The 57,069-nt window shown below is 70.6% G+C and carries 53 protein-coding genes (2 of these 53 cut by a window edge); 31 read left to right on the forward strand and 22 right to left on the reverse strand.

Annotation, left to right across the window (positions count from 1 at the left end; all coding sequences use genetic code 11):
* A protein-coding gene (locus tag J2X46_RS14750; protein ID WP_310251790.1) for an elongation factor G-like protein EF-G2 crosses the window boundary here: on the forward strand, positions 1-1,431 show its 3' portion. It extends 657 nt beyond the left edge of the window; 1,431 of the gene's 2,088 nt are visible here — the last part of the coding sequence; the start codon falls outside the window, past its left edge; it ends in the stop codon at positions 1,429-1,431.
* Here the strand turns inward: J2X46_RS14750 and J2X46_RS14755 are convergent.
* A complete protein-coding gene (locus J2X46_RS14755) occupies positions 1,358-1,960 on the reverse strand; it encodes a hypothetical protein (RefSeq protein ID WP_310251792.1) in 603 nt (200 codons plus the stop codon). The two genes, J2X46_RS14750 and J2X46_RS14755, sit on opposite strands and share 74 nt — an antisense overlap.
* Before the next feature lie 194 nt (positions 1,961-2,154).
* On the opposite strand from J2X46_RS14755, the gene J2X46_RS14760 reads away from it, so the two are divergent.
* From J2X46_RS14760 to J2X46_RS14780, 5 genes are read left to right on the forward strand one after another with little or no spacing between them, the layout of a single operon-like run.
* Positions 2,155-3,324: a hypothetical protein gene (locus J2X46_RS14760; protein ID WP_310251794.1), complete on the forward strand. Its 1,170-nt coding sequence runs from the start codon at positions 2,155-2,157 to the stop codon at positions 3,322-3,324.
* A gap of 4 nt (positions 3,325-3,328) precedes the next feature.
* Positions 3,329-6,745: a DUF6603 domain-containing protein gene (locus J2X46_RS14765; RefSeq protein ID WP_310251795.1), complete on the forward strand. Its 3,417-nt coding sequence runs from the start codon at positions 3,329-3,331 to the stop codon at positions 6,743-6,745.
* On the forward strand, positions 6,742-10,077 hold the full coding sequence (locus J2X46_RS14770) for a hypothetical protein (protein ID WP_310251797.1): 3,336 nt from the start codon (positions 6,742-6,744) through the stop codon (positions 10,075-10,077). Before J2X46_RS14765 ends, J2X46_RS14770 begins: the two co-directional genes overlap by 4 nt.
* Positions 10,074-15,596 carry a hypothetical protein gene (locus J2X46_RS14775; RefSeq protein ID WP_310251799.1) on the forward strand — a complete coding sequence of 1,841 codons (5,523 nt, stop codon included), beginning with the start codon at positions 10,074-10,076 and terminating at the stop codon, positions 15,594-15,596. The genes J2X46_RS14770 and J2X46_RS14775 overlap by 4 nt, the downstream gene beginning before the upstream one ends.
* Before the next feature lie 4 nt (positions 15,597-15,600).
* A complete protein-coding gene (locus tag J2X46_RS14780) occupies positions 15,601-17,463 on the forward strand; it encodes a hypothetical protein (RefSeq protein WP_310251800.1) in 1,863 nt (620 codons plus the stop codon).
* A gap of 94 nt (positions 17,464-17,557) precedes the next feature.
* Here J2X46_RS14780 and J2X46_RS14785 read toward each other — a convergent pair whose 3' ends face one another.
* Positions 17,558-18,109 carry a hypothetical protein gene (locus J2X46_RS14785; protein ID WP_310251802.1) on the reverse strand — a complete coding sequence of 184 codons (552 nt, stop codon included), beginning with the start codon at positions 18,107-18,109 and terminating at the stop codon, positions 17,558-17,560.
* A gap of 358 nt (positions 18,110-18,467) precedes the next feature.
* Here J2X46_RS14785 and J2X46_RS14790 point away from each other — a divergent pair, with 358 nt between their 5' ends.
* Positions 18,468-18,932 (forward strand): hypothetical protein, encoded by a 465-nt coding sequence (locus J2X46_RS14790; RefSeq protein ID WP_310251804.1) that lies wholly within the window; start codon positions 18,468-18,470, stop codon positions 18,930-18,932.
* 237 nt (positions 18,933-19,169) lie between these two features.
* Here J2X46_RS14790 and J2X46_RS14795 read toward each other — a convergent pair whose 3' ends face one another.
* Positions 19,170-19,922, reverse strand: a complete 753-nt coding sequence (locus tag J2X46_RS14795; protein ID WP_310251806.1) for a hypothetical protein — start codon at positions 19,920-19,922, stop codon at positions 19,170-19,172.
* Positions 19,923-20,124: 202 nt separating this feature from the next.
* Between J2X46_RS14795 and J2X46_RS14800 the strand changes: the two genes are divergently transcribed.
* From J2X46_RS14800 to J2X46_RS14815, 4 genes are all read left to right on the forward strand, one after another.
* On the forward strand, positions 20,125-20,928 hold the full coding sequence (locus J2X46_RS14800; protein ID WP_310251808.1) for an FxLYD domain-containing protein: 804 nt from the start codon (positions 20,125-20,127) through the stop codon (positions 20,926-20,928).
* Positions 20,929-21,363: 435 nt separating this feature from the next.
* Entirely contained in the window at positions 21,364-21,501 is a 138-nt protein-coding gene (locus tag J2X46_RS14805; RefSeq protein WP_310251810.1) for a hypothetical protein, read from the forward strand.
* A 75-nt stretch (positions 21,502-21,576) separates the two neighbouring features.
* A complete protein-coding gene (locus J2X46_RS14810; RefSeq protein WP_310251812.1) occupies positions 21,577-21,909 on the forward strand; it encodes a DUF6966 domain-containing protein in 333 nt (110 codons plus the stop codon).
* Between the two features lie 36 nt (positions 21,910-21,945).
* Positions 21,946-22,233: a hypothetical protein gene (locus J2X46_RS14815; protein ID WP_310251814.1), complete on the forward strand. Its 288-nt coding sequence runs from the start codon at positions 21,946-21,948 to the stop codon at positions 22,231-22,233.
* 58 nt (positions 22,234-22,291) lie between these two features.
* On the opposite strand, the gene J2X46_RS14820 is transcribed toward J2X46_RS14815, so the two are convergent.
* The 3 genes from J2X46_RS14820 to J2X46_RS14830 form a co-directional block, all read right to left on the reverse strand.
* Positions 22,292-23,518, reverse strand: coding sequence for an IS110 family transposase (locus J2X46_RS14820; protein ID WP_310251815.1), 1,227 nt, complete (start codon positions 23,516-23,518; stop codon positions 22,292-22,294).
* Between the two features lie 214 nt (positions 23,519-23,732).
* Positions 23,733-25,205: a hypothetical protein gene (locus J2X46_RS14825; protein ID WP_310251816.1), complete on the reverse strand. Its 1,473-nt coding sequence runs from the start codon at positions 25,203-25,205 to the stop codon at positions 23,733-23,735.
* A gap of 506 nt (positions 25,206-25,711) precedes the next feature.
* A complete protein-coding gene (locus J2X46_RS14830) occupies positions 25,712-26,566 on the reverse strand; it encodes a tryptophan 2,3-dioxygenase family protein (protein ID WP_310251818.1) in 855 nt (284 codons plus the stop codon).
* Between the two features lie 41 nt (positions 26,567-26,607).
* Between J2X46_RS14830 and J2X46_RS14835 the strand changes: the two genes are divergently transcribed.
* The 3 genes from J2X46_RS14835 (at position 26,608) to J2X46_RS14845 (ending at position 30,159) form a co-directional block, all read left to right on the forward strand.
* Complete coding sequence (locus J2X46_RS14835) at positions 26,608-27,543, forward strand: DNA-3-methyladenine glycosylase 2 family protein (RefSeq protein WP_310251820.1); 936 nt, start codon at positions 26,608-26,610, stop codon at positions 27,541-27,543.
* Between the two features lie 82 nt (positions 27,544-27,625).
* On the forward strand, positions 27,626-29,317 hold the full coding sequence (locus J2X46_RS14840; RefSeq protein WP_310251822.1) for an FAD-dependent oxidoreductase: 1,692 nt from the start codon (positions 27,626-27,628) through the stop codon (positions 29,315-29,317).
* Positions 29,314-30,159, forward strand: coding sequence for a hypothetical protein (locus J2X46_RS14845; protein WP_310251824.1), 846 nt, complete (start codon positions 29,314-29,316; stop codon positions 30,157-30,159). The genes J2X46_RS14840 and J2X46_RS14845 overlap by 4 nt, the downstream gene beginning before the upstream one ends.
* On the opposite strand, the gene J2X46_RS14850 is transcribed toward J2X46_RS14845, so the two are convergent.
* Entirely contained in the window at positions 30,156-31,406 is a 1,251-nt protein-coding gene (locus J2X46_RS14850) for an MFS transporter (RefSeq protein ID WP_310251826.1), read from the reverse strand. The two genes, J2X46_RS14845 and J2X46_RS14850, sit on opposite strands and share 4 nt — an antisense overlap.
* 10 nt (positions 31,407-31,416) lie before the next feature.
* Positions 31,417-32,661 (reverse strand): phospholipase D-like domain-containing protein, encoded by a 1,245-nt coding sequence (locus J2X46_RS14855; RefSeq protein WP_310251828.1) that lies wholly within the window; start codon positions 32,659-32,661, stop codon positions 31,417-31,419.
* Between the two features lie 62 nt (positions 32,662-32,723).
* Between J2X46_RS14855 and J2X46_RS14860 the strand changes: the two genes are divergently transcribed.
* Positions 32,724-33,308, forward strand: a complete 585-nt coding sequence (locus J2X46_RS14860; RefSeq protein ID WP_310251829.1) for a dihydrofolate reductase family protein — start codon at positions 32,724-32,726, stop codon at positions 33,306-33,308.
* Here J2X46_RS14860 and J2X46_RS14865 read toward each other — a convergent pair.
* From J2X46_RS14865 to J2X46_RS14875, 3 genes are read right to left on the reverse strand one after another with little or no spacing between them, the layout of a single operon-like run.
* Positions 33,286-33,531, reverse strand: a complete 246-nt coding sequence (locus J2X46_RS14865; RefSeq protein WP_310251831.1) for a hypothetical protein — start codon at positions 33,529-33,531, stop codon at positions 33,286-33,288. The genes J2X46_RS14860 and J2X46_RS14865 overlap by 23 nt on opposite strands.
* Before the next feature lie 16 nt (positions 33,532-33,547).
* A complete protein-coding gene (locus J2X46_RS14870; protein WP_310251833.1) occupies positions 33,548-34,354 on the reverse strand; it encodes a hypothetical protein in 807 nt (268 codons plus the stop codon).
* Positions 34,355-34,373: 19 nt separating this feature from the next.
* Positions 34,374-35,192, reverse strand: coding sequence for an META domain-containing protein (locus J2X46_RS14875; RefSeq protein WP_310251834.1), 819 nt, complete (start codon positions 35,190-35,192; stop codon positions 34,374-34,376).
* An 84-nt stretch (positions 35,193-35,276) separates the two neighbouring features.
* On the opposite strand from J2X46_RS14875, the gene uvrB reads away from it, so the two are divergent.
* Positions 35,277-37,406: an excinuclease ABC subunit UvrB gene (gene uvrB / locus J2X46_RS14880; protein ID WP_310251836.1), complete on the forward strand. Its 2,130-nt coding sequence runs from the start codon at positions 35,277-35,279 to the stop codon at positions 37,404-37,406.
* 3 nt (positions 37,407-37,409) lie between these two features.
* On the opposite strand, the gene J2X46_RS14885 is transcribed toward uvrB, so the two are convergent.
* Complete coding sequence (locus J2X46_RS14885) at positions 37,410-37,976, reverse strand: DUF1707 domain-containing protein (RefSeq protein ID WP_310251838.1); 567 nt, start codon at positions 37,974-37,976, stop codon at positions 37,410-37,412.
* A 64-nt stretch (positions 37,977-38,040) separates the two neighbouring features.
* On the opposite strand from J2X46_RS14885, the gene J2X46_RS14890 reads away from it, so the two are divergent.
* Complete coding sequence (locus tag J2X46_RS14890; protein ID WP_310251840.1) at positions 38,041-38,604, forward strand: hemerythrin domain-containing protein; 564 nt, start codon at positions 38,041-38,043, stop codon at positions 38,602-38,604.
* Positions 38,605-38,638: 34 nt separating this feature from the next.
* Positions 38,639-39,004, forward strand: a complete 366-nt coding sequence (locus J2X46_RS14895; RefSeq protein ID WP_310251842.1) for an MmcQ/YjbR family DNA-binding protein — start codon at positions 38,639-38,641, stop codon at positions 39,002-39,004.
* Positions 39,005-39,008: 4 nt separating this feature from the next.
* Here the strand turns inward: J2X46_RS14895 and J2X46_RS14900 are convergent, their stop codons facing one another.
* Positions 39,009-39,665: a potassium channel family protein gene (locus tag J2X46_RS14900; RefSeq protein WP_310251843.1), complete on the reverse strand. Its 657-nt coding sequence runs from the start codon at positions 39,663-39,665 to the stop codon at positions 39,009-39,011.
* Between the two features lie 64 nt (positions 39,666-39,729).
* Here J2X46_RS14900 and J2X46_RS14905 point away from each other — a divergent pair, with 64 nt between their 5' ends.
* The 6 genes from J2X46_RS14905 (at position 39,730) to J2X46_RS14930 (ending at position 44,905) form a co-directional block, all read left to right on the forward strand.
* Positions 39,730-40,221 (forward strand): hypothetical protein, encoded by a 492-nt coding sequence (locus J2X46_RS14905; protein WP_310251845.1) that lies wholly within the window; start codon positions 39,730-39,732, stop codon positions 40,219-40,221.
* 4 nt (positions 40,222-40,225) lie between these two features.
* Positions 40,226-40,747 (forward strand): hypothetical protein, encoded by a 522-nt coding sequence (locus J2X46_RS14910; protein WP_310251847.1) that lies wholly within the window; start codon positions 40,226-40,228, stop codon positions 40,745-40,747.
* A gap of 67 nt (positions 40,748-40,814) precedes the next feature.
* Positions 40,815-41,783, forward strand: a complete 969-nt coding sequence (locus J2X46_RS14915; protein ID WP_310251849.1) for an NAD(P)/FAD-dependent oxidoreductase — start codon at positions 40,815-40,817, stop codon at positions 41,781-41,783.
* A 38-nt stretch (positions 41,784-41,821) separates the two neighbouring features.
* Positions 41,822-43,090, forward strand: coding sequence for a glycosyltransferase family 4 protein (locus tag J2X46_RS14920; RefSeq protein WP_310251851.1), 1,269 nt, complete (start codon positions 41,822-41,824; stop codon positions 43,088-43,090).
* On the forward strand, positions 43,077-43,802 hold the full coding sequence (locus tag J2X46_RS14925; protein ID WP_310251853.1) for a methyltransferase domain-containing protein: 726 nt from the start codon (positions 43,077-43,079) through the stop codon (positions 43,800-43,802). The genes J2X46_RS14920 and J2X46_RS14925 overlap by 14 nt, the downstream gene beginning before the upstream one ends.
* Entirely contained in the window at positions 43,799-44,905 is a 1,107-nt protein-coding gene (locus J2X46_RS14930) for a prenyltransferase (protein ID WP_310251855.1), read from the forward strand. The genes J2X46_RS14925 and J2X46_RS14930 overlap by 4 nt, the downstream gene beginning before the upstream one ends.
* Here the strand turns inward: J2X46_RS14930 and J2X46_RS14935 are convergent.
* Positions 44,867-45,511 carry a class I SAM-dependent methyltransferase gene (locus J2X46_RS14935; protein WP_310251856.1) on the reverse strand — a complete coding sequence of 215 codons (645 nt, stop codon included), beginning with the start codon at positions 45,509-45,511 and terminating at the stop codon, positions 44,867-44,869. The genes J2X46_RS14930 and J2X46_RS14935 overlap by 39 nt on opposite strands.
* 87 nt (positions 45,512-45,598) lie before the next feature.
* Between J2X46_RS14935 and J2X46_RS14940 the strand changes: the two genes are divergently transcribed.
* Positions 45,599-45,940: a VOC family protein gene (locus tag J2X46_RS14940; protein ID WP_310251859.1), complete on the forward strand. Its 342-nt coding sequence runs from the start codon at positions 45,599-45,601 to the stop codon at positions 45,938-45,940.
* Here J2X46_RS14940 and J2X46_RS14945 read toward each other — a convergent pair.
* Positions 45,937-47,223: an alpha/beta hydrolase gene (locus J2X46_RS14945; protein WP_310251861.1), complete on the reverse strand. Its 1,287-nt coding sequence runs from the start codon at positions 47,221-47,223 to the stop codon at positions 45,937-45,939. The genes J2X46_RS14940 and J2X46_RS14945 overlap by 4 nt on opposite strands.
* A gap of 38 nt (positions 47,224-47,261) precedes the next feature.
* On the opposite strand from J2X46_RS14945, the gene J2X46_RS14950 reads away from it, so the two are divergent.
* A complete protein-coding gene (locus J2X46_RS14950; protein WP_310251863.1) occupies positions 47,262-48,152 on the forward strand; it encodes an aminoglycoside phosphotransferase family protein in 891 nt (296 codons plus the stop codon).
* A 5-nt stretch (positions 48,153-48,157) separates the two neighbouring features.
* Positions 48,158-48,652, forward strand: coding sequence for an AAA family ATPase (locus J2X46_RS14955; protein ID WP_310251865.1), 495 nt, complete (start codon positions 48,158-48,160; stop codon positions 48,650-48,652).
* Here J2X46_RS14955 and J2X46_RS14960 read toward each other — a convergent pair.
* A complete protein-coding gene (locus tag J2X46_RS14960; protein ID WP_310251866.1) occupies positions 48,649-49,392 on the reverse strand; it encodes a dienelactone hydrolase family protein in 744 nt (247 codons plus the stop codon). The two genes, J2X46_RS14955 and J2X46_RS14960, sit on opposite strands and share 4 nt — an antisense overlap.
* A 117-nt stretch (positions 49,393-49,509) precedes the next feature.
* On the opposite strand from J2X46_RS14960, the gene J2X46_RS14965 reads away from it, so the two are divergent.
* On the forward strand, positions 49,510-50,454 hold the full coding sequence (locus J2X46_RS14965) for a zinc metalloprotease (protein ID WP_310251867.1): 945 nt from the start codon (positions 49,510-49,512) through the stop codon (positions 50,452-50,454).
* Between the two features lie 4 nt (positions 50,455-50,458).
* Here the strand turns inward: J2X46_RS14965 and J2X46_RS14970 are convergent, their stop codons facing one another.
* Positions 50,459-51,103, reverse strand: coding sequence for a sulfotransferase family 2 domain-containing protein (locus J2X46_RS14970; RefSeq protein WP_310251869.1), 645 nt, complete (start codon positions 51,101-51,103; stop codon positions 50,459-50,461).
* A 48-nt stretch (positions 51,104-51,151) separates the two neighbouring features.
* On the opposite strand from J2X46_RS14970, the gene J2X46_RS14975 reads away from it, so the two are divergent.
* Complete coding sequence (locus J2X46_RS14975) at positions 51,152-51,814, forward strand: hypothetical protein (protein ID WP_310251871.1); 663 nt, start codon at positions 51,152-51,154, stop codon at positions 51,812-51,814.
* Here the strand turns inward: J2X46_RS14975 and J2X46_RS14980 are convergent.
* On the reverse strand, positions 51,808-52,449 hold the full coding sequence (locus tag J2X46_RS14980) for a sulfotransferase family 2 domain-containing protein (protein WP_310251873.1): 642 nt from the start codon (positions 52,447-52,449) through the stop codon (positions 51,808-51,810). The two genes, J2X46_RS14975 and J2X46_RS14980, sit on opposite strands and share 7 nt — an antisense overlap.
* Before the next feature lie 65 nt (positions 52,450-52,514).
* On the opposite strand from J2X46_RS14980, the gene J2X46_RS14985 reads away from it, so the two are divergent.
* A complete protein-coding gene (locus tag J2X46_RS14985) occupies positions 52,515-53,102 on the forward strand; it encodes a cytochrome b/b6 domain-containing protein (RefSeq protein ID WP_310251875.1) in 588 nt (195 codons plus the stop codon).
* An 8-nt stretch (positions 53,103-53,110) separates the two neighbouring features.
* Here the strand turns inward: J2X46_RS14985 and trxA are convergent, their stop codons facing one another.
* The 4 genes from trxA to J2X46_RS15005 all read right to left on the reverse strand — a co-directional run bounded on the left by trxA (position 53,111) and on the right by J2X46_RS15005 (position 55,668).
* The gene (trxA, locus tag J2X46_RS14990) at positions 53,111-53,791 is read right to left on the reverse strand and encodes a thioredoxin (RefSeq protein WP_310251876.1); all 681 of its coding nucleotides are present in this window, start codon (positions 53,789-53,791) and stop codon (positions 53,111-53,113) included.
* A 181-nt stretch (positions 53,792-53,972) separates the two neighbouring features.
* The gene (locus tag J2X46_RS14995) at positions 53,973-54,209 is read right to left on the reverse strand and encodes a hypothetical protein (RefSeq protein WP_310251877.1); all 237 of its coding nucleotides are present in this window, start codon (positions 54,207-54,209) and stop codon (positions 53,973-53,975) included.
* Between the two features lie 71 nt (positions 54,210-54,280).
* Positions 54,281-54,967, reverse strand: a complete 687-nt coding sequence (locus J2X46_RS15000; protein ID WP_397214569.1) for an MBL fold metallo-hydrolase — start codon at positions 54,965-54,967, stop codon at positions 54,281-54,283.
* A complete protein-coding gene (locus J2X46_RS15005) occupies positions 54,964-55,668 on the reverse strand; it encodes a maleylpyruvate isomerase family mycothiol-dependent enzyme (protein ID WP_310251880.1) in 705 nt (234 codons plus the stop codon). The genes J2X46_RS15000 and J2X46_RS15005 overlap by 4 nt, the downstream gene beginning before the upstream one ends.
* A gap of 163 nt (positions 55,669-55,831) precedes the next feature.
* Between J2X46_RS15005 and uvrA the strand changes: the two genes are divergently transcribed.
* Positions 55,832-57,069, forward strand: the 5' portion of a protein-coding gene (uvrA, locus tag J2X46_RS15010; RefSeq protein ID WP_310252086.1) for an excinuclease ABC subunit UvrA. 1,786 nt of this gene lie beyond the right edge of the window; 1,238 of the gene's 3,024 nt are visible here — the first part of the coding sequence; the start codon lies at positions 55,832-55,834; its stop codon lies beyond the right edge, outside the window.

Consider the following 57,069-nt stretch of genomic DNA (forward strand, 5'->3'; position numbering starts at 1 on the left):
GAGGTGATCGACGCGCAGCTGCTGCTCCGCGACCTGGAGCTCGCCGTCGCGCGCGGGTCGCTGCACCCCGTCGTACCCGTCGACGCGACGACCGGGGTGGGCGCCACCGAGCTGCTCGACCTCATGGTCTCGTCGTTCCCCTCGCCGCTCGAGCACCCGATGCCGACGGTCTACACGCCCGCCGGCGGCGCCGGCCCGGCGATCGCGTGCGACCCGTCCGGCCCGCTCGTCGCGGAGGTCGTCAAGACCACTACCGACCCCTACCTCGGGCGGGTCAGCCTGGTCCGGGTCTTCTCCGGGACCGTGCTGCCCGACTCGACCGTCCACGTGTCCGGGCACCGCTCGGTGTGGGCCGATAGCGACCCGACGGCCAGCCATCCCGACCACGACGAGGACGAGCGGATCGGCTCGCTCTCGGTGCCGCTCGGCAAGGCCCAGCGCGTCGCGGCGTCGGTGACCGCGGGTGACATCTGCGCCGTCGGACGGCTCAGCCGCGCGGAGACCGGCGACACCCTGGCCTCGGTCGAGACGCCGCTGGTGCTGGAGCCGTGGCGGATGCCCGATCCCCAGCTCCCGGTGGCCATCAAGGTGCTGACGAAGAGCGACGAGGACAAGCTCGGCTCGGGCCTCCAACGGCTCGCCGCCGAGGACCCCACCCTGCGCGTCGAGCACAACGACGAGACCCACCAGATCGTGCTCTGGACGATGGGGGAGGCCCACGCCGACGTGCTGCTCGACCGCCTCGCCGGCAGGTACGGCGTCGACGTCGAGGAGGTCGAGCTCCGGGTGCCGCTGCGGGAGACCTTCGTGCGCTCCGCCACCGGGCTCGGCCGGCACGTGAAGCAGAGCGGCGGCCACGGGCAGTACGCCGTCTGCAGCATCGAGGTCGAGCCGCTGCCGCAGGGCAGCGGCTTCGAGTTCGTCGACAAGGTCGTCGGCGGCGCCGTGCCCCGGCAGTTCATCCCGTCGGTCGAGAAGGGGATCCGGTCGCAGATGACGCGCGGCATCGAGTCCGGCTATCCCACGGTCGACCTCCGGGTGACCCTCACCGACGGCAAGTCGCACAGCGTCGACTCCTCCGACATGGCCTTCCAGACGGCCGGCGGGCTGGCGCTGCGCGACGCCGCCACCCGCGGCGGTACGTGCTACCTCGAGCCCGTCGACGAGATCGAGGTGCTCGTCGCCGACGCCCTGGTCGGCGCGATCATGGGCGACCTGTCCGCCCGCCGCGGCAAGGTGCTCGGCAGCGAGACGACCGCCGACGCGGGGATGGTCGTCGTGCGGGCGCACGTGCCCCAGCTGGAGCTGCGCCACTACGCCGCCGAGCTCCGCTCGATCTCCCACGGCTCGGCGACCTTCACCCGTTCCTTCGCCCAGTACGAGCGGGTCCCCGACCAGGTCTCCGCGAAGCTGGACACCCAGCGCGACTAGCGCGCCGGGCTCCGTACGCCGTCCCACGCGTGAGCCCAACATGACCGTCCGCCGCCGGGCGGTTGGCGCGACGGTAGACCTGCCACGGCGCGCTCATCACGATCGCGTCGAGGAAGTAGCGGGTGTGGTCGCTGTCGTCATCGACCGGTCGGTGCCCGACGAGGACGGCCCGGTGCCGCTCGATCCCGCGCTGCACCATCCCCAGACCCACCGCCAGCACGAACGCGATGAGCGCGGTGACGGCGTACGCGCCGAGCAGGCCGGTCGCCGCGTAGGTCTCGAGGTAGATCCAGTACCCGGGGATGTCGTCAGCCACCTGGTAGACCGGGAAGACCGTCGCGCACCAGACGCGTGCGAAGGCGAAGCCGCGACGGTCGGCCGTGGACTGGTCGCCTCGCCCCAGCGCACGCGTGATCTCGGCGTTGCGCGCCGACATCTCGCGAAAGACGTCGATCGCGTCCGGGACGTAGCGCCACACGCTGAGCACGGCACCCGCGACGGCGCGTACGACGACGGTGCGTGCGGGCATGCTGGCTCGGATCTGTCGGACTTCGGTCGTCCGAGTGCAGCGGAGGTGCCGGGGAGCCGTCAAGGACGGCGGTGCGCAAGCCCGGACTAGCCCATCTGGCTCGTGCCCGGGCGTGGGTGGGAAGGTGAAATGGCCAGTTATCCCGGGGTGGGCGCGGCTTGGGCGGGTCTGCCATTGGCACGGAGGGGACCGTCGTGGACTACGCCATATCGCCGGCGCCGAAGACCGACACCGTCCTGATGACCCTCAGGGAGATGATCTCGCGGCGCGTGCCGGCGACCACGATGATCGACGTCCCGACGGTTCGTGAGTTCGTCACGGCGGTGAACCTCGACTCGCCCAACCACCCGGTCAGCGCGCTGCTGGTGGGGGCGCACGCCAACAGCGAGGGCAAGTGGTTCATCCCGCTCTTCGCCGGCCAGACGGACAACGCCAAGAAGCTCACCAACCGGACCGACTTCGAGAACCTCCAGCAGACCCTCGAGCCGGGCGCGCTGACCAAGCAGATCCGCGTCGACGCCAGCACTGTGGGCTTCACCGCACCGCCGCCCACCGCGGTGTTCCAGATCAAGGGATGCAACCTCGGCAAGTCGAAGCCGTTCCTGGTGAAGCTGAAGGAGGCGTTGGGTGGGCGCATGCTCGTCTCGGCCCCCAAGCATTTCCAGGGGGCCTACGGGTCGCCGGTGCCGGGCAACCTCGGCTCCTTCGAGTTCATGAGCTACGAGTTCCAGGTCCAGACGCCGGCCAGGAAGAACGGAAGCAAGTTCACGGGCTTCACGTCTCGCGCCGACCTCATCGCCGCGTTCGTCGCAGCGGACCACCAGTACCTCAGCGGCCGGGTCCCCGACGCCGATTGGGAGGCACTGGTCCCGAAGAAGAACTTCAACCAGACGCAGACCTTCGCCTACCGGGCGTCCCTCGGCGGGACCTTCGCGGGCCAGACAGACCTGGTGATGAGCCCGAACCCCAAGACCGGCCTCGGAGGTGGCCGCCAGTTCCGCTACTACCTCGCCACGACGACGTGGCCGATGCCGATGCCCGCCGGCAACCAGGCCGCGAAGGAAGCGACGCTGAAGTCCAAGATAGCGACCGACGACCCGCGTTTCGCCTCCACGCACGCGTGGCCGTTCTACGAGCGGATCGGGTTCGGCTCGCTGGACGAGTACATGGCCGGCCACCACTGGACCTTCGAGAAGAAGGCCGCCATCGGCCGCCGGGTGGAGTACACCGTCGTCATCCCGGTCACCGACACGAGTGGCGCGACGCCCACGCTGTTCTTCAACTTCTTCCCGGCTCCGGGCGCAGCCCAGGCGCTGGTCACGAAGCTCCCGCCGGGCGACCCGCGCTTCTACGAGGTGGTCTGAGGCGATGGCCGACGACGACGCACTCGCGGCGATCGCGAGCGAGCTCGGGCTCGCGTTGCAGCCCCTCGCGGAGGCGACCGGCTCGGCGGGCGCCATGCAGTCGTTCCTGCTCCAGCTGGGGTGGGACATCGCACCCGGCGTCGCCCTGGTCGAGGCGGTGCACGCCTCCGCGGCCACGGTCTACGAGCTCGCCGCAGGTGTCGGCGAGGGCGAGACCCCCGACCTGTCGTCGCTGCTGTCCGCGCTCCGGGCGGCGTACGTCGCTGTGGCCGACATCGCGAACGGTGGCGGCTTCCCCGCCGAAGCCGTGGCCGAGCTGCCGCGCCAGCTCGCCGACTACCTCGTCGCGCAGTACTTCCTGCTCAACCAGCCGCGCTGGGGGCACCTGCTGCGAGCCGTCGGCGTGCTGCAGCTCGAGGACATCGCCGAGACCGCCACGCGGCCGGCGTACCTGAGGCGGACGGTCGACTACGAAGGGTTCGCCGACCTGGTCGACGACCCGCTGGCCTTCTTCCGCGGCGCCTACAAGTGGGGAACACCGGACTTCCGCGGCGAGGACTTCGCCGACGCGCTCCGCGGTCTGGCCGTCGCGTGGGGGCTCGATGCCGAGCAGGCGCCGGTTGATCCGCTCACGCTGGCCCAGCTGATGCAGGGGGCGCTCTCGCCGGCCACGGCCGTCGACACCGTGCTGCGGATGCCCGTGCTGAGCAGCGCCTCCGAGGAGTCCTTCGAGCTCGGCGTCGGGCTGTTCCAGCTGCCCCAGACAGCGGCCGCGATGCCAGGCTTCGCGGTGATGCCCTACGGCAGCGCGGGACTCGACCTCGAGATCGGGCTGAGCGAGCTGCTCACCCTAGTCATCGGCGGCACCGTGAAGCTCGACGGGGGAGTCGGGGCACTGGTCCGGCCCGACAAGGACCTCGAGTTCCTCGTGGGCTTCGGGCCCGGCACACCGTCGGCCGCGTCAGGGACGCTGAGCATCTCGCTGGTCGTCGGCGACGGCGAGCCGATGGTGCTGATCGGCGACCCGGCGGCCAGCCGGTTCGAGCTCGACGGGGCCTCCGCGCTGGGCGGCGTACGTTTCCACTCCAGCGGCAAGTTCGAGGTCTACGTCGAGGCCGCGGTCGAGGGCGCTCGGCTCGTCATCAAGCCCGGCGAGGACAGCGACTCGTTCCTCTCCAGCCTCCTGCCGCCCGAGGGCCTGACGATCGGCACCGACCTCACGGTCGGCTTCTCGACCACCCAGGGGCTCTACTTCGGCGGCAGCGGCGGCCTCGAGATCGCGCTGCCCGCGCACATCCAGCTCGGCCCGGTCGAGATCATGTCCGCGATGATCGCGGTGAAGTTCCGCGACGGCGGCATCCCGATCGAGATGGGCGCCACCATCAAGGGCGACCTGTCGGTGCTCAAGGCAGTCGTGGAGAACATCGGACTCACCGCCACGATCACCTTCCCCGACGACCAGCGCGGCAACCTGGGCCCGGCCAACCTGGCGCTCGGCTTCAAGCCGCCCAACGGTGTCGGTCTCGCCATCGACGCCGGCGTCGTCAAGGGCGGCGGCTACCTCTACCTCGACTTCGACAAGGGCGAGTACGCCGGCGCGCTCGAGCTGGTGATCAGCAACTTCCTGTCGCTGCGGGCGATCGGGCTGATCAACACCAAGATGCCCGGCGGCCAGCCCGGCTTCTCGATGCTGGTGATCATCACCGCCGAGTTCAGCCCCGGCTTCCAGCTGGGCTACGGCTTCACGCTGATCGGCGTCGGCGGCCTGCTCGGCCTCAACCGCGCGATGCTCCTGGAGCCCTTGGCGAACGGCATCCGCACCGGTGCCATCAACAGCATCCTGTTCCCGACCGACATCATCGCCAACGCGCCGAAGATCATCAGCGACCTGCGCGCGATCTTCCCGCCCAAGCCCGACACCTTCCTGATCGGGCCGATGGCGAAGATCGGCTGGGGCACCCCGACGCTGATCTCGGTCTCGCTCGGCGTGATCATCGAGATCCCCGGCAACGTGGTGATCCTCGGGCGGCTCAAGCTGGCCCTGCCCACCGAGGACGAGGCCGTCGTCGTGCTGCAGCTGAGCTTCATGGGAGCGCTGGAGTTCGACAAGAAGCGGATCTGGTTCTTCGCCTCGCTCTTCGAGTCGCGCATCCTCTTCATCACCCTCGACGGTGAGATGGGGCTGCTGATGGACTTCAGCGACAACCCCAACTTCGTGCTCACCGTCGGCGGGTTCCACCCGAAGTTCACGCCGCCGCCGCTCCCGTTCCCCTCGCCCCACCGGCTCGCGCTGTCGCTGATCGACGAGAGCTACGCCAAGGTGCGCGTCGAGACCTACTTCGCCGTCACCACCAACAGCGTGCAGCTCGGCGCCCGCGCCGAGGCGTTCTTCGGCTTCAGCGCACTCAGCGTGGAGGGCTACTTCGGCTTCGACGCGCTGCTCCGCTTCTCGCCGTTCTACTTCATCGTCGAGATCTCCACCGGCTTCTCGGTCAAGGTCTTCGGGATGGGCGTCTGGGGCGTCCACCTGCGCGGTGCGCTCGAGGGTCCGACGCCGTGGCACATCACCGGCAAGGCCTCGATCGAGTTCCTGTTCTTCAGCATCTCGGTCTCGGTCGACGAGGTCTTCGGCGAGCGCAAGGCCGAGCTGCTGCCGCCCATCTCGGTGCTCCCGGCCCTGCGCGCGGAGCTCGAGAAGCTCGACAGCTGGCGGGCGACCATCCCCGGCGGCGGGCGCCAGCTCGTCAGCCTCCGCGAGCTCGGCGACCCCAATCTCCTCGTGCTCCACCCGGTCGGCGTGCTCCAGGTCAGCCAGCGCTTCGTCCCGCTCAACCTCCCGATCGACAAGGTCGGCAACCAGAAGCCGTCCGACATCACGAAGGCGACCGTCACGATCGACGCCGGCGACGTGCTCGCCGTACGAGGCCCGATGCGCGAGCGCTTCGCCGCCGCGCAGTACCGCACGATGGACGACGCCGCGAAGCTCTCCGCGCCCGCCTTCGAGATGCTGGAGAGCGGCGTCGAGCTCGGCGCCGCCGGCAACGACTGGCGCACCGGACCGGCCGCCACCCGCAACGTGCGCTACGAGACGATCATCGTCGACTCGGCCTTCGAGCGGCACACGATCCACTTCTTCACCTTCTGGCCGATCCTCTTCACCCACTTCGCCGCCGGCGCCGCGATCGCCAAGTCGCCACTTTCGCTGGCCCAGGAGAAGAAGCACCAGCCCTTCGACGCCAAGGTCGCGGTGCCCGGTGAGCAGTTCACGCTGGCCCACCAGTCCGACAACACTGCAGTCGCCGGAGTGCAGACCTTCGTCACCCACGCCGAGGCGATGGCCCACCTCGCCGCCACGGTCGCCGCCGATCCCACCTCTGCCGACTCCTTCCACGTCATCCCGCTCGCGGAGGTGAATGCGTGAGCGAGCAGCCGATCGCGTCGTACTCCTTCCTCCCGTGGGCCCGACAAGGGCTCGGCGGACAGGTGCAGGAGGCCGACCAGGCGGTGGTTCCCGGCATCCGGGCGACTATCGGCGTAACGCTGACTATCAACGCCGACAAGGTCGGTGGCGGTACGACGAGCCAGCAGGTGCCGCGCAACGTCGAGATGTACGGCCCCGGCGACGTCGTCGGCATCGACGCGGCCAGCATCGTGAGGTCCGAGCCGCGGCACTGGATCACCAACTTCGAGACCAACTACCTGCCCTACGTGGAGTTCTACGAGGAGGACTTCCCGTGGCGCTACACGCCGGCGAAGTCGGCCGACGGCGGGCGCCGGATGCGGCCGTGGCTGACCCTCGTGGTGCTCGCCGAGGACGAGTTCGTCGACCGCGCCACGCTGTCGGGAGGCAAGCTGCCGGTCATCGAGGCCACCGACTCGGCCGGCACCTTCCCCGACTGGGCGACCCAGTGGGCGTGGGCCCACGTGCACGTCAACGGCACCCTCGGCGGCGACCCCAACGACCAGCCCGGCAACGCCACCCGGCTCGGCGCGACCGTCGCGGCGGACCGCGACTCGGCGTACTCCCGGCTGCTCAGCCCGCGCGTGCTGCGCGCCAACACCGCCTACCACGCGTTCGTCGTCCCGTCGTTCGAGAGCGGGCGGCTCGCCGGGCTCGGCAAGGACCCCGGCGGCGCGGCGTTCCCGACGCAGGGCTCGTGGGTGCCGGGGCGCGCGGACACCGATCCTGACCTCTACCCCGTCTACCACCGGTGGTACTTCCGCACCGGCGAGGTCGGCGACTTCGAGTACCTCGTGCGGCTGCTCCAGCCGCGCACCGTCGACGCCCGGGTCGGGCGCCGCCCGATCGACGTGCAGGACCCGGGCTCCAACCTCCCGCCGATCACCGGCCTCGGCGGAGTGGTCCGCCTCGGCGGTGCCCTGCGCGCCCCGCTCAGCACGCTGAGCACCGAGGAGCGCGCGGAGTACGACGCCTTCGAGGGCTGGGCCGAGCCCTACCCGCACCCCTTCCAGGACGCGCTCGCGCGTCTGGTCAACCTCGGCTCGGACTACCAGGGCCAGTCGGCCGCCGACGCCAACGCCGCGACCGGGCTCGAGGTCGTGGAGGACGACGAGGACCCGATCATCGTCCCGCCGCTCTACGGCCGCTGGCACGCGCAGGTGTCCCGGCTGACGCCGACCGACGCGGACCCCGAGCACGAGCACTGGGTCGACGAGCTCAACCACGACCCCCGCCACCGCGTGGCCGCCGGCCTGGGCACCGGGGTGGTGCAGAAGAACCAGGAGGCCTACATGGAGGCCGCCTGGCAGCAGGTCGGCAAGGTCCTGGAGGGCAACAGCAAGATCCGGTTCGGCCACCTCGCGATGTTCACCTCGATGATCTGGCACCGCCGCGAGCTGGCGCGGGCGGCCGAGGGCACGGGCGAGCGGCTGCTCGCGGTGACCGCGCCCGTGCACCAGCGCGTGCTCAGCAGCGGCAAGACGATCGCCTTCGCGATGCGGCAGAGCACGCTGCCGCAGGCCCTGCTCGGCACCACGTTCCGCAAGGTGCTGCGCCCGCGGGCGCGGGTCACCCGGCTCGGCTCGCGCACCGGCCCGGTGTCGTACGACGGCCTCATCACGCGCGTCAACGACGGCGAGATCACCGTCGCGCCGCCCAAGACCGTCCCCGACAACCTGCCGACCGGCCCCGACCTCGCCGACGACCTCGGTGGCGGAGCGAGCCCCGGCCCGCGCCTCCCGCCCGTGCTCGTGGACCTGCTGCGCGGCTTCAAGGCCTGGCGGATCTGGTTCTGGGTGCTGGCCGTGCTGCTGGCGCTGCTGCTCCTGCTGGTGCCGGTGGTCGGCCCGGTCCTCGCCGTCGTGCTCCTCGTGGCGGCCTTCCTGCTCTACCTGTGGCTCAGTCGCGGGTTGAGAGCCGCGTCCGAGCCGAGCCCCGGCTCGGTGGTCGACTCCGACACCCAGACACCGGAGACGGTCGACGACCTGCCCACCAGCTCGGGCTTCGAGGTGGTGCCCACCGACAGCGGCGGCGTGGCCGGGGTGCCGGCCGCCCCGCAGCCCGGGCCGGACTCGCCGACCGCGATCCGCTTCAAGGAGGCGCTGCGCAACGCCTACGCGGTCGACGGCGCCGAGCGCGGCCTGCCCGTCGTCGTACGAGAGCCGATGCCGCTCGACGTGGTGATCGGCTCGGTGTTCACCGGGATCGACCCGACGTTCACCGTGCCGAAGCGGGTGCTGGCGGGCGTGGAGATTCCCGGGCGGATCAGCTCGGAGCTCGTCGAGGACTTCGGCGAGGTGATGGTCTACCCCGAGATCGACCTGCCGATGTACGAGCCGCTGGAGGAGATGTCCAGCGAGTACCTCGTGCCCAACATCCAGCTCGTCGAGGCGAACTCGATCACGTTGCTGGAGACCAACCAGAAGTTCATCGAGGCCTACCTGGTCGGGCTCAACCACGAGTTCGCGCGCGAGCTGCTGTGGCGCGAGTACCCCACCGACCAGCGGGGCAGCTACTTCCGCCAGTTCTGGGACGTCGGGAGCTTCCTGGCCCAGCCGGGCGCCGACCCGGCGGCGCTGCGCGAGCGGCTGCGCGACGTGCCGGAGCTGCACACGTGGTCGCCGAACTTGGGCATGGGCTCCTTCGACCACCGCGAGCAGCAGGGCGACAAGGAGGAGGAGGTCGTCCTCACCATCCGCGGCGAGCTGCTGAAGAAGTACCCCACCGCCGTCATCTACGCCCACCGGGCCGCCTGGGAGCGCACCAGCGCGGGCGCCATCGACCGCGCCAAGCCGCGCAAGCTCGCCGACCTGCCGACCGGCACCCCGCCGCGCGACCTCGTGAAGACCCCGCTCTACGAGGCCAAGGTCGCGCCCGACATCTACTTCTTCGGCTTCGACCTGACGGCAGAGACCGCCAAGGGCGGTCAGGACGTCAACGGCGAGGAGGACCCCGGCTGGTTCTTCGTCATCAAGGAGCGCCCGGGCGAGCCGCGCTTCGGCCTCGACCTGCCGCAGGCGGCGCCCCAGGGCGCGATCAACACCTGGAACGAGCTCTCGTGGACCGACGTGGTTGACGACTACACCGCGGTGCGGGTGCTCCCGGTCGGCCAGCGCGAGGTCGGCCTCGTCGACCCCGGCGCAGGTACGCCGGAGAAGCAGCAGCACGACGAGGACAAGGCCTTCCGGTGGCGGGCCGACACACACGCCGCCGAGCTCGCCTACATCCTCTACCAGGTGCCGGTGCTGATGGCCGTGCACGCCGCCGAGATGCTCCAGAAGGACGAGGCGTGAGCGAGTTCGACGACCTCCGCGCGAGCCTCTCCGAGCGACGGGCCGGCCGCGAGGCTGCCCGCGTCGAGGCGCTGCTCGCCGGGGAGGCGGTGATCGGTCTGGGCCGCCGGCTCGACGCGCTGCGTCGTACGGCTGCGGGGGATGATCCGGCCCTGGTTGAGCTGGAGGCCGAGCACGAGCAGGCCGTCGCCTCCCAGTCGGGCGCCCAGCGCCGGCTGGCGGCGAGCGTCGAGGAGGAGTCGGCGGTCCTCGGTCGGATCCGGCCGTTCACCGACCCGATCACGGAGATCGGCCGACTCGACGACCGGACGCCGGTCCTGCTGCTCCCGCTCCGGCTCGAGACGCGTTTCAAGCCGTCACCGGCCGGGACGCCGCAGCTCTGGGTCCGCGTCTATCCCGACGCCTGCCTCGTCGACGGCTTCGAGGAGTCCCTGTCGGCCTCCGAGGTGCAGAACGGCACGGCGTTCTGGGCCGCGGTCTGGCGAGCGGGCGGCGACGAAGGCCTCGAGCGCGCTGCCTGGCGGGAGCTCGTCTCGGCTGCCGGAGCAGGGCGCGCCGGCTGGATCGTGCGCACCCTCGTGCCGCTGAACCCCGGCGACAAGCCGGAACCCGCCGACGCGACGCTCGACCTGATCGTCGTCGCGACCGGCCCCCAGCCTGCGGAGGTGGGTGCCTACTGGGCGGCGGTATGGGCGGGTCAGGGCCACCCGACCACCGCCCAGCAGGCGTACGACGACCTCGAGGCGGCGCTCGGCACGGCGGCCGCCGACCAGGTCGTCGCCAACCGCCCCACCAACCTCGAGGACCCGCCGCCCGCCGGGCTCGACGCCGACGAGACCACCGTTCGCGTGACCGTCCTGCAGCTGCCCGACGCCGCCGAGCTCGGAGCCCGTACGACGTCGTGGTCGAGCGCGCCGCGCGTCGACGTGCTGCCCGACCGGTTCGTCCTCCTCGGCTGGGACGGCGCCGACGCCGAGCCCACCGTCCTCGGGGTCAGCGAGCCGGTCCCGGGCTGGCTCCAGGCAGGACCCGACCCCAACGCCGCGCCCGCCGACCAGCTCAAGCCGGTCGGCGACGACCCCGACCACCCCGACACCCTGCAGATCCCCGACGCGTTGGCCTGGATGTTCGACTTCGAGCGCGCGCTCGAGGTGGGGATGGCCTTCCGGGAGGACCTCACCGCGGCCCAGGCGGCCAACGGCTTCCGGCGCCTCGTCGTGATCGGCGTACGGCTCACGGACACGCCGCAGGCCGGGGCCGACCGCCTCGGGCGGCTGCTCGAGCACCACCTGCACTCGCGCAGCGGCCTGGAGCTGCTGAAGCAGGGCACGCCGACCAACGACACCGAGCAGAAGGACGCCGGCTACACCTGGCGCGACGACCCCGACGCCAGCTTCGGGCCGTTCTTCAAGCAGCAGCCGGGCTACGTCCGCGAGGCCGACCCGACCAAGCGGCGCGACGGGCAGCGGCTGGCCGACGCGCTGTCGATCGGCGACGCGCTCGCCACCCGGATCCCCGGCGCCGGCGGCGCGGACCGGATCGAGGCCAAGGCGATGCAGGTCGCGCTGTGGCCGGCGACCATCGGCTACCTGATGGACACCCTCCTCGAGCCGGTGTTCTCCGACGCCGACGTCGAGGCGACCCGGGAGTTCTTCACCCGCGAGGTGAGCGGCCGCGGCCCGCTGCCGGCGCTGCGGATCGCCGACCAGCCCTACGGCATCCAGCCTGCCGTCGCCTTCAGCCGGCTGTCGTGGTTCGGCAAGCGAGTGCCGGACTCGCTGCGGCTGCCGGCCACCGTCGCCCGGCTCGTGCGCCAGGTCGAGGCCGACTGGACGCCGCTGGTCTCGAAGGTCAGCCGGATCGGGGGCGGCGGCGCCGATCCGCACCAGGAGCTGCTCGACGTCATCGGCCTGCACCCCACCTCGGTGGAGTACTTCCCGCTCACCGCCGACAGCCTCGAGCACAAGACCCACGAGCTGTCGTTCTTCGGCCTCGACCTCGTGCAGGAGCTGATCGCGCGGTTCCCCGCGCAGGAGCCGATCGACCTGCTGCGCCGGCTCGGCTACGCAGGCGAGGAGGTGCCCGACCTCCTCACGAAGATCTACCACGCCCGGCAGCGGCCGCTCGACGGGCCGCTCGTGGACGACGTACCTCTGTCGGAGTCCTCGCCGATCCGGGCGTACGCCGGTGGGCGCAACTACGTGAAGTGGCTGGCCGACGCCGCGGCCGACAGCATCAGGACGGTCCAGGCCGAGCAGGGGTTCGACGGCGGGAAGCCGCCGAAGGCGCTGCTCTACCTGCTGCTCCGGCACTCGCTGCAGCTCAGCTTCCGCAAGACCGCGATCGGGCTGATGGTCTCGGCGGGTGCGCTGGAGAACGCCACGCTGCTGCGCCGCGAGCCGGCCTTCGTGCACGTCGACGCCGACCAGGCCGTGCACACGGAGAGCCGCTACGCCGAGCTCTTCGCCGCCGACGACCGGGTGACGGGGGAGGCCGAGCTCAGCATCGGCGACTACATCTCCCGGCACGTGCGCGGCCTCGAGGGCAGCGTGCTGCCCGAGCACCTCGAGGCGCTCGACCTGCTGGCCACGCTGCCCACCGCGCGGCTGGAGCGGCTGATGGCCGAGCACGTCGACACCGCAAGCCACCGGCTCGACGCATGGCGCACCGGGCTGCTGGGCTGGGCGCTCGACCAGGTCCGTTCGCGACCGACCGACGGCGGCATGATCGCCACCACCCACGTCGGCGCTGCCCAGGGCGCGGCCGGCAGCGGGGGAGCGGGTGGCCTCCACCTCGGGGCGTACGGCTGGGTCGAGGACCTGGTGCCGGAGGGCAAGGCGCTCACCGAGGTGACGCTGCCGCCCGACCTCGCGGCCGACGTCGACAAGCACGCCACGACGCCGCTGATGAAGGACCCCACCAACCTCGGCCTGGTGCACGCGCCCTCGATCAACCACGCCGCGACGGCTGCCGTGCTGCGCAACGCGCACGTCGCCCACCAGGGCGCGATGTCGGTCGACATCTCCTCGCGGCGGGTGCAGCTCGCGCTGTCGGTGCTGGAGGGGATGCGCGGCGGGCAGTCGCTGGGTGCCCTGCTCGGCTACCGGCTCGAGCGCCACCTCCACGACAACGGCCCGCTCACCGTCCGCGCGCTCGTCTACCCGCTGCGCCGCGCCTACCCGCTCGTCGCCGACCAGATCCAGTCGACTGCCACGACGACCGGTGACCCGCAGGAGTCGATCGCCGCGATGAACGTCGTCGACGGCCGCAAGCTGCTGCAGGCCGTCGAGGGAGGAGGCGGGGCGACGTACCCGTTCGGGAACACCGACCTCCCGCGCCGGCCGGCCGCGGAGGAGGACGCCGTCACCGCCGCCGTCGCCCACGTGCGCGACATCAACGATGCCGTGGCCGACCTGGTCCTGGCCGAGGGCGTGCACCAGGCGGTGCTCGGCAACTACGACCGCTCCGCCGGCACGCTCGAGGCCTTCGCGAAGGGCAACCACCCGCCCGAGCCCGAGGTGATCCGCACCCCGCGCACCGGCACCGGGCTGACCCTGCGCACGGCGATCCACCTGCCCGCGGGCGGCGCGAACCCGCTCGGCATCCCGATGACTGCGCTGGCCAAGGCGGACCCGGCGGTCAACCGCTGGCTGACCGCGCGGCTGCCCGATCCTGCCGACGTCGTCGTCACGGTGACGTACGGCGATCGCGGCACCGGGAACGACGAGACCGTCCCGATCACCCAGGAGGACCTCGGCCTGCACCCGGCCGACCTGCTCTACCGCGCCGAGACGAAGGCCGACCAGGCGCTCAGCGACCTCGACGAGCGGATCCTCGACGAGCTGCACGCCACCAAGGCGGTGCGGCTGGACCGCCCGGTCGTCATCCACCACACGGAGCGGGTCGGCGGCCAGATCACCTTCTTCGAGCTCGAGGGTTTGCTGCGCAGCCTGCGCCGCGTCGTCGTCGGCGCCCGGCCGCTCACGCCCGCCGACCTCGTCCGGCAGGGCGACGCGCGCAGCACCGACCAGGGCGCCGTCTCCCTTCCGCGCGCCCGGCTGGCCGACGCGGTCGCCGACCTGCGCGACACCCTCGCACCCACGCTCGCGGGGTTGAAGGCGACCATCGCCGACCCGACGCGCACGATCGACCAGGTGATCCGGGCGTACGCCGACACGGTGGCGCCGTTCGCGGCGTACCGGCTGCAGCAAGCCGGAACCGGCTTCGCGCGCGAGTGGCGGGTCGGGGTCTACGCCGCGATCACCGACCTTTTCGCCGCCCGGGTGACGGCGTGGGACGCGCGGCTCGCCACCCACGACCAGCTGCTCCTCGACTACGCCGCGCTGCCCGGTACCGCGACGGACGACGAGCGGCTCCAGGTGCTGCGCTCGGCCGAGGTGCTGGTGAGCTCGGAGATCGGCTCCGGCATGACGCCCGCGGCCCACCTCGCCACGCTGGGCGCGAAGAAGACGGCCTTCGTGCTCCGGCACGACGCGCTCGACGAGATCTCCACCGGCGTACGACCCGGTCTGGCCGCGCTCGTCGACGACGCGGTCGCCGCGTCCGCGATCGGCGCCTTCGACGCCGACCCGCTCGACCTGTCCGGGCAGGTCGCGGAGATCGACCGGTTCCGCACGGAGCTGGCCGGTCGCGTCGACCTCCTCGAGGCCGAGGTCGGCAAGCGCGTGACGGCGGGGGAGGACGCCCTCACCGCCCACGACGCTGCAGCCGCGACCGCTCGTGCCGACGTGCTGCGGGGCGGGCTGCGCGCGGTCTTCGGCGACGACCTCGTGGTCGTGCCGAGCATCCAGCTGCCGACCGCCGCGGCCGACGAGCTGGCCAAGGCGTGGCAGCACACCACGTCGGGCGGCCTGACCAAGCACCTGACCGACCCGGCGCCGGCGGGCTCGGGCCGCGACTTCCCGGAGGACGACTGGCTGCACGGGGTCGCGCGGGTGCGCGAGCGGATGCACCACCTGGAGAACGTCGTGCTGCTGTCCTCCGCGCTGCCCGGCGCGACGGCACCACCGCTGCGGCCGCTCCAGCTGCCCCACCAGGACGGCCAGCCCTGGCTGGCGATGGAGGTCCCGGAGTCGGCGTCGGAGACGGTGTCGGGGGAGCGGCTGCTCTACACGGCCCTCCAGGAGGGCACCCTCGACCCGCACCAGCCGCTGCGCGGGCTGCTGGTCGACGAGTGGACCGAGGTCCTGCCCGCCCGCGACCTCACCACCGGCGTCGCGTTCCACCACGACCGGCCCAACGCCGAGCCGCCGCAGGCGTGGCTGCTCGCGCTGCCCGCGTCGTTCGACGGCGTCTGGTCGTGGGACGAGCTGGTCGGCGCGGTGACCGAGACACTCGACGCCGCCAAGCTGCGCGCGCTGGAGCCGACGCACCTCGACGAGACGCCGTACGACGCCCTGCTGCCGGCCACCCACTCGGCCTGGACGTTCCCGGAGATCTCGATCTCCCACAACCTGCTGCGCAACCTTGATGTCTACCGCGTGCTCGAGGACGGATGAGCCGATGGCCGAGATGCACGTCGTGACCAACCTCGAGACCGCGCTGCTCTCGCGGCTCCACCCGGCGATCACCCGGTGGAACCGGCTCGAGGGCCGTCCGCGCCGCCACGACTTCGACCGCGCGCTGCACGCCGAGGTCCGCGACGCGCTGTGGTTCCTGTCGCGGCAGTGGCAGCTCGGCGAGTTCGTCGGCGACGACGCGGGCTCGCCGGTGCTGGCTCGGGCGTGCCTCGACCTGCGCACCCTCGACCGCTACCAGCCCGGCACCGGTGCGGTGCAGGAGCTCGACGGCGACGGCGTCCTCGAACCGACCGTCGAGCGGCGCCCGGTGCCGCTGGCGCTCGAGTCGCAGGCGCTCTCGCTCGACCTGCGGATGGCGGTCGGTCGGCGCTGGCTGCGGCTGCTGGAGCGCGACTTCCCGGCGACGACGTACGCCGACGACTACCGCGACGCGTACCTCGTCGAGGTGCCGAACCCCTTGGCGGAGGCGGACGCCCAGGTCGTCGCGCACGCGGACGCCTGGCAGCAGGTCGGGTGCGCGGCCGGCCGGGCGATGGACGGCATCGCGCTGATCGAGCACGTCGCCGGTGGGGGAGCGGTGGTCGACGACGTCACGGTCGCCCCCGGCGACGTGGGCGATGTCGAAGCCCTCTTCGAGCGGCTTCGGCTGTGGTTCGCCGCCCTGATCGACAACCCGGAGACCGACGACGCCTGGAAGCCGTCGCGTCTGGCGTACGGCTTCGCCGTCTCGGCGCCGTCGGGGGAGTCGGACGCCGACGGCGGCACGGAGGTCGTGCTGCGGGCGGAGGAGTACCACCAGGGCACCCTCGACTGGCACGCCCTGCAGCGGTCGTCCGACGCCCGGCTGGTGGAGGACGGCGCCCCGCCGGCGCCGGACCGACCCGAGGTCGAGGCCACCCGCGACGTGCAGACCTTCGTGCCGACCCAGGTGGTCTTCGACGGGATGCCCAACACGCGGTGGTGGGCCTTCGAGGACCGTCGTACGAACTTCGGGAAGGTCAGCGCCGACACGACCGACGTCGGCACGCTGATGCTGATGGAGTTCGCACTGGTCTTCGCGAACGACTGGTTCGTGGTGCCGTGGACGCTGCCGGTCGGGTCGCTGGCTCGGGTTCAGGGGATCGCGGTGACCACCGTCTTCGACGAGCGGCTGTGGGTGGAGCCAGTGGCGCCGCCCCCGGGTGCTGCGGGCTGGGATCGCTGGAGCATGTTCGCCCTCGCCGACGAGTCCGGCGGCGACCCCGAGGCCGAGCTGGTGCTGCTGCCGGTCGCGCCCAAGGTGCAGGAGGGCGAGCCGCTCGAAGACGTCTCGCTGGTGCGCGACGAGATGGCCAACATGGTCTGGGCGATCGAGCAGATGGTCCCGCTCGCCAGCGGGTGGCCGCGAGCCGGGGGAGAGGCGGCCCACGAGCTGCGCACCCACCTCCAGAACCTCATCGGCCCACCCGCCGGCCCACCGCCTGCCCCGGCCGCGCCGATCCGCTACGAGGTGATGAGCTCGGTCCCCGAGCAGTGGCTGCCCTTCGTGCCCGTCCACGTCGACGGCAGCACCCGTGAGACCCAGCTCCAGCGCGCCACCATGCTCCGCTTCCTCGACGGCGACCCCGACCCGGCCGAGAAGGTGCGACCTCGGACGCCGCTGATGTCGGCGAACCTGCCCTCGGCGTACTTCGTCTTCGAGGACGAGGTCCCGCGCGCCGGCGTGCGCGTCAGCCAGTGCTACCAGCGCACCCGTGGACCCGACGGGAAGGTGATGGTCTGGTACGGCGCCCGCAAGCAGACCGGGCGCGGTGAAGGCAGCTCCGGGCTCGGCTTCGACCGGATCGTGGACTCGCCGACGGAGTGATCGGGCTGATCTGCGACGGCGTCGAATCGCCGCGTACCGTCCGGGGCGCGACATTGCGCCGCGTCGGGGGTGACCCGATCTTCGGGCTGACAGCTCACAGAGGGGGCTTTGTGGAGCCGTGCTCTTCGGGCGCTCGCGAAGGGAGAAGTCGACTCGGACCCAACTCGTCGACGAAGCGGCGGACCCCATCCTCTCGAGCTTCGGAGTGATGTGGCGCGACGTAGAGGACCCCGTGAAGTACCTCGATGAGGTGGCTCGCCGAAAACCACACGTCCGTCCAGTTGGCATGATCCGCGCTCTCGTTCTTGCTGTTTACGAAGAACAGGCGGACGTCGCCGTCAGGTGACACGACAATGCGGTCCGGTGATCCGTGGGTCACCTTGTTGCCGATGTCATGGAGGGTCACGTTCGAGGACTCGCCGTTCCGTTTCGTGAGCGAGCCGGCGATCGTGGTGGCTTTCTGCTCCTCGCGAGGCACGGATTCGCGGACCTCGCTCGCGAAGGCTCTGATGCACATCTGCGCCAGCGCTGGCACCAAGTCCTCACTCTCGTCTGCGACCTTGTAGGTGCCGGGGTGCGACGACCACATCTCCGCGAGTGCCTTCAGGAAACTCCACGAGAGGCGAAGGTCGGGCTGGGCTCCCATGGCTCAAGTATCGCCCCAAGGGCAGGCTGTGCCGCTGGCGCCGAGAGGCCTCATGCGATCCGCCCACCCGCCGCAGGCCAGCGCGCCACCGGCAGCCCGACGAGACTGGTGAACATCCCCTTCATGGCTAGTCCGGTCAGCATCGTCCTCCTGACCTGGCGGAGGCGGACCGCTGGGATCCGCCGAGCCTGGGTGCGTCTTTGCGCCGCGTGCCGGGAAATGCGCAGCTCGCTCGGCGAGATTCAATGTTCTGCTTCAGACTGGTGCTCCGGATCGTCGCGTACTTGGCTTAGTTCGCCGCACGATCGTGGGCCTCACGCCCAGCGCGACAGGGCGCCGCACCTAACTGGAGGACTCGGTGAACCAACACTTCGCGAAGGCAATCGGCGGACTTCTCATCATGCTCGTCGCCTCCGGCTGCGGAGGAGCAGACAGCACAGCCCCTGAGCCGAGCGAAGACGCGACCTCCAGTGGGACACCATCAGCGGCTCCTACCGAGACACCAGAACCGGCCGCATCACTTCGAGACGTCTGTCCCGAGATCGAGGCGCCGCTGCTTGCGGACGACGAACCACTGATCCCCAAATACGACACGCTCGACGCGATGAGCAGCGCAGCGTTGGACGGACTGATCAATGGAGACACAGAGACAAAAAATGCGGTGGAGCCCTTCATCGACAGCCTGGCACCGGTAAAGGATCACGTCCGGACAGGAGGCATGACCGGCACCATGTCAGACAGCGAGGCTGCTCGAACGCTCATCGACGCGCTCGATCAGCTGGCGGCCCGCTGCAGGGCTGCGGGCTCATCAGCACTTCAGTGAATCGGCTATCCCACTCAGCGTCAAAGAGTGGCTCGACTGACGTAGCGATCCGCGCGATCGGCTTCACAAGTCTTGTCGAAGGGTTCTGCGACTGCCGGACATCGCTCGAGCCTTGCACCTGGCAAGCCCATTCCGCCGCTTGACTGCAACATGTGCCACTCGCAGCGGAGGCCTCGTCGCGGTGCCCTTCGTCGCCGCGGGCAGTGCGCCAGAACGTGACTACATGTCGATCGAAGATCAGTTGGCGGTCTTCTCGAGCTTGGTGATGGCCTGCTTTGCCAGTTTCTCGAGCTGAGCGCCATCGGCGCCTGCGAGTCCGCCGTTGACCATTGCCACGACGTTGTGGCCGATGACCACGTACGCCACGTTTACCGAGACCGTGAACGCCGAGGATTCGAGGGTCATCGCGAAGGCGAGCGTCTGGTCACCCAAGTTGCCGAAGGACATTGGGGAAACCGTCACCTTGCTGACGGTGCCGTCGGAGTCCGTGCTGTCGAAGGACGGACAGTCAGAGAACGCATCCGCGATCTTCTGGACCCTGCTGGAGTCGACGGGGTCAGCGTAGCTGGAGATGGTCTGGGAGAGGACTGTGCCGAATGGGCCGCCCTTGTTGAAGTTGGCCTCGCCCTCGGCGGCGGCGTCCGTAGAGGTCTCGTCCAGCGCGTCGAGCACGTCCTTGCACTTGGGCGGAGAGACGGTGTCCTCGCTCTCCTCTTCTTCCTCCGCGGGGGTGGCAGTCCAGCCTGCAGGAAGGTCAGAGACGGTCAGGAGGGCCTTGCCGATCTGGGCCTTGCTCAATTGGTCGCCCGCAGGGGCCTCGGGAGCCTCAACAACCTCGGCCTCCTGGGTGCTGTCAGCGGTGCTACCACTCCTCTGAGGGTCGACTGTGACGGCTCTCTCCGGGCGATCGCCGCCACATCCCGCGGCGGCCAGCGAGAGGACGGTCATCGCCGCGGAAACGCCAATGAGTCGGTGGATGGAACGGGACACGGAAGCTCCTTGATGCGGCGACAGATCGGCGGTCACCGTATGACGTCAGCGGCACCGATGTAGTGGGATCGCCAGAATGCTTCGGATCGCTGTGCCTACCCGATCACATGACGATCGAAGGTTCGTGGAAAGGCCAGTGCTTTCCGGAAGCACTCCGGCATACTTCGGCCCGTTACGCCACGAACATGTAGGTCGGGGGACCATGAAGAATCGACTCGCTGCTGCCATTTGCGCCGCAACCCTGCTATCCGGATGCGCCGCGTCGGATTCGGGCGAGACGGTGCGCTCGGGGAACGGGCCAGAATCGGCAAACACCGACAACGCGGGCCAAGGCTTGGACACAGCCTCTGACGAGGATGCCGGTAGCGCGTCGGTCGAGCCCACCACCTCGCCGATGCTCAATATCCAGGGCGACCTGCAGATTCCAGACGGCGAAGACGGACAGCTGTCGGTGGTTGTTGTTGGTCAAGCCGACCCCGCGTCAGGCACCGTGCCCGTGGTCATCCGCAACATGACTGCATCGCCGCTGGCGAATCTCGAGGTGAGCGGGACAGCCCGTGACGGAGCCGGCAACCTGATGGGATCCGGCTCTTCTCAAGGCTTTGCCCCCGAGCTCGTGAACCCCGGTGAGTGGGCATTCGGATATGTGTACATCGACGGCGTGAAGGCCGCCAAGGACACTGAGTTCGACTTCACTGCCACGGGAAGTGAGCCGGACGACTACCTCAGTTCCGTCGATGTCGAGATTGTCGAGGTTGCCTTGACCAAAGGTAGTTTCGGGGACAACTTGACCGGCATCCTCAAGAACCCAACCGACCAAGAGGTATCCGGACCTATTGACGTATCCGCGGCTTGCTTCGACAAGTCGGGGGCACTCGTCGGTACCCAGGGAGGCTTCGCCGACTCGGACTCCATCGCCCCTGGCGGTACTTCGTCGTTCTCCGTGGATCTCTTCGACGACGCCTGCGAGATCTTCGCCATGGGCGCGAGCGGCTACGACTTCTAACGTCCCCACCGTAGAGCCATAGTCTCGTGGCCTCGGATCCACCGAAGCACGATCGTCAAGACGTGCGTCCTTCCGCCGCTTGGTGGGGACATCCGGATCTGCCGATGTCCGGATGCTCTTGTGGCGCAACGGTCACAATGTGTCATGAGCACGAGGGCCGCCGATCGGCGATCAGTGGGGCACCGACTTTGTGCGGTTGCCGTAGCGAGCGCTGCGCTTGCTGCTCTGTCGGGGTGCTCGTTGTTTGCTTCGGACCCCGTGAAGAAGCAGTGGGAGTCGCGCGACTCTCTGACGAGTTGCGGATCGCTCCAACTTGGACAGATGGAACCTATAGAGTCCGTCGGCAAGTCAGAGATCGCCTGTCTGCAGCGCGCCCTCGATTCAGGGTCGGGCGCTGAACTCACCGTCCAGTATCCCACAACCGAGGGGGACCCCGTGACGGACTACTACCGCGTGACGGCAAGAGGTTCGACCGAGGTGTACACCGACGCATCGCAGGACGCGTTCAGCGACGGCAATTGGAGTTTCGCTTCCTGCGATGACCCGGACTCGGCACTCGAAGTCAACTGCTGACGTGTATCCGGACCTGTCGCGACGGGTTGCGCGGATCTGCCGATGTGCGATCGCTTGCCAGATACGGTCTCGATCGTGACGCGCGGACCCGTTGAGCCCCCTTTCCAACTGCTCGCCGATGCGGTCCGGCTTCTCGAAGGCGTAGGAGAGCAGCATTGGGCGGCTTGGCTGCGGGGCGACCTGCGCCGTCTCCGTCGGGGCGACGGGTTTGCGATCGAGCATCTGCTCAGCGCCTACGGCGGAATGGGCAGCATCAACGACGTGCTGATCAGCCCACACAATGGGCACGATGTCAGCGAACACGAGGGCGAGGTGACCACTGCGGAGTTGCGGAGGCTGCTGAGTGCGATCTACCACAGCGCGTCCGGTCTACGCCGAACGTCCGGATCTGCCGCGATGAGTGCGTGAGGCCTCCCGCTGATTCGCTCGCACTAGCCTGAGTTCGTGTCCAGGAAGGCCGAGCGTCAACAGGCGCAAGAGACGGTCGCGAGCTACCACGAGGCGCAGCTGGCGGAGCTACTGGCGCACGTGGTCGAAGCAACCGAACGCTTTCGCAGTGGCGACTTAGACGCCTTCGCCGTCGACCACGTGGTGTTCCAGTACTCCCGCGCGGCGAATGAACTTTGGAAGTTCTGCAACGCCGGCAATGTCGAGCTCATTGCAAGCCAGATCCACGACGCACCAAGGATCGACTGGTGGGAACGTGGAGCGCCGAGACCCAGGAGGCGATGAGGTCGAGCGGCGTTCTCCAGCCGCGCGGATCTTGCGTCATTCCGGCTCCCTTCTGTTGTCAACCGGTCCGGCGTAGCGTCTTGTCTGCGGGTCCGGGAAGTGGCTGATCCGAAGTGTCGATGTGCAGGGGAAGGTCGACCGCGCTGGATTCTTGAGACGCCCTGCAGTGCCCTCCCGGACCCGTGCCAACGTCCTCGACCGCGGCTTGGCGTGCGTCTTCGACGAGTTGGCGGTAGATCGCGTCGGAGATCCTCCGCTTGAGACAGCGGACTGCCTCGAGTGGCTTCTTGCCCTCGGCTCGCTTGCGCAGGTAGTAGCGGCGGCCGTCGGTGTCGAGGCGGATCTGACTCATCGCCGCAATGTGGATCATGTGATTCATCCGCCGGTTCCCGGCCCGTGAGAGCCGGTGCCGGTTCTGCTCACCAGACGATGCGTCGAGGGGTGCGGTGCCGGTCCAGGACGCGAACCGGTTGCGGTCACTGAACCGGGTCACGTCACCGACATCGGCCAGGACGCGGGCAGCGACGACGGGCCCGACGCCGTGCAGGTCCATCAGGCGCGAGCCGCGGGCCAGCACGATCGCCTTCAACTCGGCGGTGGACTTCTTGATCTTGGCCTCGACAGCGATCAGCTCGGCGAGCTCCTCGGCGGCGATCCGGCGCCGGGTCTTCCCGGCGATGTCACGCGGGCGGACAGAAGCAAGCATCGTCTTGGCCTGACCGGTGGTGATGTCGCGTTTCGCTTGTCCTGGCAGGAGTTCTGCGAGCAGCGCCTGCAGTCGGCCGACCGTCTGGACCCGGCGTCGGGTCAGTGCTTCACGTCGGTCAGTGAGCATCCGCAGCGCCTCGAGCTCGCCGTCGAGCTGCAGCACCCGCAACGTGCTGGTGCGCACTGCGACGGCCGCGACGGCGTGTGCATCGTGGGCGTCGGTCTTGCGATTGTGACCGGTGTCGAAGAGCCGGACCCGAGCCGCCAACTTCGCCGGGACGTCAACGACGTGTTCGCCGTCCTCGAGGAGTCGTTGCGCGAGCGGTCGTCCCGCACCATTGCTGCCTTCAACAGCCCATATCCGCTCGGGCCAGGACTTGGCGTACTTGCGCATCGCGCCATAGCCGGCTCCGTCGGTGGTGAACCTGCCCGACCCGAGGAACCGCTCCTGCTGGTCGACGACCTCGATCGTCGCTGACAACTTGTGGGGATCGACCCCGATGATCACCCGCTCTGCTTCCTGACTCATGTGCTGCTCCCGCCTGTTCTCTTCCGTTGTGGACGGCGAGGTGGGCATTGCTACTACGAGCAGGGCAGTCCCTTCTTGAGCCACGCCTCGTCACGGTGACCGGCGGGCCGCAGACCGAAAGTGAGCCACACCAGAACAGCCGGTGGGCAGCCGCATAGAGAGCTGCCCGTCGATCACCTGGACCGAGTCTGGCCAGACACCGGTCCTACAGGAATCGTCTAGTAGCCGCCAGTGACCGCGGCCAGACACATCTCCGGGGGATCTACCCGAGGTAGATGTCCACCCCGGGCGGCGCCTCGAGGATGATCCGGGCCTTCTCTGGGTGGAGTCGGTGGGTGCCGGTGTGGTCGACGAGGAAGCCGAGCCCGTGTGGGGTGAGCCAGACGTAGCGTCCTTCGCCGCACTGGCGTGACTGGTAGCCCGCGTGGGTCTTCCAGCGGTGGTGTCGTCGGCCGAGGGGGCCGGAGTTGTGGGGGCCGGTCTGGTCCGGCGGGGGTTCTCGTCCGTTGTCGCCGTGGCCGGTGTGTTGGTACGGGGTGGGGTGGTCGAGGTCGACGTGGCGGCTCGTGGAGCCGGCGTAGGGCCAGTAGTCGCCGCCGGTGACGAGGTGGACCTGGTCGCGCAGCGACTCCGGGTGCTCGTAGGCGGTGTAGCGCACTCGTGACGAGAGGTCCTTGACGGGCTGGACCTTGACGTCGAAGCGGCGGAGCAGCTCGGCGAGCTGGGTGAGGGTGACCGGTCCGAGTCCTTCGACGCGGGCGACGCCCGCGGTGCCGTTGAGGACGGCTTCGTGGAGGTGCACGTGGAGCACGGCCTTCGAGGCCAGCGGGGTGAGGTCGAGGTCTCGCAGGGCGTCGAGAAGGTCGGCAGGGAACGCGAAGGCTCGCGCGGGTGCGGGCTCGTCCGGGTCGGCCGGCTCGGCGAGGTCGAGGTCGAGCTCAGGCTCAGGCGGTGCAGGCGGGGGAGTCGTGTGCTCGAGGAGGAGCTGGAGGAGCTCGGTGGGGCGGGCGAGCCAGCCGAAGGCGAGGGCACGGAGCTCGTCGGGGTGGGCGTCGGGGTGGAGTGGCGCGATGATCTCGGCGACGCGCTGGACGATCGCGTCGACGGCGGCTACGTCGCCGGCCTCCAGGCGGGCGACGAGGGTGCGCAGGCCGTACTCGTCAGTGCGGCCCAGACCTACGTAGCGGCGGCGGCGTTCGGCCTCGCACCGCTCCTCGTGGAGGGCGGTGTCGGCCTCGATGACCTTGGCCTCGGCGACCTCGAGGACCCGGCCGACCGCCTCGGTGGCGATCATCCGTGAGACGGCGGAGTCGACGACGTGGACCTTGTCGGCCGGGAGGTGGCGGGAGAGCTTCGCGATCCGCCTGGCCACCCACACCTCGCACTCGCCGCGCCGGCACACCGCCCAGGTGAGCGGCAGCCGGTGCTCGAGGTCGAGGACGTCGGCGAGCATGTTGCTGGTCGCGGTCACACCGGCACCGCGGGCGAGCGCGATCTCGCCGAGGCAGAAGTCCTGCACACCGGGCGTGCCTTCGCCGCCGACCTGCCTGAGCACGTTGCCGACGCGTCGTGCGTGGCGTCCGTCGGGGCCTTCGGTCGGGTCACTCGAGTGCAGCTCGGCCCACTTCGAGAGGACCTGGAGCTTGTCGACCTCCGCGAGCCGTGCGGCGCGCTCGGCCTCGGTCGCGGCGGCCAGGAGGCCGGCTGCGTCGAGGTCGTGGAGGTCGGGGTTCATGGGTACCACGCTAGACGAGACCACCGACACTCTGACCTGCTGGAACAAGACTGTGGAGAACTATTTTCGAACAAGCAGGCCCATCACCTGACGGTGCGCTGCGACGGACCTGTCCCGGGTCTGGGGCCGCCACGACTCATCGGTTCACCCCAGTTCCCGCTGCAAGCGGCGAGGTCGTCTCGAACCGCAACATCGGCTACGGCCAGGACGCGACCACGCACGCCGATCGCTCGACGCGCGAGTTCTACCGGAGGCTGAGCGCGACCACGAGCCGGATCTAGGTCTACGTGCTCGGCGTCGACGACAAGACGCTCCTCGAGCCACCTAGCAGGGCACCCCGATGTCAGTGGTTTCGAGGCTCGCTTCGCTCGCACCTCAACCACCGGAAGGGTGACGGTCGCACCTCAACCACCGGAAGGGTGACGGTTGCACCTCAGCCACCGGAGGAGTGAAGGTCGTAGCTAAGCCACCAACAGAGCGTCCGCAATCGCGGGGTCTCAGGTCCATCACTGACCGATGCGGGTGCGCACCTCGTAGAGCTCGGGGAAGAACGTCAGCGACAGCGCCCGGCGGAGGAAGTCGACGCCCGAGGAGCCGCCGGTGCCGACCTTGTGACCGATGACGCGCTGGACGACCTGGAGGTGGCGGAAGCGCCACTGCTGGAAGGCGTCCTCGACGTCGACGAGCTCCTCGCAGGTCTCGTAGACGCCCCAGTGCTCGGAAGGAGCGGCGTACACCGAAGCGAAGACCTCGACGAGCTCGGCATCCGTCGTGTGCGGCAGAGACCAGTCGCGGTCGAGCAGGCGGTCGGGGATGGCGTACCCCTGGCGGGAGAGGTACGCCAGGAACTCGTCGTAGAGCGACGGCTCGTTGAGCAGCTCGGTGAGCGCGTCGCGGGCGTCGGAGTCGTGGGCGAAGACGTTGACCATGTCGGCGTTCTTGTTGCCGAGGAGGAACTCGACCTCGCGGTACTGCGCGGACTGGAAGCCCGAGCTGGTCGCCAGGAACGGGCGGATCTCGGCGTACTCCGACGGCGTCAACGTCGCGAGCACCGACCACTGGTCGGTGAGGGTGTGCTGGATGTGCTTGATCCGCGCCATCCGCTTGAGCGCGGGGGAGAGGTCGTCGGTCCGCAGCAGCGCCCGCGCGGACCGCAGCTCGTGGATCATCAGCTTGAGCCAGAGCTCGCTGGTCTGGTGCTGGACGATGAAGAGCAGCTCGTCGTGCTGCGGCGGGTCGGACAGCGGCTGCTGGGCGGCGAGGAGCACGTCGAGGCGGAGGTAGTCGCCGTAGGACATCGACGACGAGAAGTCCTGCTGGATGCCCTCTTCCAGGTCACGCTTGTTCGGTGTTTCGCCCATGGCCCGCAACCTAGTCGGTGGCCTCGTCTAACGTCGCACCCATGGCCCCCTCCACCGCCGGCGAGCGCACCCGCACGTGGGTGCCCGACTGGCCGTGCTCGGTGGCCCAGGTGCTCCGCCCGCAGCGACGCGGCGCCGGCGACCCGACCCAGCGCCACGAGGAGTCCGGCCGCATCTGGCGCGCCATGCGTACGCCGACCGGGCCGGCGTCGCTGTGCGTCCACCAGCGGCCCTCGAGCGGCGAGGTGCACGCCCGCGCGTGGGGAGCCGGGGCCGAGTGGGCGCTCGACCGTCTGCCCGCACTGCTCGGCGCCGACGACGACCCCACCGGCTTCGTCGCCCACCACCCCGAGGTCGCCGAGGGGCTGAAGCGGCACCGGCACTGGCGCATCGGCGGCACCGGCCTGGTGATGGAGGCCCTCGTGCCGAGCATCCTCGAGCAGAAGGTCACCGGGAAGCAGGCGTTCGGCTCGTTCCGCGAGCTGGTCCGCCACCACGGCGAGCCCGCTCCGGGGCCGGTCGCGCCGCTGCGGCTGATGATCCAGCCGACCCCCGAGACCATCGCGAAGATCCCGAGCTGGGAGTGGCTCCGGCTCGGCGTCCAGCCCGCCCAGTCGCGCACGATGGTGACCGCCTGCCGGGTCGCGTCCTCGCTCGAGCGCATCTCCGAGGTGAGCCTCGAGGAGGCCGACAAGCGCCTCCGGTCGATCCGTGGGATCGGCGTGTGGACCAGCGCCGAGGTCCGGATGCGCGCGCTCGGCGATCCCGACGCGGTCAGCTTCGGTGACTACCACCTCGCCAACTGGGTCGGCTGGGCCCTGCTCGGCCACGACATCACCGACGACGAGATGGCCGAGCTGCTCGAGCCCTACCGCTCCCAACGCGGCCGCGCGGCAGCCATGGCCATCGCCGGCGGGCAGTCCCGCCCTCGCCGCGGGCCGCGGATGAGCATCCCCTCGCACCTGCCCACTCGGTGACGTACTCCCCAGAAATGGAGTCGCCAGCCCCGTGGGGCGGGGGTAGCGTCGATGCCGATGTCAGGGCTTTGAGGGAGGCCGCATGAGCGACGTCGATCCGGTCATGCTGCTGGCCACGACCGACGAGACGTCACGGGACGTGATCGGTGGGGAGCTGCGCCGCAGGTACGGCAGCGACTACGAGGTCGTCGTGTGCGCCGAGTACACGCATGCCCGCGCGGTGCTCGAGGGCCTGCGGCGGTGGGGACGCCAGGTTGCGCTCGTCATCGGGTGCTACGGCCCCGACGACCGCGAGGGGCTGCTCTTCCTGCGCCGGGCGTACTCCCTGCATCCCTCCGCCAAGCGCGCGATCGCCGTCGTCTGGGGCGACTTCGCGAGCACGCCCGAGGTGTTCTCCGCGATCTCCCACGGCCACGCCGAGCTGCTCCTGCTGCGGCCCGAGCGCCCGCGCGACGAGGAGTTCCACGGCACGATCTCCGACGCCCTCGACGACTGGCACCTCGCCCAGGGCATCGGCTTCGAGGCCGTGCGGCTGATCGGCGAGCAGCGCGACGAGCGCACCCACGTGCTGCGCGACACCTTCGGCCGCAACCACATCCCGGTCGCCTTCCACCAGGTCGGCAGCCCGGCCGCCAACCGCCTCCTCGCCGGCGCCGGCCTCGAGGACCCCGACCTCCCGGTCGTGATGCTCTCCTTCACCTCACCGCCCACGACCCTCGTCGCACCCAGCGACCTCGAGATCGCCGACGCCTTCGGGCTGATGACCCCGCTCTCGCCCGACAAGGTGTACGACGTCGTGGTGGTCGGCGCCGGGCCCAGCGGGCTCGCGGCCGCGGTCTACGCGTCCTCCGAGGGCCTCTCGACCCTGGTGATCGAGCAGCAGGCGGTCGGCGGCCAGGCCGGCACGTCGTCGCTGATCCGCAACTACCCCGGCTTCTCGCGCGGGGTCAGCGGCGCGCACCTGGCCTTCCGCTCCTTCCAGCAGGCGTGGGCCTTCGGCACCGAGTACTCCTTCATGCGACCCGTCGACGCCCTCGGCACCGAGGACGGCATCCACACCGTCTCGATGACCGACGGCAGCCGGGTCCGCGCGCGCAGCATCGTGATCGCCACCGGCGTCGACTACCGCCGCCTCGACGTGCCCGAGCTCGAGTCGCTGGTCGGCCGCGGCGTCTACTACGGCGCCGCCGTCGCCGAGGCGCCGTCGATGACGGGGGAGGACGTCTACGTCGTCGGTGGCGGCAACTCCGCCGGCCAGGCCGCGCTCCACCTCGCCCGCTACGCCCGCCAGGTCGTCCTCGTGGTCCGCGGCCCGTCGCTCGCGGCGAGCATGTCGGAGTACCTCATCTCCCAGCTCGAGGCCACCCGCAACGTCTCCATCCGCTACCGCACCGCCGTGGTCGGCGGGCGCACCGACGACGGCTGCCTCGAGGAGCTGACCCTCGGCGACCCGCACGGTGAGGGCGAGACCGAGCGGGTCCCCGCGGGCGGGCTCTTCGTGCTGATCGGGTCGATGCCCCGCACCGCCTGGCTGCCCGAGGAGCTCGAGCGCGACAGCACCGGCTTCGTGTGCACGGGCCGCGACGTCACCGCGCCCGCACCAGATGGCGTGATGCGGCTGCCGCTGGAGACCAGCCTGCCGGGCGTCTTCGCGGTCGGCGACGTGCGCGCGGGTTCGGTGAAGCGGGTCGCCACGGCCGTCGGTGACGGCGCGATGGTGATCGCCACCCTCCACGGCTACCTCGCCGCCCACCCCCTCCCGGCTCCCGGATGAGCCGGCACCTCGCCGCGGGGCGCGATGCCGCCGTGGCCCGTCCGATGCGCGTCCTGCTGGTGGTCGCCGCCCTGCTGGTCTTCCTCGCCGGCTTCCAGCTCACCGTCTTCCCGACCCGCACCGACGAGTGGTTCTCCTGGACCATCGACGTGCCGATGACCGCCGTCTTCCTCGGCGCGGCCTACTGGTCGAGCGCTGTCCTCGAGATCGCCGGCGCCCGGTCGGCCGGCTGGGGTCGCGCGCGGCTGACGGTCTGGACGGTGCTGGTCTTCACGACCCTCACCTTCGTCGTCACGCTGGTTCACCTCGACAAGTTCCACCTCGGCGCCGAGCAGCCGACCAGCGCCCGCCTCGTCACGTGGGGCTGGCTCGCGATCTACGCAGGCGTACCGATCGCGATGCTCCTCGCCATCGGCCTGCAGTCCCGCGTCACCGTCGAGTCGAGCAATGGAGTACGACGACCGCTGCCGGGGCTGCTGCGGTGGCTGCTCCTCGGGCTCGGTGCCGTCCTGCTGGCGTCGGGCCTCGCGCTCCTGGCCAATCCCGAGTGGGCCGCCCGGGCGTGGTCGTGGCCGCTCACCCCGCTGACCGGTCGCGCGGTCGGCGCGTGGCTCGTCGGCCTCGGCTGGGCCGCCGTGCACGCCCGCCTCATCGACGACGCCGCACGGGTGCGGCCGCTCGGTCTCACCGGCGTCTCCTTCGTGGTCCTCGAGCTCATCGCCCTCGCCCGCTATGGCGACGCGCTCCGCTGGTTCGGCTGGCAGGCGATGGCGTACGTCGGCGGCCTGGCGTGGATCGCCGTCGTGTCGATCTGGATCCTGGCGCTCCGGCCGAGGCACTAGGCCGAGAGCTCCGGCGGGGGTGCACCGGTGAGACGGAGCTCGGTCAGCACGCGCCGGGTCAGGGCGTAGCAGGCGACGAGCACTGCGACGACGAAGAACCCGATCTGCACGCCGGTCGGACCGAAGGCGTGCGCGAGCGGGCCTACGGTGATCTGCCCGATCGGCGTCGCAACGAACGAGAAGAACCCGTCGATCGCCATGATCCGCGACAGCATCGCCTCGGGCACCTTCTCCTGGACGAGGAGGTTCCAGGAGAGGTCGAGCAGGCTCAGCGCGGCTCCACTGACGAAGAAGGCGGTGGCGAGCAGCCAGACGTCGACGTGGGTGCCGAGCACCAGCATCGGGACGTTCCAGAGGACGAACGCGACCATGATCGCCTTCATCGGACGCGTCAGGCTCGCCTTGGCCAGGAAGAAGGCGGCGACGAAGACGCCGACCGCCTGCGCGGAGCCGGCCAGCCCCCAGCCCTCGCTGCCGATCGTGTCGTCGGCGATCACCGGGCCGAGGACGTTGATCGCGCCGCTGTGCAGCGCGTTGAAGACGAGGGCGCAGGTCGCGCCCGGGATCACCCAGCCGAGCTGGCGGGCGAACGACCACCCCGCGACGAAGTCGCCGATCACGCTCGGCTTCGCCTGGCTGCGGTCGCCGGGAGGGAGCCGTACGAGCACGAGCAGGGACGCCGCGATCAGGTACGTCGAGGCGTCGATCGCCAGCGCCCACCCCGGGCCGGCCGTCGCCACCAGCAGGCCGGAGATCGCCGGTCCCACGATGCCCACGAGGCTCGTGGCCTGGCCGATCAGCAGGAACGCGGCCTTGCGCTCCTCCACCGGCAGCAGGATCGGGACCATGCCGAGGAAGGCGGGATAGCTCACCGCGAAGACGACGCCGGCGACGGCCTGCAGCACGACCAGGTGCCAGATCTCGGCCCGGCCGGTGATCACCAGGACGGCTGTCAGCGTCTGCGCGACACCCTGGACGAGGTTGCAGCCGCGCAGCACGACGGCGCGCGGGAGTCGGTCGGCGATCGCACCGCCGAGGAGCATGAAGACGACCATCGGGATGCTGGAGGCGGCGACCACCCAGCCGAGTGCGGAGGCCGAGTCGTCGATCTCGAGCACCGCGAAGGCGAGCGCGACGCCGGCCATCGACCCGCCGAAGCGGTTGATGACCTGGCCGATGAAGAAGTAGCGGAAGTTGGGGGTCGCGAGCGGGGACAGCCGCGTCCCCGTGCTCACCTCCTCCGACACGCGCCGGCCTTCAGAGGAGCGGCCGCAGCGGGCCGAGGAAGGTCTCGGTGAACTTGCGGTTGAGGTCGCGCGCCTGCCACTCGTCGAGGGTCAGCTCGAGGCAGTTGGACTCGTCGGTGGCGAAGACCTGCTCCATGACCCTGGCGAAGTCCGGGTCGATGACCTCGAGGTTGATCTCGTAGTTGCCCTGGAGGCTGAGCCGGTCGATGTTCGCGGTGCCGACGGTTGCCCAGCTGCCGTCGATGGTGGCCGTCTTGGCGTGCACCATCGCGTCCTTGAACCGCAGGATCCGCACGCCCGCGCCGAGCAGCTGGCCGTAGTAGCCGCGCGAGATCCAGTCGGCGACGATGTGGTTGGACTTCAGCGGCAGCAGGATGCGTACGTCGACGCCGCGCCGCGCCGCCTCGGCGACCGCGTCGACGAAGTCCTGGTCGGGCAGGAAGTACGCCGTCGTGATCCAGATGTTGCGGCTCGCGCGCTGGATCGCCTCGAGGTACATGCTGCGGATCGGGAACAACCACTGCCGCGGGATGTTCTTGTGGATCCGGATCTGCGGGTCCCAGTCGGACGCGGTCTCCAGCAGGAGCGGCCGCTCGTTGCGCTTGAGTCGGTGGCGTCGGTTGAGGTTCCAGAAGTCGGCGAAGGCGCGCTTCATGTCCCACACGCCCGGCCCGGTGATCCGGACGTGCGTGTCACGCCACTCGGTGGCGTAGGCCGAGCCGATGTTGTAGCCGCCCAGGAAGGCGACCTCCTCGTCGACGACGAGCATCTTGCGGTGGTTGCGGCCGTAGCGGCGCAGGTCCCAGAACTTCAGGCCGGCCGTCCAGATCGGGTAGCGCAGCACCTTCAGCGACGGCGGGAAGCGCTTGAAGGCGGGGGAGACCACCACGTTCGCGAAGCCGTCGTAGATGCAGTGCACGTCGACCCCGCGCGCGGCCGCGGCGGTCAGGGCGGTCTTGAACTTCCACCCGATCTCGTCGCCCTTCCAGATGTAGGTCTCGAAGAGGATCTGCTTCTTGGCACCGTCGATCGCGGCCAGCATGTCGTCGTACAGGTCACGGCCGAACGTGTACGTCGTGATCTCGCCGGTGCCGACGGGCACGGTCTCCGGGCCGGTGACCGGGAACGGCTTCGGCTTCTTGCCGCGGCGGCGGTAGGAGTCGACGAGCGACAACGCGACCGCGAGCCCGACCTGCAGTCCGAGCAGCCCGAGCAGGCCCCGTCGCACGGTGGTCAGCAGGCGAGCGGCGGTCACGCGGACAATCTAGCGAGGGGGTCCAGTGAGAATCGGCAGCACCGGCTGGCACGATGCGCCGCATGCGTCGTCTCGTCTACTTCGTCGCCGTCACCCTCGACGGGTTCATCGCCGGGCCGGACGGCGGCGACCCGAGCGGATCCGACTTCCTGCCCGTCACGCCCGATCTCGTCGAGCACCTGGTGTCGACGTGGCCGGAGACCCTGCCGGGTCCGGCGCGCGAGGCGATGGGCCTCTCCGGTCCGGGGACGCACTTCGACACCGTCGTGGAGGGACGCGGGTCGTACGACATCGGCCTGGCGGCCGGCCTCCTCGACGCGTACCCACACCTGCGGCACCTCGTCGTCTCCACGTCCCTCGCCGAGCGCGACGACCTGCCGGTCGAGGTCGTGTCCGGCGACCCCGTCGAACGGGTGCGTCAGCTCAAGGCCGAGGACGGGCTCGACATCTGGCTCGTCGGCGGCGGCACGCTCGCGCACGCCCTCCTGCCCGAGATCGACCGCCTGGTGCTCAAGGTCAACCCGTCGGTGATCGGCGACGGCACCCGACTCTTCGCAGGCCCGTTCACCCACGCGCGCTTCGAGCCCGTGTCGCAGGTCGACCTCGCCGGTGGCGTCCGGGTCGTCACCCTCGACCGGGTGCGCTGACCTCCTCACGCCGCTTCTTCCTGCCGAAGAGAGGCGTCGACATGAACCTGTCGAGCCTCGAGCCGGGCCAGACGAAGCACGCGAGCCAGAGCAGGCCCAGGGAGACGCAGGCCGCTGCGTGCCACATCTGGTCGTCCTTGACCGACCAGAAACCGATGCCGATCCAGCCCACGCCGAGCACCGCGATGATCGGACGTCCGCGCTTCCTGGCCTCGCCTTCCATGACCTCAGCGTATCCCTCAGGCGAGCCCCAGCGCTGCGTAGCGATCGACGTCGCACGGCTGGTCCGACAGCACCCGGAAGAGCGCCGCGCGCAGCATCGCCTGGCGCTGCTGGCCGTGCCGCCAGTCGTCGAGAGCCTCGGCCGGAGTGTCGAGCCACAGCACGGCGTCGAGCACGCACACCGCCTCGGCCCACAGCGGCGAGCGCCAGGCGGGGGACAGGTCGATCACGAAAGGTACGCCGGTCGCGTCGAGGAGGACGTTGCCCGCGAGGTCGCCGTGGACCAGCTGCTCGCGTCCGAGGTCGGCCGGCTCGAGCCCGGCGACGAGCCGCTCGACCAGGCCGGCGAGCCCGGGCTCCGGTCGCTCGGCAGCGGCCAGCAGCGCGGCGTCGGCGTCGTACGCCTGGTGCTCGGCGACGACCCACTGGCCGGTCCTCGTGTCGAGGCCCACCGGTCGAGTGGGGACGGCGCTCGCCAGGTGGGCGTGGAGGAGGTGGGCGGTGGCGCGGAGCACACCGAGGTCGCGGCAGGGCGTCGTACCGGGCTCGAACCTGGTGGCCGCCCAGCCGTCGGCGGTGAGGTTGCCGTCGCGGGCGGGCACCGGGAGCGCGAGCCGGACCGAGCGCGGCGACTGCTCGTCGAGGCGCACCGCGAGCCGCGCCTGGATCGGCGCCAGCCAGGCCTCGGACTCGTCGTGGCCCGGCTTGAGGACAAGGTCGCCGGCCCGCCAGCTGGTGCCCTGCCCGCCCTCGAGCCGCTCCAGCACGCCCTCGGCCACGAACAGGTCGAGCACGTGGTCCGGCGGCTGCGTCGGGTCGGGCATGCCGCGAGCGTAGAGCGGCTCAGCGGCGGTAGACGAGCTGCGTGCGGCCGGACCCGTGGGCGTTCCGCACGACGAGTTCGGCCTGGCCGTCACGCTGGCGGACCTCGACGACCATCTCGGACATCACTGACTCGACCGCCCGCGCCTGGTCCGTGAAGTGCAGGCAGTCGCCCCTCCACCCGGACCGGGTGATGGTCGGCTGGTCGCGCCAGTCCGTCCAGTGACCCCGCATCGTCCGGCAGCCGGACCTGGCGGTCACGGGTCCGCCCCGATCGCCCTTGGTGTCGAGGCGCAGGAACGGGCGGCTGCCCGGCTCCCAGGTCGCCTCGTGCTCCGCGCCCGTGTCGTCGGTCCACGACGCGAGCCACCAGGTACGGCCGACCACCTCGGACCGCGACCACGGCGGGGTGAGCCGGAACTCCAGCTCGACGTCGTCACCACTGAGCGTGAGGGTGTCGGCCTCCCGCATGGCCGTCCGCGCCTCCCCGAGGGCCGAGAGGTACGCCGCCTCGAGCTCGCCGTCGGCACCCTCGCACCCGACCAGCGTCTGGGCGATCCCACCCTCGGTGAAGTCGAGCTCGTCGCCGTCCATCTCGTAGGGCGAGCCGTAGTCGTTGCACGGAGCCTTGCCGCCTGCCGAGCCGTCGGCGAAGGTCAGCGAGACCCGCGAGCCGTCCGGCACGTCCAGGGGACCGTCGGCGGTGCTGCCCGAGACGAGGATCCAGGAGCCGAGCACGTCGACCTCCGGCTCGTCGCCGGAGCAGCCCGCCAGCACGGTCGCGGCGCCCAGCGCGACGGCGTACGACATCACCCTTCGCCACCCCCGTCGCGACCCCATGGGGGGAGTCTGGACGACCCGGGTCACGGAGGGGTCACGAACGCGCCACGCCCCGCTGTCGGTGGCTGCCCGTAGGCTCGACGCATGCGTCCAGTCACCGATCTCCAGCGCCGGGTGGCCCCCTTCAAGGTGGTCTCCGACTACGAGCCGTCCGGCGACCAGCCGGCGGCGATCGAGGAGATCGTCGAGCGCATCCAGGGCGGCGAGCAGGACGTCGTGCTCCTCGGTGCGACGGGCACCGGCAAGACCGCCACGGTCGCGTGGGTGGCCGAGCAGCTCCAGCGTCCGGTCCTGGTGCTCCAGCCCAACAAGACCCTGGCTGCGCAGTTCGCCAACGAGCTGCGCCAGCTCTTCCCCGACAACGCCGTCGAGTACTTCGTTTCGTATTACGACTACTACCAGCCCGAGGCCTACGTCCCCCAGACCGACACCTACATCGAGAAGGACTCCTCGATCAACGAGGAGGTCGAGCGGCTGCGCCACTCCGCGACCAACAGCCTGCTCACCCGCCGCGACACGATCGTGGTCTCGACGGTGTCGTGCATCTACGGCCTCGGCACCCCGCAGGAGTACGTCGACCGCATGCTGCGGCTCAAGGTCGGCGAGGAGCACGACCGCGACTCCGTGCTCCGCCGCCTCGTGGAGATCCAGTACACCCGCAACGACATGTCCTTCACCCGCGGCACGTTCCGCGTGCGCGGCGACACGCTCGAGATCTTCCCGGTCTACGAGGAGCTCGCGGTGCGCGTGGAGTTCTTCGGCGACGAGATCGAGCGGCTGATGACGCTCCACCCGATCTCCGGCGAGGTGATCTCGGAGGACACCGAGCTCCACGTCTTCCCCGCGACCCACTACGTCGCCGGTCCCGAGCGGATGGAGCGGGCGATCAAGGGCATCGAGCTCGAGCTCGACGACCAGCTCGCCTCGTTCGAGAAGCAGGGCAAGCTGCTGGAGGCGCAGCGGCTGCGGATGCGCACCACCTACGACGTCGAGATGATGCGGCAGGTCGGCTCGTGCTCGGGCATCGAGAACTACTCGATGCACATGGACGGCCGCACCCGCGGTTCCGCCCCCAACACGCTCCTCGACTACTTCCCCGAGGACTTCGTGCTCGTCGTCGACGAGTCCCACGTCGCGGTGCCGCAGATCGGTGGCATGTACGAAGGCGACATGTCGCGCAAGCGCAACCTGGTCGACCACGGCTTCCGGCTGCCGAGCGCGATGGACAACCGCCCCCTGCGCTGGGACGAGTTCGTCGACCGGATCGGTCAGACGGTCTACCTCTCGGCGACCCCCGGCAACTACGAGCTCGACCGCGTCGGCGGCGTGGACAACACCGTCCAGCAGATCATCCGGCCGACGGGTCTGGTCGACCCCGAGGTCGTGGTCAAGCCGACCAAGGGGCAGATCGACGACCTGATCCACGAGATCCGCGAGCGCTCCGAGAAGGGCGAGCGCGTCCTCGTCACCACGCTGACCAAGAAGATGTCCGAGGACCTCACCGACTACCTCCTCGACGCCGGCATCCGCACCCGCTACCTCCACTCCGAGGTCGACACCCTCAAGCGGATCGAGCTGCTGCGCGACCTCCGCCTGGGCGAGTACGACGTCCTCGTCGGCATCAACCTGCTCCGTGAGGGCCTCGACCTGCCCGAGGTGTCGCTGGTCGCGATCCTCGACGCCGACAAGGAGGGCTTCCTGCGCTCCGACAAGTCGCTGATCCAGACCATCGGCCGTGCCGCGCGCAACGTGTCCGGCCAGGTCCACATGTACGCCGACAAGATCACGCCCTCGATGGAGGCCGCGATCGACGAGACCAACCGTCGTCGCGCGATCCAGGTCGCCTACAACACCGAGCGCGGCATCGACCCGCAGCCGCTGCGCAAGAAGATCGCCGACATCACCGAGATGCTCGCCCGCGAGGACGAGAACACCGAGGAGCTGCTACGCACCTGGGCCGATGTCGGCCAGAAGGGCCGTGCGGGTGGCGTAAAGGCCGGCAAGTCGCCGACCCCCGCGCTGTCGAAGATCCACAACGAAGCCCCCGACACCGCCGGCATCCCCAGCAGCGACCTCGCCGAGCTGATCCAGGAGCTCACCGAGCAGATGAAGCACGCGGCTGCCGAGCTCCAGTTCGAGGTCGCCGCGCGCCTGCGCGACGAGATCTCCGAGCTCAAGAAGGAGCTGCGTCAGATGATGGAAGCCACCAAGTAGCGCTCAGTCCTCCGAGCCCGGCTCCAGCTCGTTCAGCCGCTGCTGCTCGAGCTCGGCGGCCTTCCGCTCCCGCTTGAGCAGCTTGCGCTCGTGGTCGGCGATGATGTCCTGCTTCTGCACGATCGTGCGGGCGAGGTTCATCACCGCGAAGCCCATCGGGAAGAGCGGCCAGGGGAAGCCGCCGAACATCGTGACCGCCCAGATGGTCCAGAGCAGGGCGGAGATGCCGATCAGGCCCATCACCGCCTCGCGCCGGTCCGACTCCCACTTGCGAACGGCCTGTGCATGCAGGTCGCCCGACGCGAGTGCGCCCGAGGGGCGGGACGCGAGAGACGTGCCGGGCTGGTCGGGCACGAGGTCCTCGAGGTGCGGCACGACCTCGCCGAGCATCTTGGCCGTGGTCACCGCCGTCAGCCGGGTGTCGTACTCGTCGTGGTCGAGCCGGCCCTCGGCATAGGCGTTGCCGAGCGCCTCGAAGGCGATGTCGCGGTCGCGGTCGGAGGCCCTGAGCCGGGCTGCCTGCGGGGAGCGTGGATCGTGCTCGAAGCGACCCCACACGTCGGACGACATGGCGCCAGCATAGGCACCCTGCGGGTGAGGCCGAGGCGCCCGGCACCTCGCTAACGTCGCCTGCATGAGCACCCCGATCGACCTCGGCAGGCCCGTCTCGGGCGACGTCATCGACCTGATCCTCGAGGACCACCGACGCTTCGAGGCGTTGATGCGCCAACTGCGCGACAGCACCTCGGACCGCGACGCCGTACGCCATGCGCTGGCGGCGCTGCACGTCGCGCACGCCGAGGCGGAGGAGAAGCACGTCTACCCCAAGCTCCGGCGCAAGGACGCGATCACGGAGCACGAGGCCGAGCACGGCGAGGAGGAGCACGCCGAGGGCCACGAGGCGATGCTGAAGGTCCTCGAGCTCAAGGGCACCGACACCCAGGCCTTCGACGACGCCGTCGAGGACCTCGCGACCGCGCTCAACCACCACCTCACCGAGGAGGAGCTCACCATCCTCAACCCGGCGCGCGAGGAGGTCGGGGAGCAGGTGCGTGCCGAGCTGGGCGAGGCCTTCGCCACCGAGCGCAACAAGCAGCTCGACGCCGACTGCGGGAACATCGACAACGTCCGCCGGATCGTGGAGGCTGCCGAGAAGGAGGGCCTCCTCGACGACGAGGAGGACGACGACGAGGACTGACCCCGCGCCGGGTCGTCCGGACCGGGGGAGTGGGATGGACGTCACGCGGATGCAGGCCCTGTGCGCGGACTTCCCGGGGGCGTGGCCCGACAACCCGTGGGACCACGAGTGGCCCGTCTTCAAGGTCGGCCCGGGGGAGAGGGGCAAGATCTTCGCGTTCCTGGGCGCCGACGGCGTGGGCGTGAAGGCCGGCGCGACGCGCGAGGTGGCCGACGAGTGGCTGCACCGCTACCCCGACGACGCGAGCGTGATGGCGTACATCGGCCGGTCGGGGTGGAACGACCTCGCCTTCGGCGGCGCGATCCCGGACGACGAGCTGGCCGAGGCGGTCGAGGAGTCCTACCGGCTGGTGGTCTCCAAGCTGCCGAAGAAGGACCGGCCCGAGGGCTGGGAGCGCTGAGTGCTCAGCGCCGCCGCATCATGGTGAGCCCGACCATGCGGGCCACGACCATCGCGATGTAGAAGACGCCGACCATCATCTCGACCATCAGGATCGAACGTGCCTGCGCGCCGACCGCGACGATGTCCGAGAGCCCGACGCTGGTGAGCGTCGAGAACGACAGGTAGAGCAGCTCGAACCACGTGTGGTCGAAGCCGCCGTCGTTGGCGAACGAGCTGGGCCAGACCACCTGAACCGCGGCGAAGAGGTACGCGAAGCCCCACGCGACGACAGTGAAGGCGGCGCCCGTCGCGTAGTACTCGTCGGTGGTGATCTCCTCGTCGTGGAAGAGGTAGCGCAGCATCGCGTAGGAGACGTAGAAGTAGAACGGCGCGTGCAGCACGCCGGAGACGAGCACGATCGGGTCGGTGTCGGAGAAGATCGCCTCGAGCAACGTGAACACGATCGTCGGCGCGCCGAGGAAGAAGACGACGCGCGACACGTTGGGCGTACGACGGACCGCGAGGACCGCGGAGCCCACGGCGAGCATCCCGATGACGCCGAGGAACGCGCCGCCGACCTTGGATCCGCCGAGGAACGGCCACGCCAGGACCTGCAGCAGCTGCGCCCCGAGGAGCATCGCCGACGGGTGGGCCGTCAGGTGCTCGGTCTGCCGTCTCACGACAACGCAGTCTAGGCACGCGGATCAGCGGCGCCGGGAGCCTCGCCTGGGCTAGGTTCGCCGCGTGGGAGGACGCGGCACCATCTGGCTGATCGGCGCGCTGTCCGTCGCGCTCGCCGGGCTGCTGGCCGGGATCGTCTTCCTCGTCACGTCCGTGGACTCTCCCGACGAGGAGCTCACCGCAGCCCAGCACGACGTGGCCGCAGCCGCGCGCAGCGAGGCGCTGGCCTTCCTGACCGTCGACCACCGCACCATGGACGTCGTCGTCCAGCGCGTGCTGGACGGCGCCACCGGTGACTTCAAGGAGCAGTACGAGTCGCAGAGCAAGCGCCTGGTGAAGGAGGCGACCCGCACGCAAGCGACGTCGGCCGGCGAGGTCGTCGCGCTCGGCGTCTCGGACCTCGACGACGACTCGGCGACGGTGCTGGTCGCCGCGAACAGCACGGTCACCAACACGAGCACCGAGGAGCCGCAGGTCAGGTACTACCGCCTCGAGCTCGAGCTGGTGCGCGACGGCAATCAGTGGCTCACCAGCCGGCTGAGGTTCGTGAGGTGACCCGGTGACCCTGCAGCAGCGCATCGCCTCCCTCCTCGCCGTCCTCGTGCTGGCCGCGGCCGCAGTGTGCGGCTGGCTCTGGACCCAGCGCGACGACACCTCGGGCCTCGACCTCACCAGCGCCGAGGCCGAGGGCGCGTCCGTCGCCTCTGCGGAGGTCAAGGACACCGTGCTCGGGGTCGCCGACGAGGCGGCCACCCGGATCTACAGCTACTCGTGGAAGTCGCTCGCCGACGACAAGGCGGCCGCGCGCGACCTGATGACGGGCGGCATGCTCGACCAGTACGACCGCACCATGGCCGGCGTCGTCACCTCGAGCCGCAGCAACCACCGGGTGGTCTCCGCCGAGGTGGTCGGCACGGCGCTTGTGCACGCCACGACGTCGTACGCCCGAGTGCTGGTGTTCGTGAACCAGACGACCGACGGCAAGGACCTGAAGTCCCCGGAGGTCGACCTGGACCGCGTCCTGGTCACCATGCGCCGCGTCGGCGGCGACTGGCTGGTCAGCGAGCTGGACGCGCTGTGACGGCCCCAGTGAGCGGCCCCGTGGTCGGGCCCTTGTGGTCGGGCACGCGGATGGGGAGGATCGCGCCGTGGACGTGACGACCGACCTGCTGATCATCGGAGCCGGCCCGACGGGGCTCTACTCCGCCTACTACGCCGGGTTCCGTGGCATGAGCGTCACGGTCGTGGACTCGCTGCCCGAGCTGGGCGGCCAGATCACCGCGATGTACCCCGAGAAGGCGATCCTGGACGTCGCGGGCTTCCCCAGCGTGAAGGGGCGCGACCTCGTCGAGGGACTGGTGGAGCAGGCTGCCACGGCCGATCCGACGTACCTCCTGGACCGCACGGCCACCACCCTCGAGCACCGTGACGACGACGTCGTCGTCACGCTCGACGACGACACTCGCGTCACGGCCGGTGCCGTCCTGATCACCTCGGGCATCGGCAAGTTCAGTCCGCGGCCGCTGCCGGCCGGTGACGGCTGGGTGGGACGGGGCATGGAGTTCTTCGTGCCCAGCTTCGCGCCGTACGCCGGCAAGGACGTGGTCATCGTCGGCGGCGGCGACAGCGCCTTCGACTGGGCCCAGCACCTCGAGCCGATCGCCTCGTCCGTCACCCTGGTGCACCGCCGCGACGCCTTCCGCGCCCACGAGCGCACGGTCGCGGCGGTGAAGGACTCGACGGTCCAGATCGTCACCAACGCCCAGGTGACCGAGCTGCGCGGCAACGGCCACCTCGAGGAGGTCGAGGTCAGCGTCGACGGCGAGGAGCCGCGCACGCTCAAGGCGCAGGCGCTGGTCGCCGCGCTCGGCTTCATCGCCGACCTCGGCGCGATCCAGCAGTGGGGACTGGTCACCGAGAAGCGGCACGTGGTCGTCGACTCCTCGATGCGCACCAACCTGCCGCGCGTCTTCGCCGCCGGCGACATCACCGACTACCCCGGCAAGGTGCGCCTGATCGCGGTCGGCTTCGGCGAGGCGGCGACGGCCGTCAACAACGCCGCGGTGGCCATCGACCCGACCGCCCACGTCTTCCCGGGTCACTCCAGCGAGGGCTGAGCGGCAAGCCCCTACCGGCCAGTAGGCATAATGACTCCGTGCGCATCGCCATGCTGTCCTACCGGAGCAAGCCCCACTGCGGTGGGCAGGGCGTCTACATCCGCCACCTGAGCCGTGAGCTGGTCCGCCTCGGGCACGAGGTCGAGGTCTTCTCCGGCCAGCCCTACCCCGAGCTCGACGAGGGCGTGGGGCTGACGAAGGTGCCGAGCCTCGACCTCTATCGCGAGCCGGACCCGTTCCGGGTGCCGAAGCTCCGGGAGTTCCGCGACCGCATCGACGTCGAGGAGTTCCTGACCATGTGCACGGCCGGCTTCCCCGAGCCGAAGACCTTCAGCTCGCGCGTCGCACGGCTGATGAAGGAGCGGGCCGGCGACTTCGACATCGCCCACGACAACCAGGTGCTCGGCACCGGGATCATGGAGCTCGAGGCCTACGGCCTGCCGGTCATCGCGACCATCCACCACCCGATCACCATGGACCGGCGCATCGACCTCCAGACCGCGCCAACCTGGCGCAAGCGGCTCACGCTGCGCCGGTGGTACGGCTTCCTGCGCATGCAGACCAAGGTCGCCAAGCTCTACCGCAAGGTGCTCACCCCGTCGGAGTCCTCGTCCCGCGACGTGGCCCGCGACTTCGGCGTCGACCCCGCGCGGCTGCAGACGATCCTGCTCGGCGTCGACGAGGTCTTCGCGCCGCCGACCGAGCCCCGCGTGCCCGGCCGGATCCTCGCGATGGCGAGCGCCGACGCCCCGATGAAGGGCATCGCGACGTTGCTCGAGGCCTTCGCCAAGCTGAGCGTCGAGCGCGACGTCTCGCTGGTCCTGGTCACTCGCCCCGAGCCGGGCGGGCGCACCGAGCAGCTCATCGACCAGCTCGGCATCGCCGACCGCGTCCAGTTCGTCAACGGTGTGAGCGACGAGGAGCTGGTGCGCGTGATGGGCTCGGCCGAGGTCGCCTGCGTGCCGTCGCTCTACGAAGGCTTCTCGCTCCCGACCGCCGAGCTGATGGCGTGCGCGACCCCGCTGGTGGTCTCGCGAGCCGGTGCGATCCCCGAGGTCGTGGGCCCCGACGGCGAGTGCGCCGACCTGGTGACCCCCGGCGACGTCGGTGAGCTGGAGCAGGCCCTCGCGGCACTGCTCGACGACCCCGGACGCCGTACGACGATGGGTGCGCGCGGCCGCGCCCGGGTCGAGGAGCTGTTCAGCTGGCGTGCCGTGGCCGAGGCCACCGCCGCCGCCTACGAGGAGACCATCGCCGACTTCCAGCAGGAGCGGCGCGAGAAGGAGAACCACCGTGCTGACCGTTGACTTCGACCGCCTCGGCCTCCGGCCGGGTGAGCGGGTGCTCGACATGGGCTGCGGCGCCGGCCGCCACGCCTTCGAGATGTACAAGCGCGGTGCCGACGTCATCGCCTTCGACCAGGACGCCGACGAGCTGGCGACCGTGCGCGAGTGGTTCGCCGCGATGCGCGACGCGGGCGAGGTGCCGGACGGCGCCGAGGCCGACGTCAAGGAGGGCGACGCCCTCGCCCTGCCGTTCGCCGACGGCGAGTTCGACCGGATCGTCGCGGCCGAGGTGCTCGAGCACATCCCCGCCGACATCCAGGCGATCCACGAGCTGGTGCGGGTGCTGCGCCCCGGCGGCACCCTGGCCGTCAGCGTGCCGCGGTGGTTCCCCGAGATCGTGAACTGGAAGCTCTCCGACGACTACCACAACGTCGAGGGCGGCCACATCCGGATCTACACGCAGGAAGAGCTCGTCGACAAGGTCACCAAGGCGGGCATGACGTTCGCCGGCAAGGACTACGCCCACGGTCTGCACTCGCCCTACTGGTGGATCAAGTGCGCGGTCGGCGTCACCAACGACGACCACCCTCTCGCCAAGGCCTACCACAAGCTCCTGGTGTGGGAGATCATGGAGAACCCCAAGGCGCTGCAGGTGGCCGGCAAGGTCCTCGACCCGCTGATCGGCAAGAGCATGGTGCTCTACTTCACCAAGCCGGCGGCCTCGGACCGATGACCGCCACCCCGGCGATCGGCGACATCCTCACGCGCGGCCAGGTCGAGCAGACCGCCGCGACGATCGCCGCCGCCCAGGAGCCCTCGGGGGCGATCCCGTGGTCCGTCGGCGAGCACACCGACGCCTGGAACCACGTCGAGTCGGCGATGGCGCTGGTCGTCGGCGACCAGCGCGAGGCGGCCGAGTGCGCGTTCGCGTGGGTCCGCGACACCCAGCGGGCCGACGGCTCCTGGCCGATGAAGATCGTCGGCGGCGTCGTGGAGGACCACTCCGGCGAGACCAACATGTCGGCCTACGTCGCCGTGGGCGTGTGGCACCACTGGCTGGTCGTGCGCGACGAGGCGTTCGTCCGCCGGATGTGGCCGACCGTGCGGCGCGCGCTGGACTACGTCGTGTCGATGCAGCTGCCCTTCGGCGGCGTCGCCTGGTCGCAGGAGTGGCGCGACGGTCACCCCGCCAAGGTCAACGCGGACGCCCTCCTCGCCGGGTCGTCGAGCATCCACCACTCGCTGCGGGCCGGTGTGGCGCTCGCCGAGCTGGTGGGGGAGTCGCAGCCCGAGTGGGAGCTGGCTGGCGGCCGGCTGGGCCACGCGCTGCGCGAGCACCGCGACCTCTTCCTCGACAAGTCCACCTTCTCGATGGACTGGTACTACCCGGTGCTCGGCGGCGCGGTCCGCGGCGAGGCGGCGTACGACCTGCTGGCGGAGCGCTGGGACACGTTCGTCGAGCCCGGCCTCGGCATCCGCTGCGTCTCGGCCAACCCGTGGGTGACCGGCGCGGAGACCTGCGAGCTGGTGCTCGCGCTGGAGGCGATCGGCGACCGCGAGCGCGCGCTGCGGCTGCTGGCCGACATGCAGCACCTGCGCACCGACGAGGGGTCCTACTGGACGGGCTACGTGTTCCCTGACGACGTGAACTGGCCCGCCGAGCAGACGACCTACACCGCTGCCGCGGTCATCCTGGCCGTCGACGCGCTGTCGGACGGCACGCCCGGCGCCGACATCATGCGCGGCACGACGCTCGCCCCGGACTTCGCAGAGATCGGCCTCGAGTGTGGCTGCTCCTCAGAGAGCGTCGCCGGCGTCGCCCGTCGTACGGCGTAGCACCCGCATCGAGCCCAGCGTCTCCACCTCGGTGAAGGCGCCGCTGGCGAGCGCCGGCAGGTAGATGTCCTCGTAGGGCGGCCGGCCGCCGTCTGCGGGGTCGGGGAAGACGTCGTGGATCACCAGCAGCCCGTCGGCCATGACCCAGTGCGCCCAGCCGCGGAAGTCGGTCCGGGCCGGCTCGACGCCGTGCCCGCCGTCGATGAAGAGCAACGAGAGGGGAGTACGCCACCACCGGCTGACCGTGTCGGAGCGACCGACCACGGCGACGACCTGGTCCTCGAGCCCGGCGTCGGCGATGGTCCGACGGAAGGTCGGGAGGGTGTCCATCAGGCCGAGGTCGGGGTCGACGAGCGAGTCGTCGTGGTGCTCCCAGCCGGCCTGGTTCTCCTCGGAGCCGCGGTGGTGGTCGACGGTGAACACCGTCCCGCCCACCTCGCGAGCGGCGCCGCCGAGCCAGATCGCGGACTTCCCGCAGTAGGTGCCGACCTCCAGCACCGGCCCGTACGCCAACCGCTCGCGCGCCCAGCGGTGCAGCAGCTCGCCCTCGTCCTCGGGCATGAAGCCCTTCGCGGCACGGGCGTGGGCGAGCAGGTCGGCGGGCATCACGAGAGATGACCCTAGTGCGGTCACACTCCCGGGCTGCTGTACGTCAGGAGGGTGAAGGCAACCCCACTGACCGAGGAGCACGTCATGAGCAACCACACCATCGTCTACCCCACCCCCGACCTCGCCGCCGCGACCGCGTTCTACAAGGTCGCGTGGGGCGCCGAGCCGCACACCGAGACGCCGTACTACGTCGGCTTCAACCTCGACGGCCAGGAGATCGGCCTCAACCCCAACGGCGAGCACGACCAGATGACCGGTCCGGTCGTCTACTGGATGACCGACGACCTGGAGGCCAAGGTGGCCGAGGTCGAGGCGGCCGGCGGCACCGTCGTACGCCCCGTCACCGCCGTCGGCGGTGGTACGTCGCTGGCGCTGCTGACCGACCCGGCGGGCAACCAGGTCGGCTTCATCACCCAGGCCGGCTAGCTCGCGGCGTCGTCGAGCTCCTCGGGGTCGACGCCGCTGTCGGCCTCGAGGCCGTGGCGCCAGGTGTTCCAGTGCCAGGTGAGGTAGCGGTCGACGGCCCGGACGGCGTGGGCGCTGCGGATCGAGTGGAAGACGTCGAAGGCGTGCTGGGCGCCCGGCACCTCGGCGTAGACCACCGAGCCCTTCGACGTACGGCGCAGCTCGGCGACGAACATCCGAGCCTGGTCGACGGCCACCAGGCTGTCGTGGTCGCCGTGGATCACGAAGAAGTCGGGCGCGTCCGCGGTGACCCGAAGGATCGGGGAGGCCGCCTCGTAGACGTCCGGGGCGTCCTTCCACGTCGTCTGCATGACGCGCGGGCTGAGGAAGGTGTCGCGCATCGAGATCGCGTTGGCGAGGCCGGTCGAGCCGGCGAAGTCGTAGACGCCGTAGAACGGCACCGCCGCCCGGACGCTGGTGTCGGCGGCCTCGAAGCCCGGCTGGAACTCCGGGTCGCCCGGCGTCAGCGCGGCCAGTGCGGCGAGGTGGCCGCCCGCCGAGCCGCCGGTGATCACGAGGTAGTCGGGGTCGCCGCCGTAGTCGGCGATGTTGTCCTTGACCCACGCGATCGCGCGCTTCACGTCGACGATGTGGGCGGGCCACGGGTCGCGGGGGGAGAGGCGGTAGTTGATCGCCACGCAGACCCAGCCCTTGGCGGCCATCTGGTTCATCAGCGGGCGGCCCTGGTCCTCCTTCCGGCCGAGCGTCCACGCGCCGCCGTGCACCTGGAGCAGCACGGGGGCTTCCTTGATCGCGTCCTCACCCGCGGGGAGGTAGATGTCGAGGTGGCCGCGCCGTCCGGCCTCGGTGTAGGGCAGGTTCTCGATCACCCTCACGCCGTCGTCGGTGAAGTCGAACGGACGCGCCAGCCGGCGCCACGGCGTGGCGAGGTCGGCGGGGCTCGGGACCTCGTCGAGCTGCTCGACGTAGTCGACGCCGAGGCCCTCGACGAGCGCGTCCTCGAAGACGTCCTTGGTCTGGCTGCTCTGCCGCACGATGTGCGCGAGACCGAGCGCGCTGGCGCCGGCGAGGACCAGGCCCGCCTTCGCCTTCCAGCCCGTGCGGCGGCCCTTCGTCAGGTGGGTGGCCGCGTCGAGCGCGGTGAGCGCCAGCATCTGTGGGGCGGTCTCGCCGAAGATCCAGCCGGCAGGGAAGGCGGCGAGCCCGCTGCGCTGCCCGCGGGGCGGGCGGAGGGCGTTGGCGGTCAGGGCGGCGAGGACGGCTTGGCGGCGCAGGAAACTCACACGACCAAACCTACTCGCCGGTACTAACGTGCTGTCCGATGAGTGGGATGCACGCAGACGAGATCGCGATCGACGACCGGACCGTACGCCGCCTGCTGGACGCCCAGCACCCCGAGTGGGCCAGGCTGCCACTGCGGCGGCTGCCACCGATCGGCACCGACAACCAGCTGTTCCGCCTCGGCGACGACCTGCTCGTGCGGATGCCCCGCATCCACTGGGCGGCGGAGTCGGCGCTGCACGAGCACGCGTGGCTGCCGCGCCTGGCGCCGCACCTGTCGCTCCCGATCCCGGCGCCGGTCGCGCTGGGCGAGCCCGGCGAGGACTACCCGTGGCACTGGACCGTGGTGCCGTGGATCGAGGGCGACAACCCGACGGAGGAGACCTTCGACCCCGACGAGTGGGCGGTGTCGCTCGGCACCTTCGTGAAGGAGTGCCGCGCGATCCCCGGGATGGGCGGCCCGGTGAAGACCGAGGGCCGCGGCGCGCCCCTGGCCGCGCTCGACCCATGGGTGCAGGAGTGGACCGCGAAGGCCGATCCGTCCGAGGTCTCCCGCGATGCCGTGCTGGCCGTCTGGGCGGACGCGCTCGCCGCACCGTCGTACGACGGCGAGGCGTGCTGGTTCCACGGTGACCTCCACGAGGGCAACCTGCTCGTCCGCGACGGGCGGCTGGCCGCGGTGATCGACTGGGGCGCCGCCGGCCGCGGCGACCCGGCCATCGAGCTCAACGCGATGTGGGGCTACCTGCCCGAGTCGGTCGCCGACCTCTACCGCGCCACCGTCGGCCTCGACGAGGCGGCGTACCGCCGGGCGCGGGGCTTCGCGCTGGCGCCGTCGATCAGCGCGTCGACCTACTACCGCGAGACCGCTCCGGAGATCGCGCGCAGCGCGCTCGGCACGGTCCGGCGTCTCATCGCCACGATGGGCTGACCGCGATGGGCCTGCGCAACTACCTCGTCGAGGGCGTCTCGGGCACGGGCAAGACCTCGGTCTGCCGCGAGCTCCAGCGTCGGGGACACCACGCCGTGAACGGCGACACCGACCTCGCCTACCAGGGCGACCCGGTGACCGGCGAGCGCACCGACACCGCGGTGCACGAGCACCACATCTGGGACGTCGAGCGGGTGCGAGCCATCGCCGCCGACCACAGCGTGCCAGCGACCTTCTTCTGCGGCGGCTCCCGCAACTTCGCGACGTTCCTCGACGTGTTCGACGAGGTCTTCGTCCTCGCGGTCGACCTCGACACCCTCCTCGGCCGCCTCGCGCAGCGCGGTGACGACGAGTTCGGCGGTGCGCCGGCGGAGCGCGACCTCGTCGTACGCCTCCACGCGACCGGTGAGGACGTCCCGCGCGACGGAGTCCTCATCGACGCGACCCAGCCGCTGGCCGCCGTCGTCGACGAGATCGTGTGGCTGACCGATCTCGCCTAGGCGTGGAGCCGCTCGCCGAAGAAGTCGAGGACAGCGTCGACGGCACGCTGCGAGCGCTCCTCGGTGACGGTGGAGTGACCCTTCCCCTCGAGCTCGACCTTGATGAAGGCGTCGCCGATGAGGGAGGTCAGGGTGTCGAAGCGGGCGCCGGGGAGCGGGTCGGACGTGTAGCGGATGCCCAGCACGGCGCAGCCGTCGGCCGCGCGACGTCGTACGGCGTCCGCGTCGGCGGGGGAGAGGTTGAGGTCGGCGGCGCGGCCGGGGAGGCCGATGAAGGGCGTGCTCGGCTGGCAGACGACCGGCGCGACCGTGGACTCGTCGACCATCATCGCCAGCGCGAAGCCGCCGGTGAAGCACATCCCGAGCGCCCCGACGCCGGGCCCGCCGAGCTCGGCGTGCAGGTCGCGCGCCAGCGAGCGCAGCCAGCCCGCCACGGGCGTCGTGACGCCGCGCGCCAGCTTGGTGAACTCGCGGCTGATGCAGATGCTCGGCATCGTCCGGAGCACGTCGGCGTTGCTGAACTCCCGCCCGACCGGGCCGAAGAGGTGGGGGAGCAGCACGGTGTAGCCGGCCTCGACGAGCTCGTCGCCGAAGCGGACCACGCCGTTGGTGAGGCCCGGCATCTCGTGGACCACGATCACGCCCGGCCCGGTGCCGCGGCGCCAGACCGGGTGGGTGGCCGGGGAGCCGTTGACGTCGGCGGTGTGCTCGGTGCGGGTCCAGGAGTCGAGTGCGTCCACGCCGGAAGGCTCGCAGCACAAGCGCCCGGACGGAAGCAGACACGCCTCTGTCCATTTCCTGACCGCGCGGTTAGGTTGCTGCGGACCCCTACCCCCTCCAGACAGGTGTTCTCGGACATGTCTCGCTCCCGTCTCCTCCGGTCGGTCGTGGTGGCCGGCTCCCTGGCGCTCGCCGGCACGACGCTGTCGGCCACCGCCGCCGTACCCGCCACCGCCCTCGCCCCGTCGCCGCAGGTCGCCGCCTGCGCGGACGGCCACTCCGACGCCGCCGCTGCGGCCCGGGTCCGCAAGGGCTCCAAGCAGGTCGAGCCCGAGCTGTTCGAGGGGTCGGGCGCGCAGTACGCCTCCCTGGCCGACCTGAGCACGCTCGCCGGCGGCTCGGTCTCCATCCCGACGTACTTCCACGTCGTCACCCCCACCACGGCCACCCAGGCCGACCGGGACCGCCTCGCCGGCCTGGTCCAGGCCCAGGTGAACGTCCTCAACGAGGCGTACGGCGGCCGCACCGGCGCCGAGGCCTCGCCGGCCACGCCGTTCCAGTTCAGCCTCCAGGACATCGACTACTTCGCCAACGACTCCTGGTCGACCGTCACCCCGGGCGGCGTCGAGAAGCAGATGAAGGCCGCGACCCGCGTCGGCGGCAAGAACGTCCTCAACGTCTGGACCGCCAACATCGGCGACGGCCTGCTCGGCTGGGCGACCTTCCCGAAGAAGAAGCTCGACACCAACGACGGCGTGGTGATCCTCGACGAGTCGATGCCGGGCGGCACGGCCGGCAAGTACGCGTTCGGCGACACCCTGACCCACGAGGTCGGCCACTGGCTGGCGCTCTACCACACGTTCCAGGGCGGTTGTAAGGGCCAGGGCGACCAGGTCGCGGACACCCCGGCGGAGGCGACCGCGCAGTTCGACTGCCCGGTCGGCGCCGACACCTGCACGGCCCCGGGCCTCGACCCGATCCACAACTACATGGACTACACGCAGGACTCCTGCATGTACCAGTTCACCGCCGGGCAGGTCGCACGCATGAGCGACGCCTGGCAGCAGTACCGCGCGAGCTGACGATTCAGAACGTGTAGCCGAAGGCGTCGAGGTCTGCTGCGTAGACCTCGGCGACCTTCGCACGCGTGGCGTCGGTGTAGTAGTCGCGATAGCTGCCGTGGGGGGACTTGTTGCGGTGCGGGACCCGCGTCGGCTCACCGCCGAGCCGCTCCTCGACCCGCTGCAGGTCCTCCGCGAAGGTCTCCGTGCGCCCGACGAAGTCGACCTCGCGACCGGGGGCGCGCAGGTAGTCGACCTGGGGCCGGCCGACCCGTGGCAGCTCCTCGGTGCCGCGCAGCACGAACTCCTCGAACCCGGAGTACGTCGACGCCGCGCGCCACATGTCGTTGCCGCGCATCTTCTCCGCCTCGGCGCCCTGCGGCTTCCCGCTGGCCGGGCCGTGCTCGACGTCCCAGTCGTGGATCATCGACCACCACGAGACCATCCGGGCCCACGGGTTGCGCACGAACGCGAAGGACCAGTAGTCGGCCGTCTGCGGCTCCGCGCGCAGGATGCGGGCGTACGGCGCGTGCCGGCCCAGCGGCGGTACGACTCCCGGCGCCTTGCTGCGCGCGTCGGGGCAGCAGCGCTCGAAGGCCACCCCCACCGAGACCCCGCCCGTCTTGGGCACGTGCACGAACAGCGCGCGCTTGGAGTCGGAGATCAGCACGGGCGCGAGGCTAACCCACGCACCGGTGGAAGGATCCACCGATAGGGGATGATCGGGCCCGTGATGACGTTCCTCGGGCGCGGTCCCGGCCGCGACTTCGTGCTGCTCGCCCTGCCGAAGACGGCGAGCACGACCCTGGAGCGCACCCTGTCGCCGTACGCCACCGAGGTGGTGGGCTCACCGCCCGGCCAGAAGCACCTGCCGGCCCGGGGCTTCGTCCACACCAAGGCGCACGACCTGGCCGCGCAAGGCCACCCGCGCGAGTCCTACGAGCTGGTCACGATGTTCCGCGAGCCGATCGCCTGGCTGGAGTCGTGGTGGCGCTACCGCGCCCGCGAGGACAGCCGGCAGTCCACCGCCGACCTCACCTTCGACGAGTTCGCCCGGCTCTACCTGGCCGGCGACGACGACGCGCCGGTTCCCAAGGGGCGGCCGGCCAAGTTCATCCACGCCCAGGGCGCGGTCGCCGTCGACCGGGTCTTCAGCGTCGAGCGCCCCGACGTGTGGTCGGCGTGGTTCGCCGAGCGGCTCGGGGTGCCGCTGGAGTTCGAGCGCCGCAACGCCTCGACCGCCGAGCGCGGCGAGGTCAGCGACGCGACGCGCGAGGCGCTGGTCGCCCACTTCGAGCCGGAGTACGACGTCTGGGGCCGGCTCACCGACACCGGCGAGTGGTCGGGAGCACGTGGCACCCGGCTCGCTGGCGGTCAGTAGGTGTAGCCGAAGAGGTCGATGTCCTCGGCGTAGACCTCCGCGATCCGCTGGCGGGTCTCGTCGGTGTAGTAGTCGTGGTAGGTCCCGTGCCTGGACTTGTTCTTGTGCACGGGCGTGGAGGGCTCGAGCCCGAGGTGGATCTGGACCTTCTGCAGGTCCGCCACGAAGTTCTCGGTGCGGCCGATGAAGTCGACCTCGCGGTCGTGCTTCGGGGCCCGGAGGTAGCGGATCTGGGGCGTGCCGACGCGGGGCAGCTCCTCGGTGCCGCGCATCACGAACTCCTCGAAGCCGGAGTACGCGGCGGCCGCGCGCCACATGTCGTTGCCGTCGCGCATCGACCCGTGCTTCACGTCCTGCGGCTTGCCGCTGGCCGGGCCGTGCCGGCGGTCCCAGGCGGAGATCATGGAGTACCACGACACCATCCGCGCCCAGGGGTTCCGCACGAAGCCGAAGGTCCAGTAGTCGACGACCTGCGGCTCGTGCTTGATGATCTTGCCGAGCGTGGCGTGGCGGCCGATCGGCACCCGGGCCTTGCGGGCGTCGGGGCAGGCCTCCTTGACCGTCTCCTCGACCGAGACGCCGCCCGTCTTGGGGACGTGGACGAAGAGCACCTGCCGGGAGTCGCTGATCAGCACGCGCCGAGGCTATCCCACCCCGGGGAGGGTCTCGGCACCTCGTCGGCAGCCCCTAGCATCGCCGGATGCCCGACAGCACCGCCCCTGCCGGACCTGCCGCCCCCGCTCGCGGCTACCGCGGCTCCCAGAAGCTGCTGCACTGGTTCACGGTGCTCGCCGTCGCCGCCCAGTTCACGGTCGGCTACAACCTCGACCTCGACGACGAGGACTGCGACCCGCCGGGGGAGGACCTCAGCGGCGGCGACACCAGCGACGCCTTCGAGGACCGCCTCGACCGGCTCGAGGACCAGTGCGAGGCGCGCGCCGACGACTACGACCTGCTCGGCGGCGGTTTCGACCTCGCCGAGCTGCATTTGGTGCTGGGGCTCACCGTCCTGGCGCTGGGCGTCGTACGACCTCTGTGGCGACGGGTCGCGGGGCTGCCGCCGTGGTCCGAGCACCTCTCGACCGGGCAGCGGCGGCTCGCGACGTGGACGGAGCGCGCGTTGATGCTGCTGCTCGTCGTCGTCCCGCTGTCAGGGCTGGTGCTGGTCGGCACCGGTGACGACGACTGGCTGCCGCTCCACGTCGGGGCGCACATCGCCTTCTTCGTCGCGCTTGCGGCGCACCTGTCCACCAACCTGCGTCCGGCGGTGCTGCGCCGGATGCTCTGAGGGCAGGCTCAGCGCTCGAGGGGCCAGCCGCGCTGGGCCCAGCCGCCGGTGCCGCCGGCGACGTTCACGGCCGGCACGCCCTGGGCGCGCAGGTGGTCGACGACCGCACGGCTGCGACCGCCGACCTGGCAGATCACGAAGACCGGCTGGTCGGTCGGGAGCTCGGCGATGCGGCCCGGCACCTCGTTCATCGGGATGTGGATCGCGCCGGGCACGCGCCCGCCGGCCACCTCGTCGGCCTCGCGGACGTCGACGACGTAGGCCCCCTGGCTGTGCGCGGCGGCGAAGTCGTCGAGCCCGATCTCGTCCTGCGGGCCGTTGGCGGCGGCCTCCTGCGCGGCCGCCACCTCCTGGCGTACGGCGTCCATGTCGAGCTCGCGGGCCTGGGCGATCACGTCCCCCAGGGCCTGGGGCGGCAGCGCGCCGGCCTGGTTGAAGAGCAGGACGCCGTCGCGGAACAGCATGAGCGTCGGGATCGAGGTGATCGCCGCCATCTGGCTCAGCTGCTGCTCGGCCTCGGTGTCGACCTTGCCGAAGACGATGTCGGGGTTGTCCTCCGACGCCTTCTCGAAGACCGGCGCGAACTGGCGGCACGGACCACACCACGCAGCCCAGAAGTCCACGAGGACGATGCCCTCGCCGCTCACGGTCTGCTCGAAGTCGGCCAGGGTCAGCTCACGCGTGCTCATGCCCCCAGCCTGCCACGGAGGTGGCACGGGGGCGCCTTCGGCGGTGGGGGCCGATCAGACGCAGATCGAGGGCGACACGCGGTCATGAGATCCCGACACGCCGACGACACCACGAGCACGCCTCGGGAAGTGGCCCTCGCCGCCGGGGGAGGGCGAGTCGCGTGTTGCGGCCAACAGCACGTCAGCGAAGTCGGTAGAACCAGTGACCCGCGTAGTCGCGATCCACGGTCTCCTGTGATTCGACGGTGACGCCTTCGTAGCGATCGCCGAGTCCGCGCTTCTCGGCAAGGCGACGAATCCGCTCATCGAGGTCGGGCTGTCCACCCAGTGCCTCACGCTCGCTGTCGGTCGTGGTGCCCAGCCACACCCAGAAGTCGAACGGCTCGCTGAACGCGACGACGTACTCGACATGGTCCACAGCGTCCTGCCGGAGCTCTCGGATGAGTTGCCGCTTGAGCCGTGCGAGCGCAAGCCAATTCGGAGTCCTGGTCACCAGCCGCGCTCGCGCCACTCCTGGAGGTGGGGCCGCTGATCGCCGAGGACGCCGTCGTCGCCGTGGCCGGGGTAGAACCACGTCTCGTCCGGGAGCCGGTCGAAGATCCGCGAGGTCACGTCGCCGTAGAGCTGGGTGAAGGCGTCGGCGTCGCCGAACGTCGCGCCCACGCCGCCGGGGAAGAGGCAGTCGCCGGTGAAGAGGTGCGGCGTGGGGGACACGTCCTCGGTGTCGAGCAGGAGGCAGATCGAGCCGGGGGTGTGCCCGGCGATCGGGATGACGACGAGGTCGCAGGTGCCGACCGCGACCTTGTCGCCCTCGCCGACGCGGCGGTCGACGGTGACGCCCGTCTGCTCCTCGATCGCGTCGGCGTCGGGGATGCCGGCCACGACGGTGGCGCCAGGGTGGGCACCCTTGACCGCTGCGAGCGCGCGGTGGTGGTCCCAGTGCTGGTGGGTCGTCACGATCGAGGTGAGCGTGCGGTCGCCGATCAGCTCGAGCAGTCGCGACGGCTCGGCCGCCGCGTCGACGAGGACGACCTCGTCGGTCTCGGAGCAGTGCAGGAGGTAGCAGTTGTTGGACATCTTCTCGTCCACCGCGACCTTGGTCAGCGTCAGGCAGCCGAGGCTCCTGACGTCGGGCTCGCCGCCCGGGGTGACCTTGCCCGTGTAGGTCTCGCTCACCATGCCTCCATCTCCGGCAGCGCGCCGGTGTCCGACGTAAGTCCTTCTCCAGTGCCTCGTCCGGTGAGCCACCAGCCCAGCGCGGCCGCCGTACCGGTGACGACGGGACCGCCCTCGCCCTCGCCGTAGTGCCACGTGCGGTCGAGATCGGTGGGGTGCACGCTGAACGGCGTCGGGGCGGGGAACTTGGTCATCGACTCCAGCAGGATCTCCTGGAACTCCTCGCCCCAGTCGGCCGGGGCGTAGCCCGCGTCGAGGTCGGCGTGGTGGATCTCCACCTCGCGCAGCCGCATCAGCGGCACGTTGACCAACGCGATCCTCCGGGCGCCGGGAGTGCGGTCGAAGTGGCCGTCCCAGTCGCCGGGGGCCATCGCCCCGAGTGCCTCGGTGAACCGCCCGGTGGCGGCCAGGAACCGCTCGCGCAGCTCGGCCGGGTCGGTGCCGGCGAGCTCCGCGATGTCGTCGTCGCGGGCCTCGGGCGAGACGTACATCGGCTGCTCCTCGCCGAGGTGTGCGGCGTGGAGCACCCCGGCGAGCGCCTCGGCGTTGAGCGTCAGGTGGGCGATCACGTGGGCCCGGGTCCAGTCCGGCAGCAGCGACGGCTCGGCGTACGCCGGGTCCGGGAGGCCGTCGACGGTGCGGATCAGCTCGTGGTCGGCGCGCGCGATCAGGTCGGGGGAGAGGCCCGTGAGGTCTGTCACGTGGGCCATCGTGCCACCTCGTCCTGACCCACCCACCCGGGTGATCGATGGCCCCGTTGTCGGTGGGGGGTCATAGGGTGGAACGGTGCGTCGCCTTGACCGCGACGCGCTGCGAGACGAACATGTGTTCGACTCCACCGACGCCATCTCATCGAGGACCACTGTGGCCGACCAGCTCATCATCCGGGGCGCCCGCGAGCACAACCTGAAGGACGTGTCGCTCGACCTGCCTCGCGACTCCCTCATCGTCTTCACCGGCCTGTCCGGGTCGGGCAAGTCCAGCCTCGCCTTCGACACGATCTTCGCCGAGGGCCAGCGCCGCTACGTCGAGTCGCTGTCGGCCTATGCGCGCCAGTTCCTCGGACAGATGGACAAGCCCGACGTCGACTTCATCGAGGGCCTCAGCCCCGCGGTCAGCATCGACCAGAAGTCCACCTCGAAGAACCCGCGCTCCACGGTCGGCACCATCACCGAGGTCTACGACTACCTCCGCCTGCTCTACGCCCGCGCCGGCCGGGCCCACTGCCCGACCTGTGGTGCGCCCATCGAGCGGCAGACGCCGCAGCAGATCGTCGACCGGGTCCTCGCGCTCGAGGAGGGACGCCGCTTCCAGGTGCTGGCGCCGGTGATCCGGGGCCGCAAGGGCGAGTACGTCGAGCTCTTCCGCCAGCTCCAGCAGCAGGGCTTCAGCCGCGCCCGCGTCGACGGCCAGACCCACAGCCTCGACGAGCCGCCGACCCTCGACAAGAAGCTCAAGCACACCATCGAGGTCGTCGTCGACCGCCTCGCGGTCAAGGAGTCGTCGAAGCGCCGCCTCACCGACTCCGTCGAGACCGCCCTCGGCCTCGCCGGCGGCCTGGTCGTCTTCGACTTCGTCGACCTCGACGCCAAGGACCCGCAGCGCGAGATGCGCTTCTCGGAGAAGATGGCGTGCCCCAACGACCACCCCATCGACACCGACGACCTCGAGCCGCGCTCGTTCTCCTTCAACTCGCCGTTCGGTGCCTGCCCGGTCTGCTCCGGCCTCGGCACGAAGATGGAGGTCGACCCCGAGCTGGTCGTCCCCGACCCGGGCGCGACCCTCGGCGAGGGCGCCATCGCGCCGTGGAGCGGCGCCCACGTCGCCGACTACTTCCTCCGGCTGGTCAACGCCCTCGGCGAGGAGCTCGGCTTCGACCTCAACACCCCTTGGGACCAGCTCTCCACCAAGGCGCAGAGCTCCCTGCTCGAGGGCCACCGCACCAAGGTCCACGTCGTCACGAAGAACCGCTACGGCCGCGAGCGCGCCTACTACGCCGCCTTCGAGGGCGTGCGCCCCTATGTCGAGCGCCGCCACCGCGAGGCCGAGTCCGACACCAGCCGCGAACGCTTCGAGGGCTTCATGCGCGAGGTGCCGTGCCC

Source organism: Nocardioides sp. BE266 (genome assembly GCF_031457855.1).
Taxonomy (GTDB): domain Bacteria; phylum Actinomycetota; class Actinomycetes; order Propionibacteriales; family Nocardioidaceae; genus Nocardioides.

Coding starts and splice junctions, on each gene's coding strand:
- J2X46_RS14885 (WP_310251838.1), bottom strand. CDS start 37,976: ATGTCGTCCGACGTGTGGGGTCGCTTCGAGCACGATCCACGCTCCCCG.
- J2X46_RS14860 (WP_310251829.1), top strand. CDS start 32,724: ATGCGTCGTCTCGTCTACTTCGTCGCCGTCACCCTCGACGGGTTCATC.
- J2X46_RS14870 (WP_310251833.1), bottom strand. CDS start 34,354: ATGCCCGACCCGACGCAGCCGCCGGACCACGTGCTCGACCTGTTCGTG.
- J2X46_RS14940 (WP_310251859.1), top strand. CDS start 45,599: ATGAGCAACCACACCATCGTCTACCCCACCCCCGACCTCGCCGCCGCG.
- J2X46_RS14755 (WP_310251792.1), bottom strand. CDS start 1,960: ATGCCCGCACGCACCGTCGTCGTACGCGCCGTCGCGGGTGCCGTGCTC.
- J2X46_RS14985 (WP_310251875.1), top strand. CDS start 52,515: ATGCCCGACAGCACCGCCCCTGCCGGACCTGCCGCCCCCGCTCGCGGC.
- J2X46_RS14820 (WP_310251815.1), bottom strand. CDS start 23,518: ATGCCCACCTCGCCGTCCACAACGGAAGAGAACAGGCGGGAGCAGCAC.
- J2X46_RS14840 (WP_310251822.1), top strand. CDS start 27,626: ATGAGCGACGTCGATCCGGTCATGCTGCTGGCCACGACCGACGAGACG.
- J2X46_RS14865 (WP_310251831.1), bottom strand. CDS start 33,531: ATGGAAGGCGAGGCCAGGAAGCGCGGACGTCCGATCATCGCGGTGCTC.
- J2X46_RS14935 (WP_310251856.1), bottom strand. CDS start 45,511: ATGCCCGCCGACCTGCTCGCCCACGCCCGTGCCGCGAAGGGCTTCATG.
- J2X46_RS14955 (WP_310251865.1), top strand. CDS start 48,158: ATGGGCCTGCGCAACTACCTCGTCGAGGGCGTCTCGGGCACGGGCAAG.
- uvrB (WP_310251836.1), top strand. CDS start 35,277: ATGCGTCCAGTCACCGATCTCCAGCGCCGGGTGGCCCCCTTCAAGGTG.
- J2X46_RS14765 (WP_310251795.1), top strand. CDS start 3,329: ATGGCCGACGACGACGCACTCGCGGCGATCGCGAGCGAGCTCGGGCTC.
- J2X46_RS14895 (WP_310251842.1), top strand. CDS start 38,639: ATGGACGTCACGCGGATGCAGGCCCTGTGCGCGGACTTCCCGGGGGCG.
- J2X46_RS14800 (WP_310251808.1), top strand. CDS start 20,125: ATGAAGAATCGACTCGCTGCTGCCATTTGCGCCGCAACCCTGCTATCC.
- J2X46_RS14830 (WP_310251818.1), bottom strand. CDS start 26,566: ATGGGCGAAACACCGAACAAGCGTGACCTGGAAGAGGGCATCCAGCAG.
- J2X46_RS14825 (WP_310251816.1), bottom strand. CDS start 25,205: ATGAACCCCGACCTCCACGACCTCGACGCAGCCGGCCTCCTGGCCGCC.
- J2X46_RS14890 (WP_310251840.1), top strand. CDS start 38,041: ATGAGCACCCCGATCGACCTCGGCAGGCCCGTCTCGGGCGACGTCATC.
- J2X46_RS14950 (WP_310251863.1), top strand. CDS start 47,262: ATGAGTGGGATGCACGCAGACGAGATCGCGATCGACGACCGGACCGTA.
- J2X46_RS14785 (WP_310251802.1), bottom strand. CDS start 18,109: ATGGGAGCCCAGCCCGACCTTCGCCTCTCGTGGAGTTTCCTGAAGGCA.
- J2X46_RS14780 (WP_310251800.1), top strand. CDS start 15,601: ATGGCCGAGATGCACGTCGTGACCAACCTCGAGACCGCGCTGCTCTCG.
- J2X46_RS14835 (WP_310251820.1), top strand. CDS start 26,608: ATGGCCCCCTCCACCGCCGGCGAGCGCACCCGCACGTGGGTGCCCGAC.
- J2X46_RS14930 (WP_310251855.1), top strand. CDS start 43,799: ATGACCGCCACCCCGGCGATCGGCGACATCCTCACGCGCGGCCAGGTC.
- J2X46_RS14975 (WP_310251871.1), top strand. CDS start 51,152: ATGATCGGGCCCGTGATGACGTTCCTCGGGCGCGGTCCCGGCCGCGAC.
- J2X46_RS14845 (WP_310251824.1), top strand. CDS start 29,314: ATGAGCCGGCACCTCGCCGCGGGGCGCGATGCCGCCGTGGCCCGTCCG.
- J2X46_RS14875 (WP_310251834.1), bottom strand. CDS start 35,192: ATGGGGTCGCGACGGGGGTGGCGAAGGGTGATGTCGTACGCCGTCGCG.
- trxA (WP_310251876.1), bottom strand. CDS start 53,791: ATGAGCACGCGTGAGCTGACCCTGGCCGACTTCGAGCAGACCGTGAGC.
- J2X46_RS14965 (WP_310251867.1), top strand. CDS start 49,510: ATGTCTCGCTCCCGTCTCCTCCGGTCGGTCGTGGTGGCCGGCTCCCTG.